This is a genomic window from Pseudomonas sp. SW-3, from assembly GCF_016615645.1.
GTDB lineage: Bacteria > Pseudomonadota > Gammaproteobacteria > Pseudomonadales > Pseudomonadaceae > Aquipseudomonas > Aquipseudomonas mandelii.
Window position 1 is genome coordinate 3,545,174 of record NZ_CP067098.1, and the last position, 57,671, is coordinate 3,602,844.

The window sequence follows — 57,671 nt, forward strand, 5'->3', positions numbered from 1 at the left end:
ACCACCCCGCAAAAACTCGAAGCTGAAGGCGACGCCGTCAAGGGTTCGCGCTTCACCTACGCCGTTGGCACGCTGGCACTGTGGTCAGCCAAGGAGGATTACGTCGATGCCAAGGGCGATGTGCTGAAAAGGAACGAATACAAGCACCTTTCCATCGCCAACCCGAAAGCCGCGCCTTATGGCCTTGCCGCCACTCAGGTGCTGGCCAAACTGGGCCTGACCGACAAGGTCAAAGACAAGCTCGTTGAAGGCCAGAACATCACCCAGGCCTATCAGTTCGTTTCCACCGGCAACGCTGAACTCGGCTTCGTGGCCTTGTCGCAGATCTACAAAGACGGCAAAGTCACCGGCGGTTCGGCCTGGATCGTCCCGGCCGACATGCACGACCCGATCAAACAAGACGCGGTGATCCTCAACAAGGGCAAGGACAACCCGGCCGCCAAGGCACTGGCTGACTACCTCAAGGGGCCGAAAGCCGTCGCCATTATCAAGTCCTACGGTTACCAACTCTAAATGACGCTGACGAGTGCCGACTTTTCCGCCATCTGGCTGACCCTGAAACTGGCGTCCCTGACGACGGTTATCCTGTTGATCATCGGCACTCCGATTGCGTTATGGCTGTCGCGCACCCGCTCGTGGTTGCGCGGCCCGGTCGGGGCAATTGTCGCCCTGCCCCTGGTCCTGCCGCCCACGGTGATTGGCTTTTATTTGTTGTTGGCGCTCGGCCCTAACGGTTTTGTCGGCCAATTCACCCAGTCACTGGGGCTCGGCACGCTCACATTCAGTTTTGCGGGACTGGTGATCGGTTCGGTGCTGTACTCGATGCCGTTCGTGGTCCAGCCGCTGCAAAACGCCTTTTCCGCCATTGGCACCCGCCCGCTGGAAGTGGCCGCCACCTTGCGCGCCAATCCATGGGACACCTTTTTCAGCGTGATTCTGCCGCTGGCTCGCCCCGGCTTCATCACCGCGGCCATTCTCGGTTTCGCCCACACTGTCGGCGAGTTCGGCGTGGTGCTGATGATCGGCGGCAACATTCCCGACAAGACCCGCGTGGTCTCGGTGCAGATCTACGATCACGTTGAAGCCATGGAATATGCCCAGGCCCATTGGCTCGCCGGGGCAATGCTGGTGTTCTCCTTTACCGTATTGCTGGCGCTCTATTCCAGCCGTAAAACCAAAGCGGGCTGGAGCTGATCGATGATTCATATGCGCCTTAAACTGACTTATTCAGGATTCGCCCTGGAGGTGGATCTGCAATTGCCCGGCCGCGGAGTAACGGCACTTTACGGCCATTCCGGGTCAGGCAAGACCACGTGCCTGCGCTGTATCGCCGGTCTGGAGCAGGCCGAACAGGGCTTTATTCAGGTCAACGATGAAGTCTGGCAGGACAGTGACAAGAAGATTTTCGTACCGCCGCATAAACGTGCGCTTGGGTATGTTTTTCAGGAGGCCAGCCTGTTTCCTCACCTTTCGGTGCTGGCCAATCTGGAGTTCGGGCTGAAGCGCATCCCCAAGCAGCAACGCCGGGTTGACATGGCGCATGCCACTGAACTGTTGGGCATTGGTCATCTGCTGGACCGCCATCCGCAGCACCTGTCCGGAGGCGAACGGCAACGAATCGGCATCGCCCGCGCGCTGCTCACCAGCCCCAAACTGTTGCTGATGGACGAACCGCTGGCGGCGCTGGATAGCCAGCGCAAAAACGAAATCCTGCCTTATCTGCAACGCCTGCACGATGAACTCGATATCCCGGTGCTGTACGTCAGCCATTCACAGGATGAGGTCGCCCGACTGGCCGACCACATCGTCCTGCTCAGCGACGGCAAAGCGCTGGCCAGCGGACCAATCGGCGAAACCCTGGCGCGTCTCGATTTGCCCCTGGCGCTGGGCGACGATGCGGGCGTGGTGATTGAAGGCCATGTCAGCGCCTATGACCCGCACTATCAGTTGCTGACGCTGCAGCTGCCCGATACCGACCTGAGCATTCGCGTGGCGCACGCTCCGATGACCCAAGGCCAGGCGCTACGTTGCAAGGTCCAGGCGCGGGATGTCAGCCTGAGCCTGCAAGGCGTCGAGCACAGCAGCATCCTCAATCGCTTGCCGGTGACGGTGATCAGCGAAATCGGCGCCGATAACGCCGCCCACGTGCTGATCCGCCTGAATGCGGCCGGCACACCGCTGCTGGCACGCATCACCCGCTACTCCCGGGACCAACTGGGCGTGCACCCCGGCCAGCAACTCTGGGCGCAGATCAAAGCGGTGGCCGTGCTGGCGTAAATTCGTCGGCACCACGGCGAATGGACGCGGTCAATGGCTGTACAGGCCCCCTGACTTCGTCGCCAAGGATTTTTTGCCATGCCCGATACCGCGCTGCCCGATGTGCTGCCACCCGACCTGCACTACGTCGACGACACGCAGCCTGGAATCACCCGCAAACGCTTGCGTGGCAAATTCTGCTACTTCGATCCTGCGGGCCAGCGCATTACCGATCCCGACGAAATCAAGCGCCTCAACGCCCTTGCCGTGCCGCCGGCCTATACCAATGTGTGGATCTGCGCCGACCCACGTGGTCATTTGCAAGCCACCGGCCGTGACGCTCGCGGTCGCAAGCAATACCGTTATCACGCGCGTTGGCGCGAAGTGCGCGATGCCGATAAATACTCACGCCTGCGGGACTTTGGCCTGGCACTGCCGAAGCTGCGCAAACAGCTTGAAACGCTGCTGGACGCTCCGGGTTTCAGCCGAGATAAAGTCATGGCCACCGTGATTACCTTGCTCGATGCGACGCTGATTCGGGTCGGCAACACGCAATACGCCCGGGAAAATCGCTCCTATGGCCTGACCACCCTGCGCAGCCGTCACGTCGAGGTCAACGGCAGCGCGATCCTATTCCAGTTTCGCGGCAAGAGTGGTGTCGAACACCAGATCACCGTGAAAGACCGACGCCTGGCGCGAATTATCAAGCGCTGCCTGGAGATTCCCGGACAAGACCTTTTCCAATACCTGGACGAAAATGGCGAGCGACACACCGTCAGCTCCTCAGATGTCAATGCCTACCTGCAAACCCTCACCGGCGCCGACTTCACGGCCAAGGATTATCGGACATGGGCCGGGAGCGTCCTGGCGTTGTCGGTGCTGCGTGAGTTGCAGTGGGAGCCTGAGTCGGACGCGAAACGGCATGTGGTCGAGATGGTCAAGAACGTTGCCAGGCAACTCGGTAACACCCCGGCCGTGTGCCGCAAGTGCTACATCCACCCGGCGGTGCTCGAAGGTTTTATGCTCGGCGCCTTGGCCCAACTGCCGCGGCCGAGACTGCGTAAAGGTCTCAGGGCAGAAGAAGTCGGGCTCGCCATGTATCTGGAGAAAATGATCGCTGAGGCAGAATCGACAAAATGACCCATCCATTTTTTGCACGATCGCAAAGAACTTCTATAGTTGATGTGGACATGAATCAGCTGCGGTGACGCCATGGAAGACATTTTCGTTGTGAAGCGTTGCAACAAGATCATCATTCATGGCCGCCGGGCCGGAGAAGCCGGCCACCCGCCACCCGACGCCGCCGTCTGGTATCGCATTGAAGATACCCGCACCCGTGGCTTTATCGGTGACGGCTTCGATCTTGAAGAAGATGCCCAACGTGAATGCCGGCAGCTCAATACCAGGTCACAAGTGACGGCCCGACAAGCCTGAAGTCCGGGTCTATACTGAAATCAGCTGAAGGACCAGCGACCCCATCGGCAGAAAGCTCGCACCCAGCGGGCTTTTTGCTGCTATTTGTCAGGTTTCTTGAACGGAGGTGTTTGCCATGTCCGAAAAAGAGTCCATCACCACTCTGCTTACCCTGCTCGACTCCCGCCAGGCTCGACTTGCCGCTGCGTGCAAGGAGATTGCCGATTGGGTAGATCATCAAGGAGGGCATCCTACAGCCCTCAGAATTCGTGACCGCCTGAACGACATTGAAAAAGACGCGCCACTGATTCGAAACACCCTGTCTTCGTTAAAACCTGTCGACCCGCCTCTTCCGCGGTTCAGATGATTCGATCTGGGCGCGCGATTCAAGAACAGGGCCTGATCCAGGACGTGTGAACGGCGACTTGATCGTCAGCGCGTCCTTGCCTGTCTGATTATCTTTTTCTCCAAACCCCACCTGGCCTGACGCCGGGATTTTTTGTGACTTCTTTTCACGTAACGTTCACAACACACACCCTACAGTGGGTTCACTCCTTTGATGAACCCCTTGGCCTGCCCGCATGCAGGCCATTTTTTTGCCCGCTCGGCAGCCAACGAACGTCTTCATTAGCTGGAGGTCAAACAGTCACACGTCACGAAGGAGACGTCCCATGGTCACTCACTTCAAAGTCAGCGGGCATCTGGCCTGCGGTCACAAAGGCAGCAATCTCACATCAACCAGCGAATTGACCCGCGTAAAGTGCAGAAGCTGCCGCAACACCGACGCGTTCAAGGACGCGCGCAAAGCCGAACGTAACGCAGCACGCCGTGCTGCGCGTAAGGCCAAAGTCACTCACACCGCCAATGACTGGCGCGCCGCCTGGGTACAACGGTTGACCGCCATGGCCGGACTGCAAAGGTTACCCCGCGGTTTTACCGGCCAGCCTTTCGTTTAAAAACTGCGCCAGGAAAGATCTCATGCGGGAGAGAACCTGCTCGCGATGAGGGCAGCACATTCAACATTGATGTGACTGACCTTCAACCATCGCGAGCCGGCTCGCTCTCACCGGGGGATTGGCCCTGACAGGTCTGTTGATGAGTCGCACGTGTTCAGGTTCGCCGGCTCCATGATTTCAGCGAGCGACATGCGCTTGAAGGCTTCAAACAACCGCCGGCCCTCTTCGGGCGCACAAGAAATGGCCAGTCGCATAGTCGCTTCACCTAGCTGCCAGATCAGAAAGGCAGAATCAGCAACCCGCTGCGCATCGCTGCCTGGAAACACCCGCAGCATCGCATCGGCCAGCAAGCCGCCCGCCACACGACTCTCCTCCAGCTCCAACGCCAGCAACTGCTTGTCTGCCTGCATGCCTGACCAAATATCACGCATCGCAGGTTCGGCCTGAACGATCTCGTAATACTGATCCAGCAGGTCCGAATAGGCATCCGCCAACCCTTGCGCATCTTGCACCGTCACCAGCGCCTCTTCGATACAACGACGGCTTGCCGCGTTATAGCGCTCGGCCAGTGTACGAATGACCGAGCTCTTGTCAGGGAAGTACTGATAAAGCGATCCGATCGAGATCTCCGAGTATTCGGCAATTTCGCTCATTTTTACCTGGTCGCTGCCCTTGGTTGCGATCAGTTGCGTCGCCACCGCCAGGATTCGCTCCTGCCGCTCGCGACTGCGTTGTTGCGTGGGATTGCGGCGGGTCGGCTCTGCAGCAGGTTGCTCGAGCCCGGTGGCAGCTTTCTTTGGCACTGGCGTGATTCCGATCAATAACATGACAAGCACTCACCTTAGCACCCCCCGCGAACGCCCCCAAGTGGTTGCATCCGTATGTCGGTTCCCTCCTTAACATTGGTTGACGGTAGAACATGAGCGTTTATCATCTTCTTAACGTGAGTATTACTCACATTAACCCGATGGAGACGAACGCGATGAAAACCACTCAGGACACCCTCCTCGTTCTCGGTGCGACCGGTAAAACAGGGCGCAGGATCACCCAGCATCTCCAGGCCGCAGGATTGCCTGTGCGCTTGGGTTCTCGCGGCGCGAATCCTCCCTTTGACTGGGAAAATCGACGGACCTGGGATGCGGCGCTTGATGGCGTTCACGCTGTTTACATTTCCTATCAACCGGACCTCGCCGTTCCGGGCGCCCTCGATACAATCCAGGCGTTTACCAACCTGGCCGTCGATCGTGGCGTCGGCAAATTGGTTCTGCTGTCCGGACGTGGCGAGGTTGAAGCGGAACAAGCCGAACGTGTCATTCAAAACAGCGGTGTCGACTGGACGATCCTGCGGGCCAGTTGGTTCTTCCAGAACTTCAGCGAGGCGCATTTTCTGGAGCCCATTCTTGAAGGAGAACTGGCCCTTCCCGTCGGTAATATCGCGGAGCCCTTCGTCGATGTGGAGGACATTGCCGAAATTGCAGTCCAGGCACTGACCCAACCGGGGCATTCACGCCAACTCTATGAATTGACCGGGCCACGGGCACTGACTTTTGCCCAAGCGGTCGATGAGATTGCTCAAGGGACCGGGCGCGAGATCAGTTTCGTCGCCGTACCGCCGGATGCATATCGTCAGGCACTGGAGCAGGCACAACTTCCTGCGCCGTTGATTGACCTGGTGCTTTATCTCTTCACCACGGTGCTCGACGGTCGCAACACGCCGTTAGCCAATGGCGTTCAGCGCGCACTTGGCCGGCCCGCGCGCGACTTCAGCGATTATGTTCGGCGCACCGCTGCTACAAAAATCTGGGAGAACCAGGCTTGAGGTTGACGAGGATCATCTATCAAGAATTGCGGAGCAGAAACGACAAAGGCCTGCATGAGTTTCCTCATGCAGGCCTTTGATATGTATGGTGCCCGAAGCCGGAATCGAACCGGCACGCCCTTACGAGCGGGGGATTTTAAGTCCCATGCGTCTACCAGTTTCGCCATTCGGGCGGTAGCGCGGTGAAGCTGTCTGGCTTGTGCAACAGAGGACGAAATATATACATCCCGCCCCGGTGAAGCAAGTTCGCAGATCCCCTTTTCAAGACAAAATCTTGCAAGGTTGCGCAAATAAAAAAGCTCCGTAAATCATAGATCTACGGAGCTTGTTTATAGTGGAGGCCGAGGTCGGAATCGAACCGGCGTAGGTGGATTTGCAATCCACTGCATAACCATTTTGCTACTCGGCCTCAAACATTTGATGTCATGTAGCGCAACATCGAATGTGTACAAACCTAGAACAGGAAACGAGCTTATGATTCACGCTCTATCTCCTTGAAAACATTGAGCTTTTTCAGCCGTCTGTGCTTTCGATGGCGTGAATTATGTACTCATTTCCTGAGGCTGGCAACCCCTTGATTTCAAAAAAAATTCTGGCAGCACGTTTTCTTGGCCCCGGGTGTTTGTGCCCTTCCCTCTGATCGCCCGGGCATTGATGCACGATTCTACAGCCAGGCAACAAGAGACTGATCATAAGGTGATGGGCTTGGTATCTGATCCCCGCAAGGTTGTCGTTTTCCTGTAGTACCTCCGGGCGGACCTCAAGTTGTCACTATCACCGCCGACTAGTGAGGTAGGAACTTAATGAGCATGGAGCTGCCGTGACCCTGATATCTTCAATCTCCGCCCCCCAGCCACTGGCAATCGCTAAAGTGGCGGCCACCGTGCCCATCGGCAATCCCATCGAATCAACAGCCGTCACTGATTCGCCCTCGTCGATAGTCACCTTGCTGCAAGATAACAAAGCCGTCGATGCACTGACGTATACCTCCCGGGGCGGGATAGCGCAGCTTGACGCACCGCTTTCCTGGGAATACACGCAGCATGACAAAGTGTCCTTGCACATGAGGGGCAATTTCGGAAGTTCGTCGACGGCCGGCCGGTTCCAAAATCTGGGCGCATCGCTACTCTTGCAACTGGCTGAGACCAACAAGAACATTTCCCAGTCAGTCCTTCGCTCATCGACTGGAAGGCCTCTTGAAGCTGGCGAGCTGGCGGCTGCCCAAGCCAAACTCCATAGTGGCATCGCAGATAACTCCATCAGCCTCACGCTGAATACAGCGAGTGGCAAAACTATCCAACTGACCCTCTCCAGTCAGGACAATGCGCTGGCGGTACAGGCGCAGGTCGAGGGTGGTGATCTCAGCAAAGAAGAACTTGCTGCGCTGGGCGCAATGGCAGACGGATTTGAGTCGGCCATTCAAGGGCTCACTGCGGTGCCTCCGCAACTCAAACTGGACACCTTGATTCAGTTCGACTCCAAGGTGTTTTCCTCGGTCGATCTGGTGACACGATTCAAGCTCAGCGATGACAGCACGCAGACCCTTGAGCAGCATGCCGATGCAAGCCAGCGCCGGGTAAGCATGAAGGGCGCATCGGGCGATCTCAACATAGCCGTGGACTTGAAAAATGCTGCGATTCTGGGCAACAGCACTCAGAAGGCCAAGGCGCTTGAGGGGTACATCCGTCAAATAGAAGCGGCGCGCGACCGAGGCGACGGCGACCGACACCTGCTGTCGATGTTCGATAGTGCATTTAAGGCCGTTCACACAAATTACTCGGAAAGCCTCGCCGCAACCGTGCGGCAGCCCCCAGGCTCGAACTACCTGACAGACACCGACCGCAGCATGCTTACCGGCCTGGCCGATTTCAGTGCGACGGTCACCGAGAAGACTGTAAACGGCAATCCTGCGCGGCCTGCCGAACTTGATTCATTCAGCTATGACGTGTCCCAATCCACGCAATCCAAAGGTGCGAATCGGCTCAATCGCACGCTTGTTCAGGATCAGCAATCCCATCTGACAGCCCAGTACCATAAGCCTCTGTATGCCGGGCAAAAGCTGGAACTGACGACGGACTCGGAATCGCAGAATTACCTGTACTACCAGATCAACGATCAGGCCAGCAGCACGAGCCGCATCGGTTATGCCGAAGGTGAGTTGGTCGAGGCTTCCATCAGCCATTCGGCAAGCCAGTCCACTCGCATTGCCAAATACGTAAAGGGGAATTTGGAAGAAGACAATTTGACGCCTGCCTCATCCTCGAAGACGCAGAATCTTCTCGTCGTTCTGCAACAGGCACTGCAGCAGGATAAGGCGGCGAATCTGGGACGAGGCAGGTCATTTCTCGAATACACCTTGGCCGCTATCCAGGACAAAGTAATGTTGGTCAGCGATCCGAGTGAAATCAAGGATTGACCCGTCAACCGAGCGAGAGAGAGTCACTCATACCAGGTATGGGGCAGATTTATGACCTGCCCTTGTTATTACCGACGGCATGCACGATGAGCCAACTTGTTGAGCGGGGATGGTGCGGAGAAATACCTGGCAAATGCCGCGGGTGATTCTTTAACACAGATAACCGAGTCTATTTCTCAGAGCAACGAGCGAAATCTGGTCATTGCAAGCGCTTCGGAGGAGCAGGCACAAGTATCTAGAGAGGTTGATCGTAATCTGGTCGACTCAGTCTGCAGCAGGTGCCAATCAAACCAGTGCGGCCAGTAATGAGTTGTCACGGCTGGCTGTTGATCTAAGTGGAATGGTGACTCGATTAATAGTTTAACCACAGAAAAATGCCAAAAGTGTGGCGATTTACAACGTTCTCGTCACCCTGCATTGTGATGCCGTGCGCACGTCCGCCCGCAATCGGACGGAACACCCATCGCTAAACAGCTTGAAACAGTTAATGTTCACGGCCATCTCCCGGCATTAACACCCTACATTCAGGGCTCTGGAACGGGGGTTAAGAGCTGAAGCCTTTAGCCGGCAGGCCATTATCCAGGCTACCCACCGTTTCAGTACCCCTCCCCCTATTTCGAATGTCCCGACCAGTCCTGCCATCGCTTGATACCATTCAGCACATTTGTATGAAGCTTTAATGTCTGGAAGGTCTTTCTGTGAACGTTATCCGTCACTGGTTACGACAACCCTATGCGCGCCTCGTCGCGCTGATCGGATTGGTCCTGATCTTGCCTCTATGCCTGCGTGCGGCACTGGGTTGGTCGAGTCCACTCGGCTACCTTTCAGATCTGGGAACTGCCAGTCTTCTCATCGTCACCCTGCATCGTCGTCCCTGGTGGTTAGCGCTGCCGGTGTTACTGGTTTGGGGAATTATGACGTTGGCGACTGCTGAACTCGTCAGTGCGGTCGGGAGGTTTCCAAACGCCACAGACCTGCAGTACTTGATTGACCCTCAATTTCTGGAAAACTCTGCCGGCGGTGGTTTCGCCCAGCCATGGCTGGCAGCCACTCTGTGCTTTGGACTGGCGATCTGGTTGATCACGCAGTGGATGGGCCGCTCCAAACCTACTCCAGCCTTACCACGCAGCGTGTGGGCAGCACCGTTGCTGCTGTTGATCGGCCACTGGGGCGCCCAGCACCTCTACCCCACCGACGAAGACCCTTGGCGCTTGTTCAACCTCCCGCATCAGTTACTGTCCGCGAGCGTTGGAGACGTTCAGTCAAGTGCTGAAGAATGGTTGGCAGGTGATGTTGTCGATGTCCCTCCAGAAATGGCGGGACTCACCCAACTCGATCTGGAAGGACAGAAACTGCTCGCCGCTCCCGGGTGGGCGCGGAATGTGTTGATCATCGCGCTGGAAGGTATTCCCGGCGCCTACGTGGGTGTTAATCGAGAAGCCTTGCACAGCAGCTATCAGGAAAATCTCATGCCCAATCTCAGTCGATGGGCAGAGCGCGGCATGAATACGCCGGACTACGTCCTTCACAGTCACCAAACCATTCGCGGTCTGTATGCAATGCTGTGTGGCGATTACGACAAACTGGACAACGGCACGCCGAAGGGTGTGGAAATGTTGACCCAGAGCGAACGCAATCAAGCGTGTCTGCCAGCCCAGTTACAACAGAACGGATTCGCCACGCACTATCTCCAGGGTGCGGGCCTGCGTTTCATGGCAAAAGACAAGATCATGCCGCACATCGGTTTCGATGCCACTCATGGACTGGAATGGTTCACCAACAGCAACTACCTGGAATTCCCTTGGGGCAAGGACGACAAGGCCTTCTTCGAAGGGGCCCTTGAGTACGTTGGCCAGCTGAAAAAACAGAAAAGACCGTGGATGCTGACGCTACTGACCGTTGGCACCCACCAGCCCTATTCGGCCCCTGAAGACTACCTGGAGCGCTACGACACACCCAAGCAGGCCGCCGTCGGGTATCTGGATGATGCGCTTGGGCAATTCCTCAACGGCCTTGAACGTCAGGGAGTCTTGAAAGACACCCTGGTGGTGATCACCTCGGATGAATCCCACGGTATCGATGGAGTGCGCCTGGCGTCCTCTTGGGGCTTCAATCTAATGCTCGCGCCCGAGCAGGATCAGTTGCCCAAGGTGAAGCCCGGGGTTTACGGGCATGTCGATCTGAGTGCCTCGATACTCGACTATTTCGCCTTGCCCTTCCCCCCAGCCTTGAGCGGTCGCTCCCTGTTTCGCGACTATGAAACGGGCCGCGAAATCATGTCGTACACCAACGACAAGTTGCGCTATCACAATGGTCAGGGCACCTTGACCGAGTGTGACTTTCAACAGCGCTGCCGGAATTACGCCAGCCCAGGCTTCATCGCGGAACATGCGACCTTGACTGGTCAGTACGGACGCAAGCGCGCCCGCCAAATCGCAGCCAGAGCGACGGCGCTGGATCATTCGCTGCTGCGCACACCCTTGAACCAGCACTACCAGTTCGGCAGTTCCGCCATCATCCCTCTTCAGACAGCGATCAAGGATGACTGGGCCGATAACCTCATTGGTGCGCAGTACCTGGAAATGCCAAAGGGCTCACTCACTCGCGTGCGTCTGACCGTGCGCTCGGTAGATCCACAACAGGATGCCTACATTCTGCTCAAGGCCAAGGAGCGGGAACAGGATGTCCCGTTGGGCCTCCCCGCAGAAATGATTGTCACTGCGGATCAGCCATTGGAGATGCACTTCAGTTTCGACAATCCGCAGCCGCGCAAGGCGTTCTCTTTTCACTTGCTGGGCTACGGGTTGGGGGCCGTTGAGGTGAGTGACTTCAGTGTAATTACTGAGTTACCGGGGCAGGACGACCTACCCACGAATATCGACAAGGCAGAGGGCTAGTCGCGACCGATCAGGCAGGCGTATGAGGCGGCAGAGAGAATTGAATCACCGCTCCCCGGGGCTGATTCGAACTTGCCCATAATCGACCGCCATGCGCCTCTATGATCGAATGGCAGATTGACAGCCCCATGCCCAGGCCGGTCGCCTTGGTCGTATAGAAAGCGGTGAACACCCGCTCGGCTTCACCTGCAGCGAACCCTGGGCCGCTGTCGCTCACCTGCACCAGCACGCTGCCCTGCTCTTCCATCTCGGCGTTGATCTGTAACTGTCTCTCGCCGCCGTTGACGCTGCTCATTGCCTCTAAAGCGTTAAGAATCAAATTCAGCAACACCTGTTGCAGTTCTACACGATCGCCGTGTACTAACGGCAAATCTTGCGCGATGTCTGTATGCACCGAAGCACCGTTACTGGTTGCCTGACTGCGAGTGAATTCGACCATTTCGCCGATGATTTTCGCGATGTCTACGGGTCCCTTTTGTGGCGGGGCCTTGCGGATATGCCCCCGGATCCGATCCAGAACCTCGGCCGCGCGATGAGCATCCTTAATCACGTTGTCGAGTACCTGTTTTATCTCGCCAAGATTAGGTGGCTGGGCGCCCATCCAACGCAGCGCAGCGTGAGCCCCCATAACGGTGGCGGCAATAGGCTGGCTGACTTCATGGGCTATCGAAGCTGCCAGTTGGCCCATCGTCGCGACACGGTTAGCGTGCGCCAACTCCATCTGGACATTGCGATAACGCTGTTCGCTTTGACGAGCGTTTTCTTGCGCCTGCTTACGCTCGGTCAGGTCAAGCACGAACGCGACACCCTCCTGGCTCCCTGAGTCGAACGTGGCCAAACCGATGATGATGGGCAGCAGGCTGCCATCCTTTTTGATGTACTCCTTCTCAAAAGGACGGGCACTCCCAGCCTGCAGCGCTTCTATCATTGTCTTTTCACTAACCTCACGATATTTCGGCGCTGTCAGGTCTCTCCATCTGACACGGCCTGAGACAATGTCTTCGCGTTCGTAACCGACCATCCGTAAAAACGCATCGTTGGCATCCGTGATTTCACCATCGGTATTCCAGAAAATAATGCCAATGATATTCGAGTCTACGAGCCGCCGGATCTTGGCTTCGCGCTCCGCGACATCGCGATATAAATGGGCGTTCTCCAGAGAGATGGCGGCCTGGGAGGCCACCAGCTTCAGCACGGCAATGCGCGCAGGGCTGAATGCCCCTGCGGTCAAATTGTTTTCCAGGAACAGCGCGCCAATGAGTTTCGCCTGGTTCATCAACGGCAAGCAGAGAATGGAGCGGGCTCGATGTTTCTGGATGTAGGGGTCCGCGGCGTACAAGGGTTGGGTAATCGCGTCGTCAATGACAACGCTCTCTTGCGTGCGCAGCACATGGTAGAGGATCAATTCAGGCAGCAGCGACGCACTCACCGGCACATCACGCAGACGCAGTTGCGGCGAGTCATTGCCCGCAGTCGCCTCGGCGACTATTCGATGGTGACTACCATCTGTGCGCACCATCAGACCTCGCTCCGCGCCGGCTTGTTCGACGGCCGTCGACATGACCATATCGATGAGCTTTTCCAGAACGATTTCACCTGAGACGGCCTGCGACACTTTGAGCACGGTGGCAAGATCAAGCTGTTCGATGGGTGTGGCGATGGTCGTCGCCGGACCGAACGTGGATGCTTCCGCCCGCAGATACGTGTGCACCGCTTCAAGCTGCCGGACCTTGCCATCCGCGCCCCAGCGCAGATACCCATAATGGGCATCGCGCATATAGACGCGGGCGATTTTGGCAAGACCGCGTGCGGCGTAGAAGCGCGAAGCGAGTTCATTGGCGAGTGCTCCGATATGGATAAACCCGCCATGTTGCGCCGAGTCGATTGCCTCTTCGTATAAATGCTCCGCATCCACCAGGCGGTTCTCAATCCGGGCAATTTCGGCGCCCACCAGCGCCTTGTGGCTGGCGAAATTCTCGGGACAAATGTCTGCCCAGGCCCGCAGTTTCTGGTGGTGTGCATTGAGAACAGTCAAATGCTGCTGTCGATCATCTGACGAGTTGCTGGCGCACAGGCCCGCCCTCGCCAGCGCGTCATACAAGTAGTATTCGGCTTCCTCGAGAAAGGAGTGCGATACCTCGAGTAAAGGCTGCGCCAGTGCGGCGGCTTCAATGGCGGACGTAAAATCGCCGGCAAGATAGCGCGCTTGTAACTTGCGGATCCAGAAGCAACACGTCAACACCGGCGAAGTCTTGGAAACATGGTGCTCCGCGTCGCTCTCATTAAACTGCTCGCTGTCCAGGCAACCGAATACCGGTGTCAAACCACGCAACATCCGTATCAGTGCCAGCTGGTTTTCGATGAAGTCTATGACAAGGCCAAAGTGCACTTTCCTGGCATACGCGAGGCCTCGCTCGGCCTCACGTTGCAGATCGGGCAGCCGCTCGCCAGCGAACAGCAAGTTAGAGACGGTAATGTTGCAAGCAAACGCGCCAAATGAGTAATCGCCGACCCGGTTTGCAGCATCAAAAGCACGATCCAGCAACGCGCGGCAACTGCGCACAGGACGTGCCCAGCGCGCGACAAAAAGTGAAAAGGATAAGTACGTACGCGCCTCATAACGCTCAAGGTTTCTGCGCTCGACAAGTTCACAACCCAGCTGGCCAAATCGAAATCCCACTTGATAATCGCCAAAACGTTGCCCGGTGACGAGAGAGAGATTGGCGTAGGCCACGCATGAGGCATCGCCATTGCCGTACTCAAGGCTGAGATTGATCGCCTTGCAAATGGTCAGACAGGCAAGGTTCGTGTCCGTGTGCAAAGCCGGCGAGATCAACATGGTCAGCGCATGAAGTGTTGCGAGAGCGACAGCATCCTCCATCGGCGGCAGATCGATGATTTGTTCAACTGTTTTATTTCCAAGACTGGACCAGATGCCCTCGTATTCGCTCCGAGCCGCTTCGTCACTCGGGTGAGCGGACCACTCGATACCGACGTGACGTAGAAAGGACAGACAGACAGCCACCGCTTGATCACTGCGGTCGAGGAGTAGATTCACATTCATCCGCATGCACGCGACGCTACCCTGCTCGACGATCGTTAACGCGCGCTCCGAAAGTGCCTGTAGCCGCTGGTCCGCCACAAGCAACTGCCCGGTCAGGAATTCACATTCGGCCAGGTTCAACTCCAATTTGAATTTCAGTTCATGCCGACGAAGCCAGCACGGGTCGTCCAACAACTGGGCGCCGGTGATGAAATATTTGAGCGCCAAGTCATAGGCGGTCGAAGCATGGGAGCGCTGGCCGGCGATCAAGTTGAACCGGGCCAATTGCTCTCGTTCTTCCTGCTCGGTGATCAGCTGGGCGCCGCGATTGAGCTGGTTGACTATGTCGAAGATTACCTCTTCGTGCTGTTCCGCAGGCATTTCGCAAACTAGCAGCCGACCAATCTTCAGGTGGGCTTGCGAAAGCAGATGCGTGGGGATCAGTGAATAGGCGGCCTCATGAATTCGATCATGAGCGAACAGATAGACACCGTCCGAGCGCTCGATAAGCTCTTGGCGAATCGCTACCCATAACTCCCTGTGTAACTGCGCACGGGGAATCCCCATGACCGTCGCCAACGTCGAGATATCAACGACATTGCCGAGGCAGGCCATTTGCTGCAACGCCTGCAGCGTCGAGTGCGGCAGGCGGTTCAATCTGCCTGCCATCAGATCCACGACGTTGTCGGTGTAGCCCTTTGCGTGAATCCGATCGGTATCCCATTCCCACTGCCTGCGGTCATGGTCGAAGTTCAGCAGTTTCTCTTCGGCGAGCGCATGAAGAAACTGAATCACGAAGAAAGGATTGCCAGCGGTCTTATCGTGGACCAATTGAGCCAGCGGCTTGATCGGCGTCGGTTCGGTATGAAGCGCGTCGGTGATTAACTGCTCGATGTGCCCAATGGCAAGCGGCGTTAACGTTATCTCATCGATCGGGACCCCTGCACTCCTCATCGTTTGAAGCTTCTGCCTCAGAGGGTGATCTGCAGCGACTTCATTATTACGGTAGGCGCCAATCAGCATGAGGTGACGCAACGAAGAGCGTGTGAGCAAGTCCTCGATAAGGTCAAGTGTTGCCGTATCAAGCCACTGCAAATCGTCTAGAAACAGCACGAGGGGATGTTCCGCCCGGGCAAATACGCCAATAAATCGGCTAAATACCAACAGAAAACGACGCTGCGCTTGTTGCGGTTCCAGGTCTGGAACCATGGGCTGTTCGCCAATAATGAGTTTCAGCTCAGGCATCAGGTCAGTCATGAGCCGCCCGTTGAGATCGAGTGCCTCAAGCAGTGCCGTGCGCCAGCCATCCAGCTCCGCGTCGCTCTTGCCCAGAAGCGTGCGGACCAGTCCCTGAAATGCTTGCACGAGTGTTGAATAAGGGATGTCACGTTTGTACTGGTCGAACTTGCCAGAAGCCAGCAGTCCTCTCAACGGCACCAATGCCTTATGCAATTCATTGACGACAGAGGACTTGCCCATCCCGGAATAACCGGAGACCAGCACCAACCCTGTCCCGTCACTTTGAACTATCCGCCCGAAAGCGGAGACCAGGTCTTCAACGGCGCTCTCGCGCCCGTACAGTTTCTCGGAAATCACCAGCCGGTGAGACCTGCCGTGTTCATCCAGCGTAAATGGGCTGATATGTCCTTGCTGCTGCCACTCGGACCAGCAGCGCCGCAAGTCATGCTCGACGCCGGCAGCCGTCTGATAACGCTCCTCGGCCGTCTTGGCGAGTAACTTCATGATAATCCGTGAAATCGACTCCGGGACGGTGCCAACTCGCTCACTCGGTGGCATCGGCTTCCTGGCAATATGGCAATGCACCCATTCCATAGGGTCAGAGGCCGTAAATGGCAGCACACCGGTCAACATCTGATAAAGGGTCACACCCAACGAATAAAGATCGCTGCGCGAATCGATCGAGCGATTCATCCTGCCGGTCTGTTCAGGTGCCATGTAGGCAAGCGTACCGGCGATGGTCTCGGGCGCCTGCCGTTCCCGTGGCAAACGCGAAGCAAGCCCGAAGCCGGTGAACCGGGCCTCACCGTCCGGGCAATTGACGAATATATGCGTGGGCTTGATATCTTTATGGACGAGTCCGCTCAGGTGAAACTTGTTCAGCACAACGGCGATGCTGATCGCAAGACGCAAGAACGTTGCCGTCTCGACAGGACCAATGAGCAGCTTCGCCAGCGGCTCGCCTCCCGGGTCTTCAAACAACAACACTGTGCGGCCACCTTCGCTCACGAGTTCGATGGGACGCACTGCCCATTCGTCTTTGAGCTCATCCTTCAGGCCGAACTCGTGAGCAAGGCGATCCAGGGTAGCGAGCGATGGTTGCTCCAAGGTGGGCCGTGCAACCAGCACCTTTTCACGGCCAAATTTGCCGGAGCGCTGTCCCCGGCTCAAGACACGCTCACCGTCGTCCCACAATACCTGCATGCTTTCGCCTATCAACGCCCTATCCTCAATGTCCTAACCGACAGCCCTGCTACACCGCCGGCAAAGCGCCAGCCTCCTGATATGGAACACCACATCGCCTACAGATGGGTGTCCTGCATCGCCTTTTTTTGTCGCCTAAGCTGATGTCCAGAATGTCGGCCCTACGCTGCCGAACGATAGTAACGTAAAGCATTTGCTCAATGAGCGGCCCCCATAAAGATTCGGCGCTCCTATCGCCTCATTGAACCATGACAATTCACAGCGTTTGTATAATTTCGCCATACAAAGGCACTGCGCACAATTGCAGCTGTCACCTTCGTTATCGAAGCGCTTAGACAAGCCGAGTAAATCATTCTTAGGTGTTACCTGGTCATACTAAGAGGTTAGTCAGGCAACCGATCGTAGAAGCCATTAAATGCTATTTTCAGCGGACAATAAATTCGTTCCGTGGAGGAATGTCTTAGCCCATATTTTTGCATTGGAGAAAACGCTATGAAATTTCTGTCCATGCTATTGGCTATTGTTGCGATAGCGAATTTTGGATTCGCTGGTCCGCCTAGCTGGATTGCGAAAGATACTGTGTTTTCGGGCCCTGACACGCGCGCCAGCACTAATGCGAAGGACATATCTTCGAAAGCTCCGGTTGCATCCGACACTGCAGGTAACGTCGGATCGATTGGTTTTGCATACGATAAAACGGATCGCCTTGGCTTGAATCGTCGTGTGTCTGATATTACCAAGCGAAGTGATATCAATCGCAAATCATAGAAAAGAACAGAATGCTATAGCGCCAATGCAACCGCGCAAATAATGCAACACACAGTTGTAAACTTCTACGTCCGCGCCGCCATGGCCCATAAATGCCTTGGTTGCTTATTTGTACTTATATCTACAGGCACTTTAATGATCCGTTTTTTTCTAGCGACAACCGCCATCCTGGTGTCATTCAGTTGCTCGGCAGGGTTGCGAATTACTTCACCTGACCATGCCTGTACAGTGCTCAGCGATACTCGACTGCGCGCGAATACATGGTCAACCAGCGCGGATGGGACGGAAGGTTGTTCGAGTCCTGTACGGGATGTCAGCGTCGACAGTACTAGCGGCAATACTATTAGATTTGTTGCACAAGGCGCCGACCACATACCTGAACATCTCAGTCTGATCATCGATATCGCGTCGCCCTCTCTCGCCGATGATGCCAAGCGTGAAATGATCAAAGCCACCAAGCGCCTCTCGGTGAGAGCGCTGGGCTTATCAATACCGCATAAGATTGACGAATCGATACTGAAAGGCGAGAACGTGCAACTTGAAGTGGGCAGTGGCGTCGTGACGATCACCCGTACTAACCGGGCCCAGGGGGCGTATCAGTTGACGTTGACCATGCGATAAACGCCGGATAACAACGCCGAAATCACCGAAGCCGATTAAACACGACACGCCGCTAACCCTTAGCGCATTCACGCCAAGCGTTAATATTGTAAGAGAGTGTTTCCGAAGGCGGCACCCTCTTACAGACAAGATTTCTAACTACATTCAGTCATCTCCTTTCAAATGGCGGTTTTCTGCCTAAACTTGCTCTTGTCCGCCGTGCGCATGCTTTTCAGAGCATGGAATCGCACGAAAAACTAAAACAAGAGGAATTCCCCCCATGTTCAAACCCATGTGGAAAGCACTCGCCTGCGCCCTTGCCCTTGGCACCATGAGCACGGTCATGGCTGCTGATCCGGTGATTATAAAATTCTCCCACGTCGTTGCAGAGCAGACTCCCAAAGGCCAAGGGGCCCTGCTGTTCAAGAAACTGGTGGAAGAACGCTTGCCCGGCAAGGTCAAAGTAGAGGTCTACCCCAACTCTTCGTTGTTTGGCGATGGCAAAGAGATGGAAGCCTTACTGCTCGGGGACGTACAGATGATTGCACCGTCGCTGGCCAAGTTCGAGCACTACACCAAGACCGTTCAACTGTTCGACCTGCCTTTCCTGTTTGATGACATCTCCGCCGTTGACCGCTTTCAGCTGAGCCCGCAGGGCCAGGGACTGCTCAAGTCAATGGAAGACAAGAACATCACAGGACTGGCCTATTGGCACAACGGGATGAAACAACTGTCCGCGAACAAAGCGCTCCGAGTGCCGGGTGATGCCCGTGGGTTGAAGTTCCGGGTACAGGCCTCTGCCGTGCTAGAGGAACAGTTCAAGGTCATACGCGCCAATCCACGCAAGATGAGCTTCGCCGAGGTTTATCAAGGCTTGCAGACCGGTGTTGTCAACGGAGCGGAGAATCCTTACTCGAACATCTACAGCCAGAAAATGCATGAAGTACAGAAGTACATCACCGAATCCAACCACGGTGTACTGGACTACATGCTGATCACCAACACCAAATTCTGGAATGGTTTATCGCCAGAGCTTCGTGGCGAGCTGGACAAGATCCTCGTCGAAGTCACCGCCCATGTGAACAAAGAGGCCGAGCAGCTGAATCAGAACGCCAAGCAGAGCATCATTGCGGCCAAGACCACCGAGATCATCATCCTGACGCCTGAGCAGCGCGACCAATGGCGCGTTGCGATGAAGCCCGTGTGGAAGAAGTTCGAAGGCGATATCGGCGCCGAGCTGATCACCGCGGCTGAAGCTGCCAACCAGGCCCAATGATCGGTGGACGACAGGTGTTGCCGCCCTGGCAGCACCTGCCTGCCATCCGCTACAGGAGATGCCATCCATGAATGCTCTTCGGCGCATCTGGGAACACTTCGAGGAAGGCTTCATCGTCTTCCTTCTGGCGGCCATGACGTTGGTAACATTCGTCTACGTTGTCCTCAACAACCTCTACACCCTGTTCTACCGCCTCGCCGAGAGCTGGGAAGGCGCCAGCGAATCGCTGTTCGCCATCGGCGACGGCGTCATGGGTATGGCGCAAGCCATGACCTGGAGCACCTCACTGACCAAGGCCCTGTTTGGCTGGCTGATATTTTTCGGGCTGTCGTACGGCGTGCGCACCGCAGGCCATATCGGCGTCGACGCCCTGGTCAAGCTGGCCAGCAAACCGGTGCAACGGTTCATTGGCATCATCGCCTGCCTTTTCTGCCTGACTTATGCCGGGTTGCTCAGCATCGCCAGTTTTGGCTGGATCCAGACCCTGATGGTTGCCCAAATTGGCGCCGAAGACCTGGGCCAGTACGGGATCATGCAATGGCACATCGGGTTGATCGTCCCCGTAGGGTTCGCCTTGGTTTTCATCCGTTTCGCTGAAATTCTCGTGCGCATCCTGCAAAACAGGCAGACCGGCCTGGGCCTGGCTGATGAAGCCGCAGATGCGTTGAAGCTGACCGAACACGAGGATGACAAGTCATGACCATTGCCTTCCTCTTTGCATCATTGTTCGTGCTGATGTTGATCGGCGTTCCCATTGCTATCTCCCTGGGGTTGGCAGGCTCACTGACCATCGTTTTTTTCAGCCCGGACTCGGTGCGCTCACTGGCGATCAAGTTGTTCGAAACGTCTGAGCACTACACGTTGCTGGCCATCCCGTTCTTTCTGCTCGCAGGGGCCTTCATGACCACCGGTGGCGTCGCTCGGCGGCTGATTGACTTTGCCAATGCCTGTGTCGGTCATATTCGTGGTGGTCTGGCTATCGCTGCCGTGTTGGCGTGCATGTTGTTCGCTGCCCTTTCAGGATCGAGCCCAGCCACTGTGGCGGCGGTGGGTTCAATTGCCATTGCCGGCATGGTCCGCTCCGGTTATCCGCAGGCCTTCGGCGCGGGGATCGTGTGTAACGCGGGGACGCTGGGCATCCTGATTCCACCCTCGATCGTCATGGTGGTCTACGCCGCCGCGACCGAAACGTCTGTCGGCAAACTGTTCATGGCGGGCGTGTTACCAGGCCTGCTGCTGGGGTTGGCGCTGATGGTGGCGATCTACATCGTCGCCGTGAAGAAAAAGCTGCCCGCCATGCCGCGCGCGACGTTCCGTGAATGGCTTGGCACGGCACGCAAGGCGATCTGGGGTCTACTGCTGATGTTCATCATCCTGGGAGGTATCTACTCCGGGATGTTTACCCCCACCGAAGCTGCGGCGGTGGCGGCCGTGTACTCGGCCTTCATCGCCTTGTTCGTCTACAAAGACCTGACGTTCCGCGAAACGCCAAAGGTCCTGCTGGACTCGGCCAAGCTGAGCATCATGCTGATGTTCATTATTGCCAACGCCATGCTCTTCGCGCACGTTTTGACCACCGAGCAACTACCGCAACAGATCACCGTGTGGGTGATAGAGGCGGGTCTGACACCGATGATGTTCCTGCTGGTGGTGAACATTGTGCTGTTGATTGCGGGGGCCTTTATGGAACCTTCGGCCATCATCCTGATCCTGGCACCGATCCTCTTCCCCATCGCCATGAAGCTGGGTATCGATCCCATTCACCTGGGCATCATTATGGTGGTGAATCTGGAGATCGGCTTGATCACGCCGCCCGTGGGTCTGAACCTGTTCGTGACCTCTGCTGTGACGGGTATGACACTGCCGGCAACCATCAGAGCCGCCATGCCTTGGCTGATGATACTGTTCCTGTTCCTGATCCTGATTACCTACGTGCCTTGGATCTCCCTGGCTTTACCAAACTGGCTGGGCATGAGCTGATGCCTCCCCTGTCCGGGTACTGGACGTTCGTATCCGGACAGGGCTTTCACGTTTGTGCTACCCCGGCCACTTAGTGTTGTCCTGAGTCCGTCCAGCAACTCCATAGATCCACTGAGGCCGGGTTGCTGACGGGTGGCCCTAGCCACTCGCTCATCTCATGACATTGCTGTTGGAAGCATAACTGGTAGTCACCTGCTTGCGGGGTGCGTCCCAGACTCAGAGGCTGCAAAGGCGGCAGGTGACGTTGATAGTGCCAACTGCCTTTTTCCAACCTGGCCTCCGGGGGAATCTCCATACCCGCGCCATTCCCTTTGACCCTGGCCTCGGTGAGCACAAGTCCCTGCTCCGAGACTCGGTAGTCTTCTTCCCAACGAATTTTTTCAATTGAGTGGTTCCAAGCCAGTGTAAAGCTTGAAACAGGGAGTTGGGCCCAGGCGACGCCGGCCAAACCCAGGCACAAGCCAATCATGCGATGGCCGGTCTGACACGACGAGATCGCCAGACATGCTGAAGTATTATCAACACACCCAGCACGAAACCGATTTCGTCAGTCAACGGCAGCGCAACGACCAACAAAGCACCTGCGGCGAAACTCAATACACGCTCCCAAATCGGCATCTTCTGTTGCAGATAACCTGTGGACGCCATTCCCCAGAGGCCAACGGCCAACACTGTCTTCACCAACATATAAGCCGTCATCCACAAATTGTCGCCTTGCATCATGAGCGCAGGGTTGTAGACCGCCATGAACGGAATGACAAAGCCAGCCAATGCAATACGAACCGCCCACAGACTGATCTTGAATCCTGTTTCCTTGGCGATGGGCGCTGCGGCAAAGCATGCCAAAGCAACCGGTGGCGTAAGGTCTGCAAGAATTCCGAAATAGAAAACGAACATGTGCGACACGATCAGCGGCACACCCAACTCAAGCAGAGCAGGTGCTGCAATCGAACTGGTAATGATGTAGTTGGGAATCGTCGGGATACCCATGCCCAACACAAGGCAGGTAATCATCGTCAGTATGAGTGACAACAACAAATTATCCCTGCCGATGGCCAGTATGTAACCAGCGAAAGTCGAGGCTATCCCCGTCAATGACACTACGCCGATGATGATTCCCACTAGCGCGCAAGCAATCCCGACCGGTACAGCATGGCGAGCACCTTCGACTAACGCATGCAGGCAAATACTCAGGGTTGCTCGGCCTCCCTGAATGAACCAGCAGATGACCACTAACGTGGCGATCACCGCAAAGATCACGCTAATACCCAACTGGAAAAAACCGACGCAGAGGACACCAAGCGCAATCCAGAACGCACACCGCATCGCGTAACTGGACACCCGGAGAATGATTGCCGAACCGAGAATAACGATGGCTGTTAGCGCCAGACCCACCATTCCGGAGAACAGCGGAGTACGTCCGGAAAAAAGCAGGTAGACCAGGACAAAAAGCGGAATCAGCAAATACCAGCTTTCCTTTACCGCACCCCATGCGCTGGGGCATTGGTCTTTGGGTAACCCCTTAAGGTCGGAGCGTTTTGCCTCAAGGTGAACCATCCAGAACACCGAACCGAAATACAGGATGGCTGGAATTAACGCAGCTTTGGCGATCTCTACAAACGGGACATTAATTGTTTCCGCCATAATAAACGCGACAGCCCCCATCACAGGCGGCATCAGTTGGCTGCCCATGCTCGAAGTCGCCTCTACGCCGCCAGCAAATGCTGCCTTGTAGCCGAAGCGCTTCATCAATGGAATCGTGAACTGCCCGGTTGTGACAACGTTCGCAATGCCTGAGCCTGTGATCGTCCCCATCAAAGCCGATGACGCGACCGATACTTTTGCCGGCCCCCCGAGTTTGTGGCCAAACAGTCCCATCGCGAAATCTGTGAACAATTTGATCATGCCGGCCTGTTCGAGAAAGGACCCGAACAAAATGAACAGGAAAATATAGGTAGCGGAAACGTAGGTTGGTGTCCCGTAGAGACCTTCGGTGCCGAATGACAACTGGTTGACGACTTGATCGAATCCGTAGCCTCGATGAGCCAGGTCGCCTGGCAGGTATTCACCCAATAGACCGTAGGCCAGAAACAAACCACAGATGACAGGCAAAGCGATCCCCATCACCCGACGCGCGGCCTCAAACACCAAGGCGATCAATACCAGCCCAACCACCATGTCAGCTGTAGTCAGGTCACCTGAACGCTGGATCAAATCCGCCTCGAAGAACCATTGATACAAAGCAGTGGTAATCCCCGCGAGGCTCAATATCCAGGCCAGCGGCTGCCAAGGACGTGCTCTGCCATACGCCGGGTAACTCAGAAACACCACCCACAACAGGAAACCAACGTGCACCGCGCGCAGCACCTGGCTGGAAACAGGCGCAAACGCAGCGGTAACAATCTGGAAAACAGAAAACAACAACGCCACGTAGAACAGCGTCTTAGGCCAGTCGCGTGGGTTGGCGGCGATGCCATGATGATCTTCGCTCATTGGGTACCTGCCTCAAAACTACATAGAAGGGTACGAACCGCTCTATCGCTCTAGCGACCATCCCCGTGGCGCATTTTTGGATTACAGCGCTCCAGCTTCCTTGTAGTAGCGCTCGGCACCGGGGTGAAGTGGAATGGGTAAATTCCTGGCAGCATTTTGCAACTTGATGTCCTTGGCGGCTGAGTGAGAATTACCCAGGCGAGTGAGGTTTTCGAACATCAGCTTGGTCATCTGGTAGGCAACATCCTCTGAGACGTCCTCGCGCGTCACAAAAATATTAGTGATCGCCACAGTAGGCAGTGACTCAGGTTGTCCGTCATAGGTATTGGCTGGAATTTGTGCAGGCTGATAAGCGGCATTGCCGATTTTCGTAACCACATCAGGAGGAATCGCGACGTAGTTCAATGGCATGGTTGAGGAAAGGTCGCGGATGGCCGCCATGCCTAAACCCGAGGACTGAAGCGTGGCATCTAACTGACGGTTTTTGATCAGCTCTACCGACTCCGCGAAGGGTAGGTATTGGACTTTGCTCATGTCTTCGTACGTCAATCCCGCCGCTTTGAAAATCGCACGTGCGTTCAGTTCGGTACCGGACTTAGGGGCGCCGACGGAGATGGTTTTCCCTTTCAAATCCGCCAAGGTTTTGATGCCGGACTCTTTATTCGCAACAATTTGAATGTAGTTCGGATAGGCGCCTGCAATTGCTCGCAACTTTGTCAGCGGGGCCTTGAATCCTGCATCTTCCACGCCGTTTTTTGCATCAGCCACAGAGTCCCCAAGCGCCAGAGCGAGCTCCCCACGACCAGCTTGTAAAAGGTTGAGATTTTCCACCGAGGCTTTGGTCGCCTGCACAGAAGTCTTCGCCCCCGGTATCCCATCGCTGTATATCTGTGACAGCCCAACCCCAATGGGGTAATAAACCCCGCTAGTCCCTCCGGTAAGAATATTTATGAACACAGGTGCGGCGTTAGCTGCGCACGAGACTGTCAACGCAGCGGTGGCCGCAAAGAGGCTAAAGCGACTGGTTACTCGCATGGAAAACTCTCCGTCTTGTTATGGCTTTATGCAGAGTCTTACCACTGTAGTCGAAACCAACGACTTGAGTGGGAAACTGAGTTGGCCTGATAACCCGACGCCACGTGCAGACTTGGCAAAACACCCGATAACGATAGGGAGCAGAGCGAATCGTCACTCGGCCACTCATTTCTATTCGGCAGGTCTCCCACTCAGGACATGCTGCACTCGCCGCATGAGCTGCTCAGAATCGAAGGGTTTCTTGAAGTAGCCCACGGCCCCCAGTTCCCGCGCTTTTACTTCGGGAGTCTCACCGATGCAGGCGGTAATGAATATCACCGGAAACCGCATGTCGCGCGCCAGCAACTGTTCCAGCATTTGCAAGCCATTCATCCCCGGCATGCGAATATCCGAAATCATGCATGAGGTCGAATCCAGCGCATAATCGGCCAGACATTCCTCGGCACAGGCATAGGTTCGCGTCACATATCCCATTGACCTCACCAGACTGTCCAGCGACATGCGAAGTGTGTCGTCGTCGTCAACGATCGAAATGATTGGAATATTTGACAATTAGTTCAACCTTGAGGTTATGGGAGCTGATTGACAGAACTCCACTTGTGTTAAGACGCGCATCCGCACCTCAATATTCATGCTGCTTCAGAAAATCATCAAACACGCGAAACGTTTGCGGCACCGCGCTTCGGCTAAAGACAGACAGCGACAAAGTCGATGACACGGCTCTCGATGGCCATGTCCACCGAATCGGGGAATGTCGCCCCTGAACACTTGGAACAGAGTGCCAGATAAACGTAAATATTTATGGGCAATTAGGTATGGTCACATTATATGAAAGTATAGTTTTTCAGAGCTCGTAACTTCTACCCGTGGTTGTTGAATAGCACCTTCCTGCCCAATGCGACGACCTACTATCAATTGTCAAATTCCACCCTACAATCCGAAAAAAATAAATAACACGCCAGTTCATGATACTCATTGGCAAGCCAGCACCTGAAAAGCCCCAAAAACGCATTAAATGCGCTTAAGTTAATACCAAAGAATGATCAACTCATACGAACATACCTCCGAAAAACCCCTAGGCATAAGTGACTCGCCTATTCATTCCGTTATTATTCGATCAACGCTGAAAAAACGACATACCGTCGTTTTTATGCGCTCAACGCGATACCGCTCCGTTTGGAATTGACACTCCCGGTTTGATACCTCCTTTTCAAAGCGGGCTTTAGCGCTCTTTTTACCGAAAGAGCGCTTTTTTTATCAATACGAAGTTGCGCATTTTTTTATAACCGAATTACACAAATGCAGCGCACGCGCTCGCTGTGTGAATTCAACAGGCAAACGCCGAGGTGATTCATGGGTGAATACCGAAGATTATGGTGGATTTTGATCGGCATTCTTGGGGTCACGTTCTGCCTGCTGGGCTGGTTTGGGCGCGAGATCTATCGCCAGGCGCCACCGATTCCGCAATACATACAGAGTGTCGACGGCCACACGCTGTTCAAGGCCGATGACATTCTGGATGGGCAAACGGCCTGGCAGAGTGTCGGTGGCATGCAGCTGGGATCCATCTGGGGGCACGGCGCGTACCAGGCACCGGACTGGACGGCAGACTGGTTGCATCGCGAGTTACTTGCCTGGCTCGAACTGGCGGCGACTGACAGCTATGACAGACCCTATGCCGAGCTGGGTGAAGAGCAACAGGCCTTTTTACAACATCAGCTCAAGCGTGAGTACCGCAGCAATCGCGTGATTGACGGCACGTTGGTACTCAGCGCTCGCCGCAGCCAGGCAATGGAGCAGACAGCAACGTATTACGATGCCCTGTTCGGCGGCGATCCCACCCTGCACAGCAGCCGTCAAAGCTTCGCGATGAAAGAGGTAACCCTGCCGGACCCTGCACGGCGCAAGCAAATGACCCGCTTCTTTTTCTGGACAGCGTGGGCAGCCGCGACCGAGCGAGACGGCCAGAACGCCACGTTTACCAACAACTGGCCTCATGAACCCCTGATCGGTAATACACCGACGGCCGAAAACATCATCTGGTCGATGGCCAGTATCATCATGCTGGTGGCGGGAGTGGGCTTCCTCGTTTGGGCGTGGGCGTTTTTACGCAAGCACGACGACGCTGAACCCGTTGCACCCGCCCGAGACCCCATCAGCCTGGTGACCTTGACGCCCTCGCAGAAAGCCTTGGGCAAGTACCTGTTGCTGGTCGGCGCCCTGTTCGGGTTTCAAGTGATGATGGGTGGATTGACAGCCCACTACACCGTCGAGGGGCAAGATTTCTACGGGATCCCGCTGTCCAAGTGGTTCCCCTACTCCCTCACTCGCACGTGGCATCTACAGAGTGCGATGTTCTGGATCGCCACCGGCTTTCTCGCCGCCGGGCTGTTCCTTGGCCCGATCATCAACGGCGGAAAAGATCCGCGGTGGCAAAAGCTCGGCGTCGATCTGCTGTTTTGGGCGCTAGTGGTGGTCATCATCGGCTCTTATTGCGGCAACTTTCTCGCCATCGCCCAGTTGTTGCCAGCCGAGTGGAGTTTCTGGCTTGGGCATCAGGGCTATGAATATGTCGATCTGGGCCGACTGTGGCAGATCGGAAAATTCGCCGGTATCGTCTTCTGGCTGGTGCTGATGTTGCGTGCCATGGTCCCCGCGCTACGCAGCCCGGGCGATAAAAATCTGCTGGCGCTGCTCGCATGCTCGGTGGTTGCTATCGGCCTGTTTTACGGAGCCGGACTGTTTTATGGCGAACGGACTCACCTTTCGGTAATGGAGTACTGGCGCTGGTGGGTGGTGCATCTGTGGGTCGAAGGTTTTTTTGAAGTTTTTGCTACCAGTGCGCTGGCATTCATCTTCACCAGCATGGGCCTGGTCTCGAAGAGAATGGCGACGACCGCCACGCTCGCGTCCGCGTCGTTGTTCATGCTCGGCGGTGTACCCGGCACGTTTCACCACATCTACTTCTCCGGGACTACTACGCCGGTCATGGCCGTAGGGGCGACATTCAGCGCTCTGGAGGTCGTGCCACTGATTCTGCTGGGGCATGAAGCCTGGGAAAACTGGCGTCTGCGCGACCGCGCCCCGTGGATGGAACGCGTGCGTTGGCCATTACAGTTTTTCGTAGCCTGCGCCTTCTGGAACATGCTCGGTGCCGGAGTCTTCGGTTTCCTGATCAACCCGCCAATCGCGCTGTTCTACATACAAGGTTTGAACACCACCCCGCTACATGCCCACGCTGCCCTGTTCGGTGTCTATGGCTTCCTGGCGCTGGGGTTTGGCTTGTTGATCCTGCGCTACATTCGCCCCGACCTGCGGTTCAACAATCGCCTCATGACCGTTGGGTTCTGGTGGCTGAACGCGGGCCTGCTGCTGATGATTTTCACCAGCCTGCTGCCCATCGGCCTGATGCAGTTCTACGCCAGCGCCAGCCAGGGTCTGTGGTATGCACGCAGCGAAGCGTTCATGCAGCAAGACTTGATGCAGACGCTGCGCTGGATGAGAACCATTGGTGATGTGGTGTTCATGGTGGGTGCCTTCGCCGTCGTTGCACAGATCACTCGCGGGTTAATGTGGACGTCGTCGAAAGCGCTGGTGAGTGAGGCTGCGTAACGGTCCAGCGGTAAATGGGCGTCGCCCCTCGGCGACGCTGACCGCGACGGTCAACCTGTGCCATTGTTAAAGGGAAAAAACATGCTGCTCACGCGACTTTGCAAACGTTTCCTGGAGTCAGACCGGCTGGCGTTTATCGCCTCTGTATCGGCGGCAATCACTATCTCCGTCATCAATCTTTTGATTGACTCGGATCTCGCGCATGCCGTGCTCTACATCACCCTGTTGTTCATGTCGGCGCATGTTTTTTCGATCCGGACAGTGACCATTGTCGCGCTGTTCTGCTTCCTCCTGGTCACCGGCAGTTTCATCATCGATTACTTCTACCAAGCCACAGGCAGCATTGTTGGCTACATCAGGTGCCTTGTCTCGCTGGTGACCATCACCTTGCTGACTGTACGCAGCAAATGGTCGACCAATGAATTGCGCCGCAATCAGGCTTTTCTGACCGGGGCGCAACGTTTGAGCCGGACCGGGAGCGTCGGGTTGCGCTTCGATCACGGCCAATGCAAAGAAATACGCTGGTCCGAGGAAGCCTTTCGCATCTACGGTTACCCTCGGGATATCGAGCCGTCCTGGGCGCTGATGACGGCAAGGCTGCACCCGGAAGATCACTTGCTGGCTGGCGGACTGTTTACCCGACTGGCGGCCGGGGTGCCGGACATTGAACTGGAACAGCGCTTGATCATGCCGGATGGCAATTGCCGCTACGTGCAGATGGTTTTTAACGCCATCAACCTGAGCAATAGCGCCCATAGTCGCGAGTACGTGGCGGCGGTGATGGACATCACCTCGGAGCGCCAAGCCGAGCAGGCGTTGTTCGACTCCCGAGCTCAACTGGCGCATGTCACCCGGATGACATCGCTGGGTGAACTCGCCGCCTCCATCGCCCATGAAGTGAACCAGCCGCTGGCAGCGATCGTTTCCAGCGGAGAGTCGTGCATGCGCTGGATCGACCGTGATAAACCGGAACTGGAAGAGGCAAAGTTGTCTCTGAATCGCATCATCCAGAGTTCGATGCGCGCCAGTGACGTCATCACCGGCATCCGTGCGTTGTCGAAGAAGTGCGTTCCACAACGTCAACATCATGCCTTCGACAAAATCGTGACTGACACTCTGCTGCTGGTTCAGCACGAGATGAGTCATAAACACATCAAACAGCATTTGTCGCTGGATGCCGCCGACGCTCGCATCAATGGCGATCGCGTGCAGTTGCAACAAGTCATCATCAATCTCGTCATGAACGCCTGCCAGGCCATGGGCAATCTGTGTGAAGGAGCGCGCTCGCTGAACATTTGCACGAGGGTTGAGCGCAACGAAGTGATCATAGAAGTCAATGACAGCGGCGAAGGCATTGATGTCGCCGATTTGCCGTCACTGTTCAACCCGTTCTATACCACCAAGGCTGAAGGGCTGGGCATGGGGCTGTCTATTTGCCGCTCGATCATCGAATTTCATGACGGCAGGATCTGGGCCACGAGTATCAAGGGACAAGGCGCTACGTTTATGTGCGCCTTGCCACTGCTCTTGCCAGAACCGCCCGTCTTGAACCCGGCCCAGGACACCGACACTGACACCCAGTGGTCGACGGATTTGGACGTCAGTTTCGGTTGAAACTGAGGCGAACAAGCGGTGCTGGCCGCCACCTTTGGGGATTTACACCTGCGGGCCAGCAGAGGCCTGATCGCGGGTTTTCCACAGCGACAGCAGCACACCGCTCAGCAGCATCCCCAGGGTCACGCTCAAGGAAATGACCGCGGGAATCTTGCCGATGATGCCGACCAGGAAGATCTTGGCACCGATAAACACCAGCACCAGTGCCAGCGCGTACTTGAGGTAGGCGAAACGGTGAATCATCGCCGCCAAAGCGAAATACAACGCACGCAGACCAAGGATGGCAAAGATGTTGGAGGTGTAGACAATGAAGGGGTCTTGGGTGATGGCGAAGATCGCCGGCACACTGTCCACGGCGAACACCAGATCGGCACACTCGATCAGCACCAGGGCCAGGAACAACGGCGTCACCCAGACCACGGACTTGCCGCTGGCGTCCGCTTGGCGGACGAAGAAGCGCCCTTCATGCAGTCGCTCGGTCACCCGCATGTGTTTGCGCAGAAACTTCACCAGCAGGTTTTCGCTGAGGTTCGGGTGGGCATCGACCTTGCTGAACAGCATCTTCACGCCGGTCAGTAGCAGGAAAATGCCGAACACATAGAGAATCCAGCTGAACTCGGCGATCAGCGCCGCCCCCAGGCCAATCATGATCGCGCGCAGCACGATGACACCGAGAATGCCCCAGAACAGCACCTCGTGTTGATACTTACGGGGGATTGCGAGAAAGCTGAAGATCATCGCCATCAGGAATACGTTGTCCATCGACAACGATTTCTCGATCAGAAAGCCGGTGTAGAAATCCATCCCGGCGTCACCGCCTTTGATCTGCCAGACCCAGAGGCCGAACAGCAAACCGGCCGTGATATAGCCGGCAGACAGCAGCAGACTTTCACGAACACCGATTTCTCGCTGCTCACGGTGCAGCACCCCGAGGTCGAACACCAACAGGCCTATTACGATGCTGATAAAGGCGAGCCACAACCAAGTGGCGGTGCCGAGAAACTCGGCCAGGAAGAACGGTTCCAGGGCAGTCATAAGCCCCTCCTCTAGGTGTCGAAGTTATACAAACTGCAACTCCGACATGGCAGCGGTTAGCTGTCAGAGGGGCCCGGCATTGCGAGTTCAAATCTAGAGAGGCGTGTGGGGTTTCTCAATCACGCAAGGTTTGCAAGTTATTTCAAATCGGTAGGCCGTAGCGGAAGTCGGAGTGCCGATAGGCAGAGATCCTATCTGCATGCAGAGGCATCACCCTGGACGCAGGCGGACCGCTTATCGCCGATTCTGCAACTCGCAAGCGACTGCTGCAGGCCCAATAGCAGTCGCTCGAGCACGATCGCGACTCAGCGTGTCTCGTCCTGCCCTGCCCCATCCCTCGAATGGATCACCAGGTAGCTGTCGACGGCATCGTCAATGGTGGGAAAGAATGCCGTTTCGCCAAGTCGCGCGAAAAGACCGAATCGCTTCAGCTTATCTTTGACCGGGTCCTTCATCTCGGCCATGCACAACTTGATGCCTGCGGCGCGCAGGGTTTCGTCCAACTCCAATAGCATGTCGGAAGAAGTGACGTCGACACTGGTGACGGGTTCCGCTGCAACGACTAACCAGCGCACGGGCGTTGGCGATGCCGCCACTGCGTCCAGCACGCGGTCATTGAACAGTTCGGCGTTGGCGAAAAACAACGGCGCATCCCAGCGAAACAGCACCAGGCCGGGGATGAGGCTTGCGTCGGGATAGCGCTGGATATCGTGGTAGCCCTTGACCCCCTTGGCTTGTCCCAGCACTGCGGAATACGGCCGCCAACCATCCCACAGAAATTCGATGACGGCGACCACGATGGCCAGACCGATGCCCTCGATTGCGCCGAACACAGCCACGCCGACAGTGCAGACGATCGACAACCAGAACTCCCAGCGCTGGATGCGATAAATGCGTCGCAGGTCAGCGACTTCAATCAGACCGATGGCCGACGCGATCACCACCGCTGCCAATGCACTGCTGGGCAAACTCTGCAACAGGTCCGGCCCCACCATCAGCAGCAGGGCCACGGCCAATGCGCCGACAACGCCGGTCAACTGGGTTTTGGCGCCCGCAGCTTCGGCGACAGGGGTACGAGAGGAACTGCTACTGATCGGAAAGCCTTGAAAAAATCCGGCCGCCAGATTGGCAAAACCGAGCCCTGCCATCTCCTGGTTCGGATCGACGTGGGTTCTGGTCCGTGCTGCATAGACACGAGAGAGCACACTGGTGTCGGCGAACGACACAAGTGCGACGGCGCAGCCGCCGATGAGCACGGGGATAATATCGGCTCGGGTGATCCAGGGGATGGTCAACTCCGGTAAACCTTGTGGAAGCGAACCGAGTACCGACACCCCCGCGCGTGTACCAAGGTCCAGCATACCGACAACGACAGTGGCGCCTGCCACTGCAATCAAGATGCTCGGCACGCGTTTGTAATCCTTGAGTAGCAGGATCACGATCAAGGTGGCTGCGCCGATCATGAACGCGGTCCAGTTGGTCTTTCCTTCCATCACCGCGGTGACGACGGCCCATATGTTTCTCAGCGGGCCGTCTGACTCAATCGAAAAACCGAAGAGCTTGGGTAATTGGCTGATGAGTACAGTCAGCGCGATGCCGTTCATGTACCCGTAACGGATCGGTTTGGACAGCAACTCCGTAATGAACCCTAAGCGCATGATGCCCGCCAGGATGCACACGGTTCCTGAAACGATCGCCATCATGCCCGCCAGTGCGATGGCGCGTTGTGGATCGCCGCCCGAAAGGGGCAGGACGACCGCGAGAATAACGGCGGCCAGTGAAGAATCCGGGCCAAGCACCAGAATTCGGCTGGGCCCAAACAACGCGTAAGCGATCAGAGGAACGATGGTCGCATAGAGGCCATAGATGCCGGGCACGCCCGATGCCACGGCGTAGGCGATGCCAACGGGCACCAACATCGTGGTGAGCACCAACCCGGCCATGATGTCGTGACGCAACCAGGCAACCCGGTACCCGCGTAGCGTGCGAAGTCCAGGAAGCCAGCGACCCCACCCGGTTTCGTTACCGACACCGCGACGTGCAATCCGGCCCGGTTCAGGGACGGGAGGCAAAGAATCCGAATTGCTCATAGCGCTGTGGCCTGCGGTAATGTGATTAGACAGTAGCTCAATCAGGCAAATTGTCCCGTCCCGATGCCCGATTCCGAGGGGGCGAATGCCGGGGTCGGTAGCTGCCAATGATGAAATGCAGCTAACGGCCAAGCGGACATCCGCCAAATGTCCACCGGCAGTGAACACGCGCTGGTCGCTGGTTTCGGCATTCGGCACATTCGCGCGAAAAAGACGGCTAGACAGTCGGCACCGTTCCGCCATCGATGACAAACTCACTGCCCGTGATAGATGAAGCTCGAGGCGAAGCCAGAAAGCCAATCAGGTCGGCAACCTCTGACGGCGTCGATGGGCGCCCGAGCGGGATGCCCCCTAGTGCTTCCATGATGATCTGCTTGCCGCCTTGATAGTCAGTCCCTGCCTCCTGCGCGAGTCGCTCGGCCAATGCGACCGAGGCTTCGGTTTCAACCCAGCCCGGCGAAACCCGGACAACACGGACGCCTTTGGGCGAAACCTCTTTCGATAAACTCTTGCTGTAAGTCGAAAGCGCAGCCTTGGCCGCTGCGTAGGCTGTCGTAGCGTCCGGCAGAGGCAGCCGACTCTGGATGGAGGTCACGTGGAGGATGACCCCTTCCTTTCGCCCCAGCATATCCGGGAGCAAGGCACGATCCAGGCGCACGGCCGGAAACAGATTCAGATTGAGCTCACGTTGCCACTGCTCTTCGTCCAGTGCAGCGAAGCCACCGCCAGGTGCCGACGAACCACCCAGGACATGGATGATGATGTCCACACTGCCCAGTCGCTGTCGGGTCGCGGCGATGACTGCATCGCAGCCTTCCCGGGTCGAAAGATCAGCCAGAACCAACAGGCCATCCGGCAGGGCACTGTTTGGCTCCCGAGCAGAGGTAATCACCTTCGCGCCCTCGGCCAGGAACAGGTCGACGACGGCCTTCCCGATGCCCTTGGTGCCTCCGGTGACGAGGACTCGCTTACCACTCAAGCCAAGGTTCAGCATGGCGTGATCTCCAAGGAGGCTATGCGATCGCTCTCCAGCGTGAAGACGTGACTCAACTGAACCGGGCTACCGGGAAAATGGCCGGTAAGCCGTGCAATGACGGTCAGCCTGCCCTCTCCCTGCATTGCCTGCAGAGGTTGAACGTCAAAAGAGAAAGCCCGCCGGACCTCCCTCTGCCAGACTTCGATGGCCTGAATGCCTTCATGCGTTTTGTTTTCATCGAACACCCTGGCATGCGAGCAGAAGCAGCTCGCAAGTTGTGATAGGTCGCCGCCATTGCTGACATCGAAGTACGTCTCAACGGCGACGGGAAGCTTAAGGCTCATTTGTTGATCTCCTGGATGGATTACCTGGAGTGATCTTGCGACCTGACTGATAGTTTGCTCAACTGGGATAAACTTTATGACCTATCCCATAATCCAGGACAATTCATGTCAGACCCTCGTTTAGGCCTGAGCGAGCTGGACGCCGTTATAGCGGTTGCCCGCAGGGCTTCGTTTCGACAAGCCGCCATCGATCTGAATGTCTCAACCACCGCGTTAAGCAGCACCATCGCTAAACTGGAAGCAAGCCTCGAAACGCGGTTGTTCAATCGCACGACCCGCAGCGTGGCCGTCACCGAGGCCGGCAGGATTTTTCTGGAGCAGGTGGGGCCGGCGCTGCAGGATTTGCGCGCGGCGCTCGACGCGGTGCGATCCCACAATGCCGGCCCTTCGGGTACGCTGCGCATCAATGCGTTCGCCAGCGCTGCTCGCGCAGCACTCCTGCCATTGGTGGTGGAATTCTTGCGGCATCATCCGAAGGTACACATCGACCTTGTCACCGAAGGCCGCCTGGTGGATATCGTTGCTGACGGCTTCGATTTCGGCGTACGTTCCGCAAGCCTCGTGCCGAGCGATATGATCGTGATCCCCCTCGGCCTGCCGCAACGGTACGCCGTGGTCGGTACACCGGCGTACTTCGACCAATACGGCAGGCCACGGACACCGCCTGATCTGCTCAACCATCGGTGCGTGCGTGTCCGTCTGCCCAATGGGGCGATTTTCCCGTGGCATTTCGAGCGAGATGGAGAAGTGACCAGGCTCGATGTGAGTGGGCCGCTCACGCTTGATGAACCGAGCGTCGTCAAAGCAGCGGTGCAGGAAAGCATGGGGCTCGGCTTTTTCATGGAGCAGGACGTCCGGGATGAAATCGAGGCTGGACAGTTCGAGCGGGTATTGGACGATTGGACGCCCCCCAGAGACAAGCTCTGCCTGTACTACCCTAACCGCCGCAACCCCTCCGCCGCGATCAAGGCATTCATCGCCCTGGCTCGCGCCAATCCGCCCGCCAAAGATGGACCCGCGTAAACGTCGCCCATCGATTGTACAAACGAGCCTCACACACTGATTAACCTGGCGCTACTCGGCATCAGGCGATCAAACCCAGCGTCAATCCTTTCAGGGTCGCGGCGGCTCGGGTCGAGCATTCCAATTTGCGAAATATGCTTTCCATGTGGGTGCGAACAGTGCTCGGACTGATGTCCAGCAGTCGCGCCACCTGCTTGTTACTAGCGCCGCGGCTGATTTCCAGGAGCACGTCACACTCGCGTGCGGTGAGTAACGAGCCCTTCGGCTGATGAGTCCGACGCTCGCCACGGGCAGCGGCGATAACCGCGTCACAAACATCCTTGTCGAACAAGCCACCGGCGGCATCCTGTGCGAGCAGTCTGGCCGCCTCCGATTCGCCATAGGCCGTCCTCCATGGCCGGGCTTCCCTTAGTGCGACCCAGGCCACGGAGGTGGCGAACAGTCGGTGCTCGGCACACAGTGCATCACCCATCACGCCTCGAAAATAACCACTGCCATTCAGCCGTTCGTAAGCATGGGCTGCAATCTCCGCAGACACGGCCAGCTCACTGATAGGCCTCAGCGCCTGCTGCGTCCAGTAGGGGACGAGGTGCACCCGCTCCACGGCGCTATAAGAAAGCGCCCCGGCGGTATTCCAGAGCTGGTTGGAAACGGCTGCCCGGCCGAGACCGTAAACGAGCGCTGCCTTGCCGATCGCAGTCAGGGAGGGTTCACCTAGCCCCCACGAACGTGCAGCCTCCATCGCAACATGCGCCACCCGCCGCGAATGCCCCGCCAGCCAAGGTAGCTTCAAGTCAATCACGTCCCCCACCAATGTCAGCGAGACCGAACGTTCGGCCTGCGCGTCGGCCGGGTGTTGCGAGAGGCCTTCCAGGTCTGCCAGCCACTCCCTGGCGTTATCCATGAGCAACGACGCGAGGGAGGCGGGATAACGCCGATCCGACTGGTCGCGAATCCAGCGCAGCGCCGCGTCCAGGCCATGTGCTCGACTGAGAATATCCAGATCACCTGCAAGCACCACCTGATAGGCGACCTCCGGAATGTGTTCATGGGTCAAGCCCAGCGGTCGGCCAGTCCCATCGTAGGTTTCGAATACGCCGCACAAGCCGGCCTCGACAGCGGCACCCAGTTCGAGGGTTCTCGCGACTTCGCCAGAGACCTCGCAGTGCACCACGGCAAGCGGGACCGCCTGATGCACCGCGTTCATTTTCTCTTTGCTCAGGGTCAGATCGAGCATCGCACGGCGGCCATCGACGTCATCACCCAGCAAATTTGCAAACCCTTCGGCGTTGGCGGTGCAACCTGACCAGCGCAGCAAGGCGACCTGCTCCGCTACCCTCTGATGCTCGCCCTCGCCGTGTGCGGCCTGCGCCAACCTCCGCGCCAGTGCGGCAACGCGTCGGGAATGCCCGAGGGGCTGTCCCATGCTGAGGTCCCCGACCTGGCCGATCGCCCACAACGCTCCGCTCAATGAGATGTCCAGGTGCAACGCGCTATCCATGAAAAAATGCCTTGGGTCGGATAAATGACCGATGCCCACGAAGCAGGCCAGTCAGCAGAATTTGAGCTCCCACACAGGAGCTGATGCAATGAAAACATTCAGATCGAAAGCCGCCACCGTCGCCTTTGCCCTTGCAAGCACATTGGTCGCGGGTGTCAGTCAGGCCAAAGATACAACGCCTTCGGTGGTCATCGTACACGGCGCATTCGCCGACGGCTCCGATTGGGCCAAGGTCGTGCCGCTTCTTCAGGCCAAAGGGGTTGCAGTTTCGGTCGTGCAAAACCCGCTCACCTCGCTTGCCGATGACGTCGCCGCGACGCAAAGAACCTTGAACAATCAGCCAGGCCCGGTCGTTCTGGTCGGTCACTCCTGGGGCGGCACCGTGATTACTCAGGCCGGCAGCGACGAAAAAGTCCGCGCCCTGGTGTACGTCGCCGCCTTTGCGCCTGATGCCGGTCAAACAAGCGGCGAGCAAGGAAAAGGCGCGCCCACGCCTCCGGGCATCAGCCAGATCAAGGCTGACGGCAACGGTTTCCTCTACTTGACGCCAGAAGGTATGGCCAAGGACTTCGCCCAGGACCTCCCTGCGACGCAGACCGCCGTGATGACCGCGACGCAAGGCCCCATCAAAGCCTCCGCGTTCGAGGATAAAACGACCGTTTCGGCCTGGAAGACCAAACCGTCGTGGTATCTGCTCGCCACCGAGGACCGGATGATCCATCCCGATGTCCAGCGCTCTGCCGCCAAGCGTATCGGCGCCACCCTGGCGGAGCTGCGCACCAGCCATGTCCCCCAGCAGTCGCAGCCAGCCGAAGTGGCCAAGGTGATTCTCGAGGCAGTGAAAAAAGTCGGCGAGCAGTGATTGCTGCGTGCGGCGCCACTAATAACCCAGAACTCAACCGCTGCATCGATACGGAACGGACGCATGAATCATCTGAGTGAGCGCAACTACGACTTCATCGTGTGTGGCGCAGGCACGGCGGGCTGCGTGGTTGCTGCCCGCCTTGCCCAACAGTCCAACGCACGCGTGTTATTGATTGAAGCAGGCAGCGAATACACCGGCCCAGAGGTTGTAGAACCCGCGCAGTGGCCGCTGAACCTCGGTTCGGAGCGCGACTGGGCATTCGAAGGACAAGCCAATCCCCACCTCAACGGTCGTCGTCTTTCCTTGAACATGGGCAAGGGGCTCGGGGGTGGATCCAGCATCAACGTGATGGTCTGGGCACGCGGGCATCGATCGGACTGGGATCACTTCGCTGCCGAGTCCGGCGACGCTGCCTGGGGATACGATTCGGTACTGGATTACTACCGGAGGATCGAGAACTGGCACGGCAGCCCGGATGCCGCACGGCGGGGTTCTGGTGGCCCCGTGCATGTCGAGCAGCCGGCTACACCTCAGCCCCTCGCCAGGGCAATACTGGAAGCGGCCAGCCGTCTCGGTATTCCCCGATATGACAGTCCCAACGGAGCGATGATGGAAGGCCCGGGCGGGGCCGCGATCACTGATCTGCGCATTAATCAGGGCAGGCGCGAGTCCGTTTACGATTCCTATATCCGGCCACGGCTGCACCAACCGAATCTGACGGTCCTCACCGGCGCATTGGTGGCCCGTGTCCTTCTTGACGGCTCACGGGCGGTCGGTGTCGAAGTGATCATCGAAGGGCAACGCCACTGCTTCTATGCCGAAGCCGAAGTCGTCTTGTCCCTGGGCGCGGTGAATACGCCCAAGGTGCTCATGCAGTCAGGAATCGGCCCGGAGCGCGAACTGCGCACCCATGGCATCGTTCCGATCAATCACCTTCCCGGCGTGGGTCAGAATCTTCAGGACCATATTGCCTTTGCCTGTACCTGGGAATACTTGCGACCCCAAGCTGTGGGCGGCGGTGGTTGTGAAACCACTGTGTACTGGAAAAGCGACAGTCGCCTGGACGCCCCAGACCTGCTGCACTGTCAGCTTGAATTTGCGGTGCCCTCCCCGGCTGAAGTGGGTATCCCGCCGCCGCAACAGGGTTGGACGACGTTCGCAGGGCTGGCCAGGCCTGTCAGTCGAGGGCGCGTGCGCCTATCGGGCGCCGGGCCATTGGATGCACCGCTGATTGAGCCGAACTCGCTGAGCGCACCCGAGGACATTGCGTCGGCGTTTGCGTCGATCGACCTCTGCCGGGCAATCGGCAACAGCGAAGCCTTCAATGGGTTGGTAAAGCGCGAGGTGGTCCCCGGGCCAAAAGATCACCGCGCCATGGAGCAGTTCATGCGCAATTCTGCAGTGTCCTACTGGCACCAGTCCTGCACCGCGAAAATGGGCCGAGATGCGATGTCGGTGGTCGACCATCAACTCCGCGTGTATGGCATCGAGAAACTGCGGATCGCCGATGCCTCGATCATGCCGCGAATCACCGTTGGCAACACCATGGCTCCTTGCGTCGTCATTGGCGAGCGAGCAGCCGATCTCATCCTCGCGGCGCATGGAGTGATCGCTCCGGTCACAGCGCCACTCGGATAAGGCAATGAGAACACTGACAGCGGGCGGCGGTATCGTCGACCTTGCAAAGAAAGGGAGGCAATTGACGGTCGCACCCCACAGCAATTGACCAAACACGCCTCGCGTCGCTATCTGGCGCCCTGCTGGTATTCACGGGGCGTACACCCAAACTCGCGGCGAAAAACGGTGTGCAGGTACTGCGCCGATTTGAAGCCGCAATTGCGCGCGATGTCGGCGATGGCTGAATCAGTGTTCTCCAGCCCGTTGGTGGCGGCTGCCAGTTTGAAACCCAGGATCTCGTCGTGGACGCTGCAGCCTCGCACATCGCGAAAGTGCGATTCCAGCGATGAGCGAGACACCCCCACGTAGTCCGCCACTTGCGCGGACTTGATGCCCTGGCAGGCATATTGGCGAATGAACAGCAGGGCTTGCATGACATATGGGTTGCCCAAGGGTTGGTGCAAACTCGAGACCTGCACGTTGATCGCATCCGGGGGTATCAGGATGTGCATGCCGGTGGAGGGCATGCCGTGCAGCATCTGGTGCAGCAATCGCGCAGCGGTGCGCCCCATGGTTTCGGTGCCCTGGATGACCGAACTCAGGGGGACCCGGGTCAAGCAGCGGGTCAACGGGTCGTTGTCGATGCCAATCAGTGCCACCTGCTCCGGGACGGCGATTCCGGCGGTCAGGCAGGCTTGCAGCAGCTGCCGGGCGCGGGCGTCACTGACGGCGATGATACCAATGGGTTTGGGCAGGCTCTGTAGCCAGTCGATCTGCTGCTCGACGGCGCTGTCCCAGAGTGGCGCGCTGGTGCCCATGCCCCGATAGACCTCAGCGTGCAGACCATCGCGTTGCATCAATCGTCGAAAGGATTTTTCCCGTTCCTGCGCCCAACGGTTGGCCTGCGCTTCCGGCAGGCTGAAGCAGGCAAAACGTGTCAGCCCTGCCTCGATCAAGTGCTTGTAAGCAAGGGTAATCAAGGCGTCGTTATCGGTGGCCACATACGGGATACCTTTCGGGTAGGCGCGCTCATCCTCGTAAGAACCGCCCACCGCCACCACGGGTAACTCGATACCGGCCAACGCCTCACCGATCAGCGGATCGTCGAAGTCGGCAATGATCCCATCCCCCTGCCATCGTTCGATGCCTTTCAGGCGACAGAGAAAATCCTCCTCCAGAAAAAGGTCCCAAGAGGCACGGGTGCTGCTCAGGTAATTGCCGATGCCGCTGATGATGCCGCGGTCATAGATCTTGCTGCCGTTGAACAGCAGCGCAATGCGGTGCACGGGAGGTACGGTTTTCATTGTTTTTATTATGGTCTGGAGGCAAGCCGTCCTGGACGGCGATTGGCACAGACTAGGCGTGCGGTCGACGAATCTCAATACTCAAAATCGCACCCTGTGTTGATGATTTTCGTAATCAGCGGTAACGGGGCCGTTGCTAGTATCGGGACACCGCCAAGAACAACAAGGACATTTGCCTGATGCCGTACTTCCCCAATGTCGACCAGATTCGCTACGAAGGCCCTGACAGCAACTCGCCTCTCGCCTTCCGGCACTACGACGCCGACAAAGTCATCCTCGGCAAACCCATGCGTGAACACCTGCGCATGGCTGCCTGTTATTGGCACACCTTCGTCTGGCCAGGGTCCGATGTGTTCGGTGCAGCAACCTTCAAGCGCCCGTGGCAACACACCGGCGACCCGATGGAGGTGGCCATTGACAAGGCGGCCGCCGCGTTCGAGTTTTTCTCCAAACTGGGTATCGACTATTACTGCTTCCACGACACGGATGTCGCCCCGGAGGGCAATTCGCTGAAGGAGTACCGCAACCACTTCGCGCAAATGGTTGATCACCTGGAGCGACATCAGGAAGACAGCGGAATCAAGCTGCTGTGGGGAACCGCCAACTGTTTCAGCAACCCACGCTTTGCCGCCGGTGCCGCCAGCAATCCGGACCCCGAAGTGTTTGCCTGCGCCGCCGCCCAGGTGTTCAGCGCCATGAACGCCACCCAACGCCTGAAAGGCTCCAATTACGTGTTGTGGGGCGGTCGCGAAGGTTACGAAACCTTGCTCAATACCGATCTGAAACGTGAACGCGAACAACTGGGCCGCTTCATGCGCATGGTGGTCGAGCACAAGCACAAGATCGGCTTCAAAGGCGACCTGCTGATCGAGCCCAAGCCGCAGGAACCGACCAAGCACCAATACGATTACGACAGCGCGACCGTTTTCGGCTTTCTCCAGCAGTTCGGTCTGGAAAAGGAAATCAAAGTCAACATCGAGGCCAACCACGCAACCCTGGCAGGCCATAGCTTTCATCACGAGATTGCGACGGCCGTCTCGCTGGGGATTTTCGGCAGCATCGACGCCAACCGCGGTGATCCGCAAAACGGTTGGGACACCGACCAGTTCCCCAACAGCGTCGAAGAAATGACCCTGGTGACCTATGAAATTCTCAAGGCCGGCGGGTTCATGAATGGCGGATTCAACTTCGACTCCAAGGTCCGCCGCCAGAGCCTCGATGAGATTGATCTGTTCCATGGCCATATCGGTGCAATGGACGTTCTTGCCCTGTCCCTGGAACGGGCAGCCACCATGGTTCAAGACGACCGACTGCAGCAACTCAAGGATCAACGCTACTCCGGCTGGCAGCAGCCGTTCGGGCAGGCGGTGCTGACGGGTGACTTCAACCTCCAGTCACTGGCCGAACATGCATTCGCTAACGAGCTGAACCCGCAAGCCGTCAGCGGCAGGCAGGAGATGCTCGAGAACGTCGTCAACCGGTTCATCTATCGCTGATCGCCAGCGAAGTCAGTCGGCAACGGGGCTGTGACATTTACGCGACAAATCTGTGTCCGCAACGCCTGCCGACTCTCTACAGTCCTACCAGCCCGATACTCATCATCAGGCAGTGTCTTTCCAACAACAATAAAAGGACGCACCACCATGAAGAACGTAAAACGCACGCTATTGGCCGGCGCCTTGGCTCTGCTGTCGTTGCCGGTGATGGCCGATGCCGCCCACCCGAAAATCGGTTTCTCCATTGATGATCTGCGGCTGGAGCGCTGGTCACGGGACCGCGATTACTTTGTCGCGGCAGCGGATAAAATGGACGCCAAGGTCTTCGTGCAATCGGCCGATGGCAACGAGCAAAAGCAGATCTCGCAAATCGAAAACCTCATTTCCCGCGGCGTCGATGTGATCGTCATCGTGCCGTTCAATGCCACCGTCCTGACCAACGCCGTCGCCGAAGCGAAGAAGGCCGGAATCAAGGTTGTGTCTTATGACCGTCTGATTCTCAACGCCGATATCGACGCGTACATTTCATTCGATAACGAAAAGGTCGGCGAAATGCAGGCCAGCGGCGTGCTGCACGCAGCGCCCAAGGGCAATTACTTTCTGCTGGGTGGCGCGCCCACCGACAACAACGCAAAAGTTCTGCGCGAAGGGCAGATGAAAGTGCTGCAGCCGGCCATCGACAAGGGGGACATCAAGATTGTTGGCCAACAATGGGTGAAGGAATGGAGCCCGACCGAAGCGCTGAGCATTGTTGAAAACGCCTTGACCCGCAACGACAACAAAATCGATGGCATCGTTGCCTCCAACGACGCCACGGCAGGAGGCGCCATCCAGGCATTGGCGTCTCAGCAACTGGCTGGCAAGGTGCCGATTTCTGGGCAAGACGCGGACCTTGCAGCGGTCAAGCGAGTGATCGATGGCACTCAAACCATGACCGTGTACAAGCCGCTGAAACTCATCGCCTCCGAAGCCGCCAAACTCTCGGTACAACTGGCGCGTAACGAGAAACCCGCCTATAGCTCGCAGTACGACAATGGCAGCAAAAAAGTGGACACCATCCTGCTCACGCCAACCCCGTTGACCAAGGACAACATTGACCTGCTGGAGCAGGACGGGTTCTACACCAAGGCACAGATTGCCGGGAAATGAACAGCAGAGCGTAACGTCTCAACGGCCCGCTGCGGGAGCCCGGCCAGCCCCTGGTTCCTGCAGTGTCAGCCACATACCTCACGCTCATGAGTCTCTGCCATGCCCGATTATCTGCTGCAAATGAACGGTATCGTCAAAACCTTCGGCGGTGTCAAAGCGCTCGATGGCATCGACATCAAAGTCAGGCCGGGTGAGTGCGTTGGACTGTGCGGCGAGAACGGCGCCGGCAAGTCCACACTGATGAAAATCCTTTCGGCGGTCTACCCCCATGGCACTTGGGACGGCGAAATTCTCTGGGATGGTCAACCGCTCAAGGCCCAATCCATCAGCGAAACCGAAGCCGCCGGTATCGTCATCATTCACCAGGAACTGACGCTGGTTCCCGACCTGTCGGTGGCCGAGAACATTTTCATGGGCCATGAACTGACGCTGCCCGGTGGACGCATGAATTACCCGGCGATGATCCACCGTGCCGAAGCCTTGATGCGTGAACTGAAAGTGCCGGACATGAACGTGTCGCTACCGGTCTCGCAGTACGGCGGCGGCTATCAGCAACTGGTGGAAATTGCCAAGGCACTGAACAAGCAAGCGCGCCTGCTGATCCTCGACGAGCCTTCATCGGCCCTGACCCGCTCAGAAATCGAAGTGTTGCTGGACATCATCCGCGACCTCAAGGCCAAGGGTGTTGCCTGCGTCTACATCTCCCACAAGCTCGACGAAGTGGCCGCCGTGTGCGACACCATTTCAGTGATCCGTGACGGCAAGCACATCGCCACGACCGCCATGGCGGACATGGACATTGCGCAGATCATCACCCAGATGGTCGGACGGGAAATGAGCAACCTCTACCCTACCGAGCCGCACGACATCGGCGACGTGATTTTCGAGGCCCGTCACATCACCTGCTACGACGTCGATAGCCCCAAACGCAAACGGGTCGACGATATTTCGTTCGTTCTCAAACGTGGGGAAATCCTCGGAATTGCCGGCCTGGTCGGCGCCGGCCGTACAGAACTGGTGACCGCGCTGTTTGGCGCCTACCCAGGCCGCCATGAAGGCGAGGTCTGGCTGGACGGCCAACCCATCGACACCCGCACGCCGCTCAAGTCAATCCGTGCCGGTCTGTGCCTGGTGCCCGAGGACCGCAAGCGTCAAGGCATCATTCCAGACCTGGGCGTCGGCCAGAACATCACCCTGGCCGTGCTGGACGGTTACTCGAAACTGACCCGCATTGATGCTGAAGCCGAGCTGGGTTGCATCGATCGGGAAATATCGCGCTTGCACCTCAATACCGCGAGCCCGTTCCTGCCGATTACCAGTCTTTCCGGCGGCAATCAGCAAAAAGCCGTGTTGGCGAAGATGCTGCTGACCAAACCCCGGGTCCTGATCCTCGATGAGCCCACCCGGGGGGTGGATGTCGGCGCCAAGTACGAAATCTACAAGTTGATGGGAGCGCTGGCGGCCGAAGGCGTGTCGATCATCATGGTTTCCTCGGAGCTGGCCGAGGTGCTAGGTGTGTCCGACCGAGTATTGGTCATCGGCGAGGGGCAGTTGCGTGGCGACTTCATCAACCGCGAACTCACCCAGGAACAGGTGCTCGCCGCTGCACTCAGTCAATCTGGTGGCTATAACAATAATGATCGGATACCCGCGTAATGAATCAGGTCAAACAACTTTTTACCCGCTACAAAATGCTCGCGCTGCTGGTTGCCGTGGCAATGATATGGATGTTCTTCAGCTGGCAGACCGAGGGCGGATTTCTAACACCGCGCAACCTGTCCAATCTGCTGCGGCAGATGTCCATCACCGGGATTCTTGCCTGCGGCATGGTGCTGGTCATCATCAGTGGCGAGATCGATTTGTCGGTCGGCTCATTGCTGGGCTTGCTCGGTGGGGTGGCGGCCATCCTCGACGTGATCTACCACATACCGCTGCTGGCGAATCTCAGCCTTGTCGCCCTGTGCGGACTGCTGATCGGTCTTGCCAACGGCTACATGGCCGCGTACCTGCGCATCCCGTCTTTCATCGTGGGGCTGGGGGGCATGCTGGCTTTTCGCGGCATTTTACTGGGGATTACCGGCGGCACGACCATCGCCCCGGTGTCGCCGGAGCTTGTCTACATTGGCCAGGGTTATTTGCCACACACGATGGGCATGGCCCTGGGCGTTCTGCTGTTCGCATTGACGCTGTTCCTGACCTGGAAACAACGGCGCAATCGCGCGCTGCATGGTCTGGCGCCACATTCACTGGCGCGTGACGTTTTTCGAGTGCTGTTGATCGGTGCAGTGCTGGCCGGATTCGTCCAAACGCTCAACAGCTATGACGGCATCCCCGTGCCGGTTCTGCTTCTGCTGATTCTGCTGGGTGTGTTCAGCTACGTGACCAGTCAGACCGTCTTCGGTCGACGCGTCTATTCCGTGGGCAGCAACATGGAAGCAACGCGCCTGTCCGGTATCAATGTGCAAGCCGTGAAGCTCTGGATTTTCGGCATCATGGGCGTAATGTGCGCGCTCGCCGGCGTGGTGAACACGGCGCGCCTGGCCGCCGGCTCGCCCTCGGCCGGCAGCATGGGCGAACTCGACGCCATCGCTGCATGCTTTATCGGTGGCACCTCCATGCGCGGGGGCTCCGGTACGGTCTACGGTGCCCTCCTCGGCGCGCTGGTCATTACTAGCCTGGACAACGGCATGTCCATGCTTGACGTCGACAGTTACTGGCAGATGATCGTCAAAGGCAGCATTTTGGTGTTGGCCGTATGGATAGACGTGAGCACCCGGACCGGACGACGCTGATCCGCTGCGGGATGAAATCATTCACGACCGCATTGGACATAAGCCCTTTTCCTCAGGCCGAAGCCTCCCTCTTTCAATGCCGAACATAACCGCCCAAGCAATATAGGGTCGTTGATCTTGTCGAGGGAGGTTCAGCTGGCAAGCACTGAGTATTCAAGATTAGGACAGAGGCAGACGCCATTTGCGGTGGATCCGTATGGAATTGGTCAAATTCACCATCGAGCAGGCCATCATCAAGAAGGCAGCCAGGCTCATCCACAGCTATTCGAAGCCGACGCTGAGCTACTGATCAACAATGACGAGTTACTTCAGCACGAGGTGTTTGGCTCGGTGGTCGTCGTCGTTGCGGTTAATGACCGGCACCAACTGCAGCAAGCCCTGATTTTCGGGGGGATTCACCAAGGCGATTCATGAAGCCCGGCGGATTTACGGTATCGCACATTACACGTAGCACATGAGCGCCAGGCTCCTGAGCGCGGTTTCAATGCTGTCCATCTAGCCTGGCAATTGCGCCTTGACCTGATGTGCAAATTCCGGACTCCCATTGACGAACCTGCTCAAAATGCTCGGGGAAAAGTGCAGCCTTCGAATGAACACCAGCCGCTCTTCCAGTTTGAGCGTAACAGCCAAATGAATCGTGCCCATTGTCAGTCCTTTTCTTTCAGCATATCTTGTACAAAACCTATACAAGGTCGCTAGAAATGTACAATAAAAAGGATTGGCCACTGACGCTGTACTTCGACGGTCAATGTCCACTGTGTGCGCGTGAAATCAAAATCCTGAATCGACACGCCACAGAGAGTCGACTGCTTTTTATTGACATCAGCAGCGGTGCGTTCGACGCCAAGGCACTCGGGTTCACTTTCGAGCAAATGCAGTCCTCGCTGCACGCCCGTTTCGCCGATGGCCGCTGGGTAACCGGTCTGGACGCCATCTTGTGGAGCTGGCGAGCCGCAGGCCTGGGGTTTTGGGCTGCGCCATTGACATGGCGTGCCATCCGACCGCTGCTTGCTTTAGGTTATCGCTGCTTCTGCCGCTTACGCCCCCATTTGGCATGGCTTCCTCACCCTGATGGCCGCCGTCGCTGTGTGGATGACCGTTGCGGGGTGCCGGAGTCAAAACCCGCACCAGACGAGCGGCCCACGTTGAAAACAAAGCAGCCCTAGAACGCTTCGCTTTGACATTGGCCCGACGAAGAAACTGGGTCATAGCTGATCGGGTGCACAACGTGTTTTCTGGTGCGCAGCAGGCACTTTCCTACTGCCAAGGATTGCCGCCACATGAAGCGCAGCATGGCTGCGAGGAATCTAAATGAACCCATCAATAGCCAAGCATTACCGTGAAATTCTCGTCGCCGTAGGCGAGAACCCTGAGCGTGAAGGACTGCTGGACACGCCCAAGCGCGCAGCCAAAGCGATGCAATACCTTTGCAACGGTTACACGATGAGTCTGGAAGACGTGACCAACGGTGCCCTGTTCGAATCGCAAAACGATGAAATGGTCATCGTGCGCGATATCGAGCTGTATTCATTGTGTGAGCATCACCTGCTGCCCTTCATCGGCAAGGCTCATGTCGCGTACATCCCCACAGGAAGGGTACTGGGTCTATCAAAGGTCGCCCGAGTCGTCGATATGTTCGCCCGCCGCTTACAGATCCAGGAAAACCTCACAAAACAAATTGCTGATGCCATCCATCACATCACCGATGCGGCCGGCGTGGCCGTGGTCATTGAGGCAAAGCACATGTGCATGATGATGCGGGGCGTGGAAAAGCAAAACTCTGTGATGACGACCTCAGTGATGCTGGGGGCCTTTCGCGAGTCATCCGCTACGCGTCTCGAGTTCCTGCAACTGATTGGGCGACGCAGTTAAGGCCCAAAATCCGTACAAGGTGTGGGAGAGGCAAAATGAACAGTTCCTTTGAGATGAACTCACTCGGCTACGGCTACCGCGCCTTGGTGATAGGCGCCAGTGGAGCGCTCGGCGCGGCGTTTTGTGAGTTGCTCAACGAAGATCCACGATGCTCGGTTGTTCGTGAACTGGGGCGCAACAGTGCTCCAGGATTGGATCTGGAAAAGCCCGACAGCATCGCCAGCGCAGCCGCCGAATTAGCCGAAGAAGCCCCGTATCAGTTGATTTTGCATGCTGCCGGTCTGCTTCATCGCGAAGACATCAAACCTGAAAAAAGTTACACCTCTATTGAAGCGGATGCGCTTCAGGCGATATTCCAAGTCAACACACTCGGGCCTGCACTGATTTTGCGTCACTTCTTGCCCTTGCTTGACGCTCGCGGCGCAATGGCCGTGCTCTCCGCCAAGGTCGGCAGTATTGGCGATAACCGTCTGGGCGGCTGGTATGCCTATCGCGCCTCCAAGGCAGCGTTGAACATGTTGATTAAAACGGCTGCGATTGAACTAGCCCGAACACGCCCTCAGACCCGTTTGCTGAGTCTTCATCCAGGCACGGTCATTTCGGGCCTGTCCCAGCCCTTTAAAGGCGCTTCTGCCGCCAGGCCTGCAAGCCTCGCTGCCCGCGAATTGTTATCACTGATTGACCGCTTGGCGCCTGCCGACAGCGGCGATTTCTTTGCTTATAACGGAGAACGCCTACCGTGGTAGGCAGGGAGTGAACCTTGAATCTGCAAGCGTTGACCGAACGGGCCGCCAATGGCGAAGTACGACAGTTGGAGCTGCTGTCTCTGGAAGGCGGTTTTTATCTGGCGCGAGTCGGGCTGGATCACGGCCAGTTCACGTTGCTGGACGATACAGCGAAGCCTATGCACCTTCGCTCCATCAATCACCTGCGTGAGTTGTTGCAGTTTGTCCCGCCATTCCCCTGCGTGCTTGTGCAGCAGTGCGTCCATGACGAGATGTGCGGCTCACGTGAAGGGCGCATTGAGCCGTTACGCATTCCTTTCTCGCTGACTGCGCCTTGGTGAGTCACCTTCCGTTGGACTCTGTCGAATGAATAAGACTCACCGACTATGCCTGGTTTTGGGCGACCAGTTGTCCTTTGACCTGGCCTCATTGAAGGGGCTGGACAGCGAGCGTGATACGGTTTTACTGGTCGAAGTGATGGAGGAAGCCAGTCATGTGCCCCATCACCCGCAAAAAATCGCACTGATCTTCAGTGCCATGCGCCATTTTGCTGAGGCATTGCAGCAGCGTGGCATTCGCGTGCAATACGTCACGCTCGATGATCCGCAAAATAGCGGCTCGGTGCCGGGCGAGTTACGGCGCTGGCAGTCGCTGCTGCAGCCGGATGAGTTGCACCTGACAGAATGCGGTGACTGGCGCCTGGAGCAGTCGCTCAAAGATTGCGGCTTGGCGATTCAGTGGCATACCGATACCCGTTTTTACTGCACCCGATTCGAATTTGCATCCTGGGCCGAAGGCAAAAAGCAGCTGCGCATGGAGTTCTTCTACCGCGAGATGCGACGCAAGAGTGGCTTGTTGCTCAACGGCGATGGCAGCCCGGTCGGCGGCGCCTGGAACTTTGATGCCGAAAATCGCAAGGCACTGCCTAAAGGCGTTAGAGCCCCCTCACCCCTCCGTTTTTCGGCCGATGCCATCACCCAGGACGTGCTGGCGCTGGTTGCAAAAAACTTTTCCAGCCACTACGGCGCCCTCGACACCTTTGACTACCCGGTGACTCACGCCGATGCCCAAGCGCTGTGGGACTACTTCCTTGACTGGGGTCTGGCAGCCTTCGGCGACTACCAGGATGCGATGGCCAGTGATGAACCTTTCTTGTTCCATGCACGGATCAGCGCCGCGCTGAATATTGGCCTGTTGGATCTGCGTCAATTGTGCAGCGACGTCGAGGCTGCTTACTGGGCGCACAGCATTCCATTAAACGCTGCCGAAGGCTTTATCCGTCAACTCATTGGCTGGCGTGAATATGTACGCGGCGTCTACTGGCTGAAAATGCCCGACTACGCCGGCGGCAATCTGTTTGGCAACAGCAGGCCGCTTCCAGAGTTCTATTGGACAGGCGATACCAAGATGAACTGCATGGGCCAGGCGATCGGCCAAAGTTTGAAACATGCCTATGCCCACCACATCCAGCGGCTGATGGTGACCGGCAACTTTGCACTGCTGGCCGGCATCGCGCCGCCCCAGATTTGCGACTGGTACCTGGCGATCTACATGGACGCATTCGACTGGGTCGAGCTACCCAATACATTGGGCATGGTCATGCATGCCGATGGTGGTTACCTGGGCTCCAAGCCTTACTGCGCCAGTGGCCAATATATAAAGCGTATGTCCGACTACTGCCGTAACTGCGCGTACAAAGTCAGTGAAAGCACGACGGACGACGCCTGCCCTTTCAATTCGCTTTACTGGCATTTTCTAATGCGTCACGGCGACCTTTTGCGCAGCAACCAGCGCATGGGCATGGTCTATAAAAACCTCGATCGTATGACTGAATCCAAGCAGCAAGCACTCTGGGATCGTGGCCAGAAACTGCTCGCCAAACTGGATGTCGGGGAGTCGTTTTGAAGAAGAGTGAACTACCGATCAAAACCTGTGCGGTCTGCGGATTGCTCTGCCCTACTAGAAAGATCTTCCAGTCCTAAAAACTTTCGTGCTGCTACGCCGATCTCTTCCACGGAGGATTCGCGACGCCAAATTCAGATCTGCTCCCTTCCCTGCGACTCAAGATCTATCAAAACCAGTTTGCCTTTGAGGCCGCCATCATGGAACTCACGCTTTGCGTCGAGCAGCGTGGATCGGTTCAAGGTAAGCAACGGACAAGCAAGTCCTCAAGCGAATAGCTAGTTTAAAGATGTATGGCAATTGGAGAGGGCCTGAAAGGCTCTCGTCTGGCCGAATATTTTTATCGCCATAACCACCAAAAATATGGTCGGAACTGGCCTGCGCCCCTTGTCATACGATCTCCAATCGATTAACCAAAGAAGCAAAAATTACCCCTACAACGTAAAACCAGAGCCTCCAGCACCCGAACCCCTCTTGCCCGACCTACTCGAATACGATACAAATCAATCAAGTTGTACGACAACATTATAAAAATGCCCCCGCCACCTGAGTCGGCCTATCCTCTTCGAGACCTGCCATGCCCCGCCCTACGTATGCCCAAACCATACCGCCGCCCTTCCCCCGCCATCTCGCCGTGATCATACTTTTGTGCATGGGCTGCGCGTTCGCCGGTAACCATGTGGCGGCACGGGTCGCTTTTGACGATGGCGCGGGTGTGTTGTTGGCGATTTTGATGCGTTCTGGCGGGACCTTGCTGGTGCTCGCCATCCTGGTGCTGTGGCAAAAACAAAGTCTGCGTCCGCCGCCGGGTACCTGGCACTGGCAGTTGCTGTTGGGCCTTCTGATTACCGTGCAGAGCCTGTGTCTGTACTCCGCTGTAGCACGGATCCCAGTGGCGCTGGCGCTGCTGGTGGCCAACGTGTTTCCTATCTTGCTGGCGTTGCTCACCTGGGTAGTGGGTGGCCCGAGACCGACTGCACGCACCGCTACGTTGATGGGTTTGATTCTGGTTGGGCTGGTGTTTGTGTTGGATGTCCCCGGGCGTGTGTCGACCACGACCAACGTCAGCCAAGAATGGCTGCTGGGCGTCGTGTTCGCGTTCTGCGCCGCCAGCGTATTCGCATGCGCGCTGTGGATTACTGACCACAAGTTGTCTCAGGTACGTGGTTCGGTGCGCAGTCTGTTGACCATTTTTATCGTATTCGGCAGCGTCAATCTTGCGGGGTTGGCTGGCGCCCTTCCAGGCGGACTAAATCTGCCCGCGACGTCAACCGGATGGTTGGCCCTTGCCACCTTGGTGGTGCTGTACGGCACGGGTTTTATCGCACTGTTTATTTTGGTGCCTCGGCTGGACATGCCACGCAATGCGCCGGTAATGAACATCGAGCCGCTGGCGACGTTGCTGATGGGCTGGATTGTGCTGGATCAGATGCTCAATGCGGGGCAGGTTCTGGGTGGGGCGATTGTGGTCACCTGTATCGTTTTGCTGACGTATCGCACATCAGCTATCAAGGCTGACGCCAAAGCGCCACGGGCACAGTGCTAATACCAGGGATACTGCTTGGGGTTAAACAACGTAACCGCCGTCCTACCCGAGAACTTAGGTAGTCATCCATTGTGACTTCATTGAACGAGCGCCCTTTGGAAGATCGGAGGTGTGGAATGAACCCAGTAACACCCGACGGTCGTTACTTTGTTGTCAAAGGGCAGCTGTGGCGATGTTCTAATCCATCGCTTAAGGAGGATGTGCGGCAGAGTCTCGTAGATGAGCTCATGGCAGCTCGACGTGAGGTGAAGAAAGCTAAGGCTTCGGGAGACGCATCGCAAACGAAGCTGGCTCGGGAAAAGGTGCAAAAGGCCAAGGTAGCGCTCGGTGAACGGGGCCCTGTCTGGTGGGAAGATGATAGTCCTGACCTCAACAGGTACCGGGTGACGAATACTCCGTATGCGGAGTGGTTCAGCTCGCTTCATGAAGCCGAATAACTGCCGGTTCAAGGTCAATATCTGAGTGGTGATGCCAGTGGCCAATTTGAGCACGCCTTCGACACGACTATCGGCGCCCCGGTCAGGGTTGTAGCCCGCTCAAACCGACATCACTTGGCCGGTATCCTTCAAGACGTCAGTCAGACACAGCGGTTCGGCATTCAACCGGGGCGCGAAATACCATGCTGGCGCAGTTTGCGGTAGAGCGTATTACGGCTGATCCCCAGGCGGGCGGCGACATGAGCGATGTGCCAATGTTCCGCCTCAATCAACGTTAGCAGTGTCTGCCGTTCGGACACTCCAAGTGGGTTTTCGGCTAACACGGCTGGAACGGCCGGTAGCAATTCCGCCAAGTCATCCAGAGTGACACGTCCCTCCATCGACAACGCTATCAGTGTGCGCAGACACGTACGCAGCTGCCGGACATTACCCGGCCAAGGATGCGTCAGCAAACGCTCTCTAACTCCGGCCTCGAGCCGAATCCTTGCATCTTTTGTCTCTTCGCGCAGTAGAAGGTCGAGCAAACGACCCTTGTCTGAACGCTCACGTAACGGTGGGAGCTGCACGGAGAAACCGGCAATGCGATAAAACAAGTCTTCGCGAAAACGCCCTTCGACCACACAGGTGTGCAGATCCTGGTGGCTGGCACTGATAAGGCGAATATCGAGCGGACGTGCCGTCGCGCCGCCTAGGGGCACCACCTGACGTTCCTCCAGCACCCGCAGCAGGCGAGTCTGCAACGCCAGGGGCATATCGGCGATCTCATCGAGAAATAGAATGCCGCCATGGGCTTGCTCCAGCTTACCGATCATTCCGTCCTTGCGTGCGCCAGTAAAGCTGCCGCCGTGATAGCCGAACAGCTCGCTCTCGATCAGCGTTTCTGGAATGGCCGCGCAATTGATCGCTACAAACGGCTGGCTAACCCTGGAGCTGGCGCGATGCAGCGCAGCAGAAAAAGCTTCTTTGCCTGTACCGGTTTCACCTTGTAAAAACACGGGTACGTCACGCTCCAAAACACGCAATGCGCGAGCAAAGCCGCGTTGCAAGCGCGGATCTTCGAGACACACTTGCCCGTCGTCAATTTTGGGGATTGCAGGAGTGCCGGAAGGCACTCGGCGTAAGGGTTCTCGCAACTGTCCGTAGAGCTGGCGTCCGTCCAGCAGCCGCATTGGCCAGCAGACACTTGGCTGCGAGCTGGCCTGACTCATCACCTGATCGAGAGGTGTCTCCAACAGCATCGTCAGAGATTGCCCAACCACCTGCTCACGGCTGAGGCCCAGCAGCTCGAGCGCCGCATGATTGACTGAACAGATACAAGCGCTCTCGTCGAAACTGAGCAACCCCTCCCCCAATAGCCCGACGTAGCCGGACTCCGGGTGGAAGCGCAGCAAGTATCGCTGCGGATCCTGCCCCAGGAAATAACAGCTCTCGATCAAATGGGCCGTCAGGTTGGTCAATGCCATTGCTTTGAAGTGCTGCTGAAGACCTTGTTCTTGTCGCACAGAAGAGAAGTTAAGAACGGCGAGCAACTCTCCGCTCGCATCAAATATTGGGCTGGCCGAACAGGTTAAGCCGGCATGCTTGCCACGGAAATGTTGATCACGACGGATAGTGACATGCTGTCGCTCGACCAGGCAGGTGCCGACACCGTTGGTTCCCTCACAATCCTCGCTCCATACCGAACCGAGCCACAGTCCGGAACGCTGCAATTCGGCTCGTTCGGAGTCATTGAACACGCTGTCGATCGCCACACCGCGAGCGTCGGTGAGTAGCACCACGTGGCCATCACGTCCGAGCTGTTGGTGCAAGTTGCTCATCTGCCAGTGAGCCACAGCGATGATGTGTTCCAGTGGCGCGCGGTGATCCTGCAAGCGTGGATGCTCAACCACGTTAGGTGCGCGGCGACTGGCAGGATCGAGCTGATATTGATCCAGGCACCGGCGCCAGGATCGTGTGATGGCCAAGTCAGCAATAGGGCCATGGGTGGCGTGAGTACCCTGCACGGCTTGCAGCACTTGTTGTGCATGGGCGTTGATCAAGGCCGGCTTCATTATTCTTGTTCTCCGTTACGGTTAGGACACGGGTCTGTTCGCAGCTTATATGAAAAGATCGCAACCAGCGCTTTTTGCACCGAGTGACACTCTGTCATCCACCATTTTCAGAATCGTGACAGATCTGCGAATCCAAGCCTGAGCAACACCGCAGCAGCCGCTCTGCAATGGGGCTTTCGCGAAGGTGGCCCGAGCCTTGCTCAGGGGCAAGTTGTACAAAAACAACAAGATCGGAGAAGCCCCATGAACATCGCTGTTGAAACACCTCTGCACACGCCAACTGCTCAACTCGCGGCTTGGGTCGAAAACCTCGGCGAGCGTCTCGCCCAACGTGATGTGGACGGCGTACTGGAACTGTTTGCCGAAGAGTGTCACTGGCGTGACCTGCTACTTTTCAGCTGGAACCTGGTGACCCTCGAAGGCAAGCCTGCCATCCGAGACATGCTCGAAGCACGCCTCGACCAGACTCGTCCTGAGCGATGGAAACTGGAAGGTGAAGCGACGCTGAATGACGGTGTGCTCGAAGGTTGGATCAGCCTGGAAACCGAAGCGGCGCGAGGTAAAGGCTACGTTCGCCTAAAAGACGGTGTGTGCTGGACGCTGTTGACAGCCATGCGCGAGCTCAAAGGCTTTGAAGAACCCAGTGGCCGCCGTCGTCCAATGGGTGCAAGTCATGGTCACACCCACGCCGACAAACGCAACTGGTTAGAGCGTCGCCAAGATGAAGAAGCTTCGCTAGGCATTACCACCCAACCTTACTGCCTGATCGTTGGTGGCGGCCAAGGTGGGCTGGGGCTCGCTGCGCGGCTCAAGCGAATGGGCGTGCCAACTCTGATCGTCGACAAAGCCGAGCGTCCTGGAGATCAGTGGCGCGGTCGCTACAAGTCGCTGTGCCTGCACGACCCTGTCTGGTACGACCATATGCCTTACCTGCCCTTCCCCGATCACTGGCCAGTCTTCACCCCAAAAGACCAGATTGGAGACTGGCTGGAAATGTACACCAAAGTCATGGAGCTCAATTATTGGCCGCGTACCGAATGCGTGAGTGCCAACTTTGACGAGCAAAGTGGCACCTGGAAGGTTGAAGTGCAGCGCGATGGCGAGCGTGTGACTTTACAGCCCACCCAGTTGATCCTCGCCACTGGCATGTCTGGCGTCCCCAACGTTCCTGTTTACCCGGGTGCTGAGATTTTCAATGGCCAGCAGCACCATTCCAGCCGCCACCCAGGCGGGGACGCCTGGCGCGGCAAGCGCGCGGTTGTCATCGGTGCCAACAACTCTGCTCACGATATCTGCGCCGACTTGGTGGAGAACGGTGTCGAGGTGACCATGGTGCAGCGCTCCAGCACCCACATCGTACGCTCCGACAGCTTGATGGAGCTGGTCTTCGGCGGGCTCTACTCTGAAGACGCCCTGGAGACAGGCTTGACCACCGACAAGGCCGACATGCTGTTCGCCTCGATCCCCTACAAGGTAATGCCAAGCTTTCATCAACCGATCTTTGAAGCGATCAAGGAGCGTGACAAGGACTTCTACGAGGGTTTGACCAAGGCCGGCTTCATGCTCGATTTCGGTGATGACGAATCTGGCCTTTTCATGAAGTACGTCCGCCGTGGTTCTGGTTACTACATCGACGTCGGCGCCTGCGAACTCATCGCTAACGGCACGATCAAGCTCAAAAGCGCGCCAGGCCTGGGTGTCGAACGCATCGAAGCAGATGCCGTCGTCCTCAACGATGGCAGCCGCCTACCTGCAGATCTGATCGTCTACGCCACGGGCTATGGCTCAATGAATGGGTGGGCGGCGAAGCTGATTTCCCAGGAAGTCGCTGACAAGGTCGGCCGTTGCTGGGGACTGGGGTCTGGAACCACGAATGATCCTGGTCCGTATGAGGGCGAATTGCGCAACATGTGGAAGCCCACACAGCAGGAAAACCTCTGGTTCCACGGTGGCAACCTACACCAGTCACGGCATTATTCGCTGTATCTGGCGTTGCAGTTAAAGGCGCGCTTCGAAGGCTTCGACACATCCATCTACGGCCTTGCAAAGAGTCATCACACTGGCTGAGTCAGAAGGCGCCCAACCGAGGTTGGGCGCTCAATCGGCACGGAAACGCTGGCTGAGCGATCCTTGAAAATGCTCCAGCAGAAAATCCAAGAACACTCGTGTTTTGGCCGGCAAAGCTTTTCGGGACGAGAAGTACACCGAAACGACACCTAGATCCACATACCAATCCGGTAACAAACGAACTAGATCACCGCGTTGCAACCAAGGCCACGCGCGCTCCATCGGTACCAGCCCGACACCCAACCCCATCAATGCACAG

General features: G+C 57.1%; 46 protein-coding genes, 2 tRNA genes and 1 pseudogene (2 of these 49 running past the window's edge). 33 read left to right on the forward strand and 16 right to left on the reverse strand.

The genetic code is table 11. The annotated features are described in order from the left end of the window. The 7 genes from modA to JIO00_RS15860 all read left to right on the forward strand — a co-directional run. Positions 1-513 carry the 3' portion of a molybdate ABC transporter substrate-binding protein gene (gene modA / locus JIO00_RS15830; protein WP_234452890.1) on the forward strand. Its footprint begins 255 nt before the window's first position, so the window shows 513 of its 768 coding nt (coding positions 256-768); its start codon lies off the left edge, out of view; the stop codon is at positions 511-513. After that, complete coding sequence (modB, locus tag JIO00_RS15835) at positions 514-1,194, forward strand: molybdate ABC transporter permease subunit (RefSeq protein WP_154912152.1); 681 nt, start codon at positions 514-516, stop codon at positions 1,192-1,194. A 3-nt stretch (positions 1,195-1,197) separates the two neighbouring features. Beyond that, complete coding sequence (modC, locus tag JIO00_RS15840) at positions 1,198-2,277, forward strand: molybdenum ABC transporter ATP-binding protein (protein ID WP_010460742.1); 1,080 nt, start codon at positions 1,198-1,200, stop codon at positions 2,275-2,277. 78 nt (positions 2,278-2,355) lie between these two features. Beyond that, positions 2,356-3,396, forward strand: coding sequence for a DNA topoisomerase IB (locus tag JIO00_RS15845; protein WP_010460743.1), 1,041 nt, complete (start codon positions 2,356-2,358; stop codon positions 3,394-3,396). 72 nt (positions 3,397-3,468) lie between these two features. Then, entirely contained in the window at positions 3,469-3,690 is a 222-nt protein-coding gene (locus JIO00_RS15850; protein WP_083376626.1) for a hypothetical protein, read from the forward strand. Positions 3,691-3,805: 115 nt separating this feature from the next. Beyond that, the gene (locus JIO00_RS15855) at positions 3,806-4,036 is read left to right on the forward strand and encodes a hypothetical protein (RefSeq protein WP_010460746.1); all 231 of its coding nucleotides are present in this window, start codon (positions 3,806-3,808) and stop codon (positions 4,034-4,036) included. Between the two features lie 304 nt (positions 4,037-4,340). Then, on the forward strand, positions 4,341-4,625 hold the full coding sequence (locus tag JIO00_RS15860) for a hypothetical protein (protein ID WP_010460748.1): 285 nt from the start codon (positions 4,341-4,343) through the stop codon (positions 4,623-4,625). Positions 4,626-4,732: 107 nt separating this feature from the next. Here JIO00_RS15860 and JIO00_RS15865 read toward each other — a convergent pair whose 3' ends face one another. Then, positions 4,733-5,452, reverse strand: a complete 720-nt coding sequence (locus tag JIO00_RS15865; protein WP_200666242.1) for a TetR/AcrR family transcriptional regulator — start codon at positions 5,450-5,452, stop codon at positions 4,733-4,735. A gap of 155 nt (positions 5,453-5,607) precedes the next feature. Here JIO00_RS15865 and JIO00_RS15870 point away from each other — a divergent pair, with 155 nt between their 5' ends. Next, on the forward strand, positions 5,608-6,444 hold the full coding sequence (locus tag JIO00_RS15870) for an NAD(P)H-binding protein (RefSeq protein WP_200666244.1): 837 nt from the start codon (positions 5,608-5,610) through the stop codon (positions 6,442-6,444). An 86-nt stretch (positions 6,445-6,530) separates the two neighbouring features. On the opposite strand, the gene JIO00_RS15875 is transcribed toward JIO00_RS15870, so the two are convergent. Together JIO00_RS15875 and JIO00_RS15880 are read right to left on the reverse strand one after the other, a co-directional pair. Beyond that, positions 6,531-6,617 (reverse strand) — tRNA-Leu (locus tag JIO00_RS15875). Positions 6,618-6,779: 162 nt separating this feature from the next. Continuing rightward, positions 6,780-6,853, reverse strand: a tRNA-Cys gene (locus tag JIO00_RS15880). A 411-nt stretch (positions 6,854-7,264) separates the two neighbouring features. Here JIO00_RS15880 and JIO00_RS15885 point away from each other — a divergent pair. The 3 genes and pseudogenes from JIO00_RS15885 (at position 7,265) to JIO00_RS15895 (ending at position 11,757) form a co-directional block, all read left to right on the forward strand. After that, entirely contained in the window at positions 7,265-8,860 is a 1,596-nt protein-coding gene (locus tag JIO00_RS15885) for a lactate dehydrogenase (RefSeq protein ID WP_200666246.1), read from the forward strand. Between the two features lie 126 nt (positions 8,861-8,986). Further along, positions 8,987-9,224: pseudogene (locus JIO00_RS15890) on the forward strand (methyl-accepting chemotaxis protein); the annotation flags it as partial. 334 nt (positions 9,225-9,558) lie between these two features. Continuing rightward, a complete protein-coding gene (locus JIO00_RS15895; RefSeq protein ID WP_200666248.1) occupies positions 9,559-11,757 on the forward strand; it encodes an LTA synthase family protein in 2,199 nt (732 codons plus the stop codon). A 10-nt stretch (positions 11,758-11,767) separates the two neighbouring features. On the opposite strand, the gene JIO00_RS15900 is transcribed toward JIO00_RS15895, so the two are convergent. Further along, on the reverse strand, positions 11,768-17,242 hold the full coding sequence (locus JIO00_RS15900; RefSeq protein ID WP_200666250.1) for a trifunctional serine/threonine-protein kinase/ATP-binding protein/sensor histidine kinase: 5,475 nt from the start codon (positions 17,240-17,242) through the stop codon (positions 11,768-11,770). A gap of 492 nt (positions 17,243-17,734) precedes the next feature. Here JIO00_RS15900 and JIO00_RS15905 point away from each other — a divergent pair, with 492 nt between their 5' ends. The 5 genes from JIO00_RS15905 to dctM all read left to right on the forward strand — a co-directional run bounded on the left by JIO00_RS15905 (position 17,735) and on the right by dctM (position 21,866). Beyond that, complete coding sequence (locus JIO00_RS15905; protein ID WP_141213412.1) at positions 17,735-18,010, forward strand: hypothetical protein; 276 nt, start codon at positions 17,735-17,737, stop codon at positions 18,008-18,010. A 135-nt stretch (positions 18,011-18,145) separates the two neighbouring features. Then, positions 18,146-18,631 carry a hypothetical protein gene (locus JIO00_RS15910; protein ID WP_042932021.1) on the forward strand — a complete coding sequence of 162 codons (486 nt, stop codon included), beginning with the start codon at positions 18,146-18,148 and terminating at the stop codon, positions 18,629-18,631. 259 nt (positions 18,632-18,890) lie between these two features. Then, positions 18,891-19,886 carry a C4-dicarboxylate TRAP substrate-binding protein DctP gene (dctP, locus tag JIO00_RS15915; RefSeq protein WP_010460763.1) on the forward strand — a complete coding sequence of 332 codons (996 nt, stop codon included), beginning with the start codon at positions 18,891-18,893 and terminating at the stop codon, positions 19,884-19,886. A gap of 67 nt (positions 19,887-19,953) precedes the next feature. After that, positions 19,954-20,586 carry a TRAP transporter small permease gene (locus JIO00_RS15920; RefSeq protein ID WP_083376620.1) on the forward strand — a complete coding sequence of 211 codons (633 nt, stop codon included), beginning with the start codon at positions 19,954-19,956 and terminating at the stop codon, positions 20,584-20,586. Beyond that, positions 20,583-21,866, forward strand: coding sequence for a C4-dicarboxylate TRAP transporter large permease protein DctM (gene dctM / locus JIO00_RS15925; RefSeq protein ID WP_010460767.1), 1,284 nt, complete (start codon positions 20,583-20,585; stop codon positions 21,864-21,866). The genes JIO00_RS15920 and dctM overlap by 4 nt, the downstream gene beginning before the upstream one ends. 70 nt (positions 21,867-21,936) lie before the next feature. Here dctM and JIO00_RS15930 read toward each other — a convergent pair whose 3' ends face one another. The 4 genes from JIO00_RS15930 to JIO00_RS15945 all read right to left on the reverse strand — a co-directional run bounded on the left by JIO00_RS15930 (position 21,937) and on the right by JIO00_RS15945 (position 25,946). Then, entirely contained in the window at positions 21,937-22,335 is a 399-nt protein-coding gene (locus JIO00_RS15930; RefSeq protein WP_010460768.1) for a DUF1850 domain-containing protein, read from the reverse strand. After that, the gene (locus tag JIO00_RS15935) at positions 22,332-24,359 is read right to left on the reverse strand and encodes a TRAP transporter permease (RefSeq protein ID WP_010460771.1); all 2,028 of its coding nucleotides are present in this window, start codon (positions 24,357-24,359) and stop codon (positions 22,332-22,334) included. The genes JIO00_RS15930 and JIO00_RS15935 overlap by 4 nt, the downstream gene beginning before the upstream one ends. Before the next feature lie 81 nt (positions 24,360-24,440). Beyond that, positions 24,441-25,394 (reverse strand): TAXI family TRAP transporter solute-binding subunit, encoded by a 954-nt coding sequence (locus tag JIO00_RS15940; protein ID WP_010460773.1) that lies wholly within the window; start codon positions 25,392-25,394, stop codon positions 24,441-24,443. A gap of 171 nt (positions 25,395-25,565) precedes the next feature. Next, positions 25,566-25,946 carry a response regulator transcription factor gene (locus JIO00_RS15945; RefSeq protein ID WP_010460776.1) on the reverse strand — a complete coding sequence of 127 codons (381 nt, stop codon included), beginning with the start codon at positions 25,944-25,946 and terminating at the stop codon, positions 25,566-25,568. 801 nt (positions 25,947-26,747) lie between these two features. Here JIO00_RS15945 and JIO00_RS15950 point away from each other — a divergent pair. Both JIO00_RS15950 and JIO00_RS15955 read left to right on the forward strand, forming a co-directional pair. After that, entirely contained in the window at positions 26,748-29,006 is a 2,259-nt protein-coding gene (locus JIO00_RS15950) for a nitric-oxide reductase large subunit (RefSeq protein ID WP_200666252.1), read from the forward strand. Positions 29,007-29,087: 81 nt separating this feature from the next. After that, entirely contained in the window at positions 29,088-30,620 is a 1,533-nt protein-coding gene (locus JIO00_RS15955; protein ID WP_200666254.1) for a sensor histidine kinase, read from the forward strand. Positions 30,621-30,662: 42 nt separating this feature from the next. Here the strand turns inward: JIO00_RS15955 and JIO00_RS15960 are convergent, their stop codons facing one another. From JIO00_RS15960 to JIO00_RS15975, 4 genes are all read right to left on the reverse strand, one after another. Then, complete coding sequence (locus tag JIO00_RS15960) at positions 30,663-31,655, reverse strand: TerC family protein (protein WP_200666256.1); 993 nt, start codon at positions 31,653-31,655, stop codon at positions 30,663-30,665. Positions 31,656-31,960: 305 nt separating this feature from the next. Continuing rightward, entirely contained in the window at positions 31,961-33,745 is a 1,785-nt protein-coding gene (locus JIO00_RS15965) for a SulP family inorganic anion transporter (RefSeq protein ID WP_102594145.1), read from the reverse strand. 217 nt (positions 33,746-33,962) lie between these two features. Then, positions 33,963-34,739 (reverse strand): SDR family oxidoreductase, encoded by a 777-nt coding sequence (locus JIO00_RS15970; RefSeq protein WP_154504875.1) that lies wholly within the window; start codon positions 34,737-34,739, stop codon positions 33,963-33,965. Beyond that, entirely contained in the window at positions 34,733-35,065 is a 333-nt protein-coding gene (locus JIO00_RS15975; RefSeq protein WP_172791098.1) for a nuclear transport factor 2 family protein, read from the reverse strand. The genes JIO00_RS15970 and JIO00_RS15975 overlap by 7 nt, the downstream gene beginning before the upstream one ends. Positions 35,066-35,170: 105 nt before the next feature. On the opposite strand from JIO00_RS15975, the gene JIO00_RS15980 reads away from it, so the two are divergent. Further along, positions 35,171-36,088: a LysR family transcriptional regulator gene (locus JIO00_RS15980; protein ID WP_102594142.1), complete on the forward strand. Its 918-nt coding sequence runs from the start codon at positions 35,171-35,173 to the stop codon at positions 36,086-36,088. Positions 36,089-36,149: 61 nt separating this feature from the next. Here JIO00_RS15980 and JIO00_RS15985 read toward each other — a convergent pair whose 3' ends face one another. Beyond that, positions 36,150-37,589 (reverse strand): HD domain-containing phosphohydrolase, encoded by a 1,440-nt coding sequence (locus JIO00_RS15985; protein ID WP_200666258.1) that lies wholly within the window; start codon positions 37,587-37,589, stop codon positions 36,150-36,152. Positions 37,590-37,677: 88 nt separating this feature from the next. Between JIO00_RS15985 and JIO00_RS15990 the strand changes: the two genes are divergently transcribed. Both JIO00_RS15990 and JIO00_RS15995 read left to right on the forward strand, forming a co-directional pair. Then, positions 37,678-38,451: an alpha/beta hydrolase gene (locus JIO00_RS15990; RefSeq protein ID WP_077747721.1), complete on the forward strand. Its 774-nt coding sequence runs from the start codon at positions 37,678-37,680 to the stop codon at positions 38,449-38,451. Positions 38,452-38,514: 63 nt separating this feature from the next. Next, positions 38,515-40,092: a GMC family oxidoreductase gene (locus JIO00_RS15995; RefSeq protein ID WP_200666260.1), complete on the forward strand. Its 1,578-nt coding sequence runs from the start codon at positions 38,515-38,517 to the stop codon at positions 40,090-40,092. 107 nt (positions 40,093-40,199) lie between these two features. Here the strand turns inward: JIO00_RS15995 and JIO00_RS16000 are convergent, their stop codons facing one another. Further along, positions 40,200-41,375: a XylR family transcriptional regulator gene (locus JIO00_RS16000; protein ID WP_200666262.1), complete on the reverse strand. Its 1,176-nt coding sequence runs from the start codon at positions 41,373-41,375 to the stop codon at positions 40,200-40,202. 179 nt (positions 41,376-41,554) lie between these two features. On the opposite strand from JIO00_RS16000, the gene xylA reads away from it, so the two are divergent. From xylA to JIO00_RS29840, 11 genes are all read left to right on the forward strand, one after another. Next, on the forward strand, positions 41,555-42,871 hold the full coding sequence (xylA, locus tag JIO00_RS16005; protein WP_200666264.1) for a xylose isomerase: 1,317 nt from the start codon (positions 41,555-41,557) through the stop codon (positions 42,869-42,871). A gap of 147 nt (positions 42,872-43,018) precedes the next feature. After that, entirely contained in the window at positions 43,019-44,020 is a 1,002-nt protein-coding gene (xylF, locus tag JIO00_RS16010; RefSeq protein ID WP_010460800.1) for a D-xylose ABC transporter substrate-binding protein, read from the forward strand. A gap of 99 nt (positions 44,021-44,119) precedes the next feature. Beyond that, complete coding sequence (gene xylG / locus JIO00_RS16015) at positions 44,120-45,676, forward strand: D-xylose ABC transporter ATP-binding protein (RefSeq protein WP_200666266.1); 1,557 nt, start codon at positions 44,120-44,122, stop codon at positions 45,674-45,676. Next, the gene (locus JIO00_RS16020; protein WP_200666268.1) at positions 45,676-46,812 is read left to right on the forward strand and encodes a sugar ABC transporter permease; all 1,137 of its coding nucleotides are present in this window, start codon (positions 45,676-45,678) and stop codon (positions 46,810-46,812) included. Before xylG ends, JIO00_RS16020 begins: the two co-directional genes overlap by 1 nt. 701 nt (positions 46,813-47,513) lie before the next feature. Further along, positions 47,514-47,978 (forward strand): thiol-disulfide oxidoreductase DCC family protein, encoded by a 465-nt coding sequence (locus tag JIO00_RS16025; RefSeq protein ID WP_169857658.1) that lies wholly within the window; start codon positions 47,514-47,516, stop codon positions 47,976-47,978. A gap of 145 nt (positions 47,979-48,123) precedes the next feature. Further along, a complete protein-coding gene (folE, locus tag JIO00_RS16030) occupies positions 48,124-48,684 on the forward strand; it encodes a GTP cyclohydrolase I FolE (RefSeq protein ID WP_010460809.1) in 561 nt (186 codons plus the stop codon). A gap of 35 nt (positions 48,685-48,719) precedes the next feature. Then, on the forward strand, positions 48,720-49,430 hold the full coding sequence (locus JIO00_RS16035; protein ID WP_200666269.1) for an SDR family NAD(P)-dependent oxidoreductase: 711 nt from the start codon (positions 48,720-48,722) through the stop codon (positions 49,428-49,430). A 14-nt stretch (positions 49,431-49,444) separates the two neighbouring features. After that, positions 49,445-49,750, forward strand: a complete 306-nt coding sequence (locus tag JIO00_RS16040) for a DUF6482 family protein (RefSeq protein ID WP_200666271.1) — start codon at positions 49,445-49,447, stop codon at positions 49,748-49,750. A gap of 25 nt (positions 49,751-49,775) precedes the next feature. Beyond that, a complete protein-coding gene (locus tag JIO00_RS16045) occupies positions 49,776-51,314 on the forward strand; it encodes a cryptochrome/photolyase family protein (protein ID WP_200666273.1) in 1,539 nt (512 codons plus the stop codon). Between the two features lie 574 nt (positions 51,315-51,888). Further along, the gene (locus tag JIO00_RS16050) at positions 51,889-52,857 is read left to right on the forward strand and encodes an EamA family transporter (protein ID WP_200666275.1); all 969 of its coding nucleotides are present in this window, start codon (positions 51,889-51,891) and stop codon (positions 52,855-52,857) included. A 116-nt stretch (positions 52,858-52,973) separates the two neighbouring features. Further along, the gene (locus JIO00_RS29840; RefSeq protein ID WP_077747713.1) at positions 52,974-53,294 is read left to right on the forward strand and encodes a hypothetical protein; all 321 of its coding nucleotides are present in this window, start codon (positions 52,974-52,976) and stop codon (positions 53,292-53,294) included. A gap of 161 nt (positions 53,295-53,455) precedes the next feature. Here the strand turns inward: JIO00_RS29840 and JIO00_RS16055 are convergent, their stop codons facing one another. Continuing rightward, a complete protein-coding gene (locus tag JIO00_RS16055) occupies positions 53,456-55,345 on the reverse strand; it encodes a sigma-54-dependent Fis family transcriptional regulator (RefSeq protein WP_200666277.1) in 1,890 nt (629 codons plus the stop codon). 243 nt (positions 55,346-55,588) lie between these two features. Between JIO00_RS16055 and JIO00_RS16060 the strand changes: the two genes are divergently transcribed. Continuing rightward, positions 55,589-57,412, forward strand: coding sequence for an NAD(P)/FAD-dependent oxidoreductase (locus JIO00_RS16060; RefSeq protein ID WP_169857654.1), 1,824 nt, complete (start codon positions 55,589-55,591; stop codon positions 57,410-57,412). A 30-nt stretch (positions 57,413-57,442) separates the two neighbouring features. Here JIO00_RS16060 and JIO00_RS16065 read toward each other — a convergent pair whose 3' ends face one another. Then, a protein-coding gene (locus JIO00_RS16065) for a LysR family transcriptional regulator (RefSeq protein ID WP_169857653.1) crosses the window boundary here: on the reverse strand, positions 57,443-57,671 show its end. The gene runs 692 nt beyond the window's last position; the window shows 229 of its 921 coding nt (coding positions 693-921); its start codon lies off the right edge, out of view — the gene reads right to left on this strand; it ends in the stop codon at positions 57,443-57,445.

What these genes read in the sequence shown, in the direction of transcription:
- modB (WP_154912152.1), top strand. Translation starts at nt 514, where the DNA reads ATGACGCTGACGAGTGCCGACTTTTCCGCCATCTGGCTGACCCTGAAA.
- modC (WP_010460742.1), top strand. Translation starts at nt 1,198, where the DNA reads ATGATTCATATGCGCCTTAAACTGACTTATTCAGGATTCGCCCTGGAG.
- JIO00_RS15845 (WP_010460743.1), top strand. Translation starts at nt 2,356, where the DNA reads ATGCCCGATACCGCGCTGCCCGATGTGCTGCCACCCGACCTGCACTAC.
- JIO00_RS15850 (WP_083376626.1), top strand. Translation starts at nt 3,469, where the DNA reads ATGGAAGACATTTTCGTTGTGAAGCGTTGCAACAAGATCATCATTCAT.
- JIO00_RS15855 (WP_010460746.1), top strand. Translation starts at nt 3,806, where the DNA reads ATGTCCGAAAAAGAGTCCATCACCACTCTGCTTACCCTGCTCGACTCC.
- JIO00_RS15860 (WP_010460748.1), top strand. Translation starts at nt 4,341, where the DNA reads ATGGTCACTCACTTCAAAGTCAGCGGGCATCTGGCCTGCGGTCACAAA.
- JIO00_RS15865 (WP_200666242.1), bottom strand. Translation starts at nt 5,452, where the DNA reads ATGTTATTGATCGGAATCACGCCAGTGCCAAAGAAAGCTGCCACCGGG.
- JIO00_RS15870 (WP_200666244.1), top strand. Translation starts at nt 5,608, where the DNA reads ATGAAAACCACTCAGGACACCCTCCTCGTTCTCGGTGCGACCGGTAAA.
- JIO00_RS15900 (WP_200666250.1), bottom strand. Translation starts at nt 17,242, where the DNA reads ATGCAGGTATTGTGGGACGACGGTGAGCGTGTCTTGAGCCGGGGACAG.
- JIO00_RS15905 (WP_141213412.1), top strand. Translation starts at nt 17,735, where the DNA reads ATGAAATTTCTGTCCATGCTATTGGCTATTGTTGCGATAGCGAATTTT.
- JIO00_RS15910 (WP_042932021.1), top strand. Translation starts at nt 18,146, where the DNA reads ATGATCCGTTTTTTTCTAGCGACAACCGCCATCCTGGTGTCATTCAGT.
- dctP (WP_010460763.1), top strand. Translation starts at nt 18,891, where the DNA reads ATGTTCAAACCCATGTGGAAAGCACTCGCCTGCGCCCTTGCCCTTGGC.
- JIO00_RS15920 (WP_083376620.1), top strand. Translation starts at nt 19,954, where the DNA reads ATGAATGCTCTTCGGCGCATCTGGGAACACTTCGAGGAAGGCTTCATC.
- dctM (WP_010460767.1), top strand. Translation starts at nt 20,583, where the DNA reads ATGACCATTGCCTTCCTCTTTGCATCATTGTTCGTGCTGATGTTGATC.
- JIO00_RS15930 (WP_010460768.1), bottom strand. Translation starts at nt 22,335, where the DNA reads ATGATTGGCTTGTGCCTGGGTTTGGCCGGCGTCGCCTGGGCCCAACTC.
- JIO00_RS15935 (WP_010460771.1), bottom strand. Translation starts at nt 24,359, where the DNA reads ATGAGCGAAGATCATCATGGCATCGCCGCCAACCCACGCGACTGGCCT.
- JIO00_RS15940 (WP_010460773.1), bottom strand. Translation starts at nt 25,394, where the DNA reads ATGCGAGTAACCAGTCGCTTTAGCCTCTTTGCGGCCACCGCTGCGTTG.
- JIO00_RS15950 (WP_200666252.1), top strand. Translation starts at nt 26,748, where the DNA reads ATGGGTGAATACCGAAGATTATGGTGGATTTTGATCGGCATTCTTGGG.
- JIO00_RS15955 (WP_200666254.1), top strand. Translation starts at nt 29,088, where the DNA reads ATGCTGCTCACGCGACTTTGCAAACGTTTCCTGGAGTCAGACCGGCTG.
- JIO00_RS15960 (WP_200666256.1), bottom strand. Translation starts at nt 31,655, where the DNA reads ATGACTGCCCTGGAACCGTTCTTCCTGGCCGAGTTTCTCGGCACCGCC.
- JIO00_RS15965 (WP_102594145.1), bottom strand. Translation starts at nt 33,745, where the DNA reads ATGAGCAATTCGGATTCTTTGCCTCCCGTCCCTGAACCGGGCCGGATT.
- JIO00_RS15970 (WP_154504875.1), bottom strand. Translation starts at nt 34,739, where the DNA reads ATGCTGAACCTTGGCTTGAGTGGTAAGCGAGTCCTCGTCACCGGAGGC.
- JIO00_RS15975 (WP_172791098.1), bottom strand. Translation starts at nt 35,065, where the DNA reads ATGAGCCTTAAGCTTCCCGTCGCCGTTGAGACGTACTTCGATGTCAGC.
- JIO00_RS15980 (WP_102594142.1), top strand. Translation starts at nt 35,171, where the DNA reads ATGTCAGACCCTCGTTTAGGCCTGAGCGAGCTGGACGCCGTTATAGCG.
- JIO00_RS15985 (WP_200666258.1), bottom strand. Translation starts at nt 37,589, where the DNA reads ATGGATAGCGCGTTGCACCTGGACATCTCATTGAGCGGAGCGTTGTGG.
- JIO00_RS15990 (WP_077747721.1), top strand. Translation starts at nt 37,678, where the DNA reads ATGAAAACATTCAGATCGAAAGCCGCCACCGTCGCCTTTGCCCTTGCA.
- JIO00_RS15995 (WP_200666260.1), top strand. Translation starts at nt 38,515, where the DNA reads ATGAATCATCTGAGTGAGCGCAACTACGACTTCATCGTGTGTGGCGCA.
- JIO00_RS16000 (WP_200666262.1), bottom strand. Translation starts at nt 41,375, where the DNA reads ATGAAAACCGTACCTCCCGTGCACCGCATTGCGCTGCTGTTCAACGGC.
- xylA (WP_200666264.1), top strand. Translation starts at nt 41,555, where the DNA reads ATGCCGTACTTCCCCAATGTCGACCAGATTCGCTACGAAGGCCCTGAC.
- xylF (WP_010460800.1), top strand. Translation starts at nt 43,019, where the DNA reads ATGAAGAACGTAAAACGCACGCTATTGGCCGGCGCCTTGGCTCTGCTG.
- xylG (WP_200666266.1), top strand. Translation starts at nt 44,120, where the DNA reads ATGCCCGATTATCTGCTGCAAATGAACGGTATCGTCAAAACCTTCGGC.
- JIO00_RS16020 (WP_200666268.1), top strand. Translation starts at nt 45,676, where the DNA reads ATGAATCAGGTCAAACAACTTTTTACCCGCTACAAAATGCTCGCGCTG.
- JIO00_RS16025 (WP_169857658.1), top strand. Translation starts at nt 47,514, where the DNA reads ATGTACAATAAAAAGGATTGGCCACTGACGCTGTACTTCGACGGTCAA.
- folE (WP_010460809.1), top strand. Translation starts at nt 48,124, where the DNA reads ATGAACCCATCAATAGCCAAGCATTACCGTGAAATTCTCGTCGCCGTA.
- JIO00_RS16035 (WP_200666269.1), top strand. Translation starts at nt 48,720, where the DNA reads ATGAACAGTTCCTTTGAGATGAACTCACTCGGCTACGGCTACCGCGCC.
- JIO00_RS16045 (WP_200666273.1), top strand. Translation starts at nt 49,776, where the DNA reads ATGAATAAGACTCACCGACTATGCCTGGTTTTGGGCGACCAGTTGTCC.
- JIO00_RS16050 (WP_200666275.1), top strand. Translation starts at nt 51,889, where the DNA reads ATGCCCCGCCCTACGTATGCCCAAACCATACCGCCGCCCTTCCCCCGC.
- JIO00_RS29840 (WP_077747713.1), top strand. Translation starts at nt 52,974, where the DNA reads ATGAACCCAGTAACACCCGACGGTCGTTACTTTGTTGTCAAAGGGCAG.
- JIO00_RS16055 (WP_200666277.1), bottom strand. Translation starts at nt 55,345, where the DNA reads ATGAAGCCGGCCTTGATCAACGCCCATGCACAACAAGTGCTGCAAGCC.
- JIO00_RS16060 (WP_169857654.1), top strand. Translation starts at nt 55,589, where the DNA reads ATGAACATCGCTGTTGAAACACCTCTGCACACGCCAACTGCTCAACTC.